This is a genomic window from Streptomyces sp. NPDC055955, from assembly GCF_042270245.1.
GTDB lineage: Bacteria > Actinomycetota > Actinomycetes > Streptomycetales > Streptomycetaceae > Streptomyces.
The window spans coordinates 1-56,531 of record NZ_JBHJYS010000024.1; the positions used below are offsets into that span (position 1 = coordinate 1).

Genomic DNA, 56,531 nt, shown 5'->3' on the forward strand with positions numbered 1-56,531 from the left:
CGCAGACAACACCAGGCCCGCATCAGCCACTACAAACAACGCGGCCACACACCACCCGAAACTGCCCACCAGTCAGGGCAAAGACCGTTGCAGTACTAGTTCTAGGAACCCGGTCTCGGTATCCGCGACACCGAGACCGGGCCTGGCGGCATCACAGTAGGAGATGCTGAGCGGGGCACCGAGCCATCCGTTCGGGACTCCGAGATCACACCAAAGCCGCTGAGTCGGACCCCATCACGTCAGGTCGCCGAGATCCCCTCTCACGCCCCCAGAAGGGAACAGCCCCGACCTGGCCTGAGGGACACCCCTTACGCTGGCCCGATGGGGGCCGGGCTGCGCGAGCGATGGGGCGGACAACCAGCGTGGGTGAGGTGGACCCTCGCGGTGTACTTGATCGGTTTCCTCGTGGGGACTCGCACCCACGTGCTCGATGTCGCCCGTGACGGCATTCACGCCTATGCGATGTTCCCCCAAGTGCCCCTGCAGGTGTTCTTCGTCAGCTTGGTCGTCCTCGATCCGCTGGTCATCGTGTTGGTGGGACTCGTGCGGCGAGAAGGCATCTGGCTGGCGGGCGCCGTGATGGTGCTGGACGTGTGCGGCAACGGATGGGGCAACCGGCACTGGCTTCACGACGATCCTCCGCAGCTGCTGCGACTGTTGCCCCTCACACTGTTCGGAGTGTTCGTCGTTGCGTCCGTGCTTCCCTTGCAACGCGCGGCGCAGATTGGTTGTGCAGCGCCCGGCGGTCCCGCACCACGCAGACGCACCTGAGGCCACCGCCATCGGCGACAACACCGGCCGCTACGCGCTCGAAGGGCCCGGCCTGCGCCAAATACCCATTCGTGTCGCCCAGTCGGGTCGCTCCGCAGGCGAAGCGCGGCTCGATCCGCACGAGGGTGGCGCGACGACGCTGCGCCAACGGCCCAGCCACCGGGGCCCGGCAGATTCCCCCAAGCCCTCCCCTCCCCTCCCCTCCCCAACAGTCCGAGGCGAACCACCATGCCCCCAGAAGGACGGGTTCGGCCAAGCAAGCGTGCCGTCGCCATGGTCTTCCGCCAGGCTTGACCCTCACGTGACGTCAGGCTGCATAGTCGGTGCCGTGGAGGATCACTGGACCGTCGGACGCGTGGCCGAGTTGGCCGGCGTGAGCGTCCGCACGCTGCATCACTATGACGAGATCGGACTCGTGCGTCCGTCGGCACGAACCGCGGCCGGGTACCGGACCTACTCCGCGGGCGACGTGGAACGGCTCCGGGAGGTGCTGGCCTACCGGCGGCTGGGCTTCGGCCTGCGGGAGGTCGCGGAACTGGTGGGCGACGCGTCCACCGACGCGGTTGCGCACCTGCGCCGGCTTCGTGGCCTGCTGCTGGAGCGGCGTGATCGCGCCGACGCCATGGTGGCGGCCATCGACAGGGAACTTGAGGTACGGGCGAAGGGACTGAAGGTGACACCGGAGGAGCAACTGGAGATGCTCGGTGCACGGCTGTACGACGCGATCGGCACCGCTTACGCCGCGACTCGACGCACCGAGCCGCGGATCGCCGGGCAGATCTTGCAAGCACTCGGAGACGCGCAGACAGTACTGAACGTGGGTGCCGGCACTGGCTCCTACGAGCCTGCCGATCGCGAGGTGATCGCGGTGGAGCCATCAGCGGTCATGCGGGGACAGCGACCTGCCGGCTCGGCGCCGTGCGTTGCCGCCGCCGCAGAGAGCCTGCCGTTCGAGGACGACTCCTTCGACGTAGCGATGGCCGTCTCCACGGTTCACCACTGGGGGGACCCGATAGCGGGGCTGCGCGAGATGCGGCGCGTGGCCCGCCGCGTGGTGGTGCTCACCTTCGACACGGACGAGCCCGGATGGCAGGACCGGTTCTGGCTCACCCGCGACTACCTGCCCGAGTTCGCCGCCGTCCTCGAAGGTTTTCCCTCACTTGCCGGGATGGCAGACGCGATCGGCGCCCGCGCCGAGTCGGTGCCCGTCCCGTGGGACTGCGCTGACGGCCTGTTCGAGGCGTACTGGCGCCGACCCGACGCGTATCTGCAGGATCACGTGCGCCGTGCGGTGTCCGTGTGGACGAGGGTCGGGCCGGAGGCCGAACAGCGGGCGGTGCGAAGCCTCAGCGACGACCTCCACTCCGGCCGATGGGCCGAGCGCAACCGTGACCTCGCCCACCTCGACGCGGCGGATCTCGGCCTCCGCCTGCTCATAGCCTGATGGTGTCGGCGCGGTCCTTGAGCCGGCGCCCACCAGGTCGACGGGGACACACTTCCCCTTCCGGGGCTTGTTCCTCGCGCCTTGCCGTTCTTCGGCCGAGGACCATTTCAGGTCCAGGTCCAGGTCCAGGTACGGGTACGGGTACAGGTCCCGATACCAGCAGCACTTCGTGGTCTCGCCGTTCGTCCCGGAACAGCCACGCATACGTGACACCTCGACGCGCGAGGCGACCAGTCAAGGCCTGTTCGACCGCGGCGCCTGGGCGCTGGATCAGCTGAACGTGCGTCGGTAGCTCTGCGGGCTGACACCGGTGGTGCGTTTGAAGCGGTCGCGGAAGGTGGTGGGTGAGCCGAAGCCGACCTGGCCGCCGATGCGCTCCACCGAGTGCGCCGTGGTTTCCAGCAGGTGCTGTGCCTGGCGGATGCGGGCCCGGTGGAGCCACTGGAGCGGAGTGGTGCCGGTCTGTTCGCGAAAGCGCCGGATCAGGGTGCGGGTACTGGTCCCGGCCCGCGCGGCGATGTCGGCCAGGGTGAGGTCGCGGGCCAGGTTCTCCCGCAGCCACGTGAGCAGCGCCTCCAGTTCGGAGCCCTGTGGAGTGGGGGCGTGGTCGTAGACGATGAACTGCGCCTGTCCCCCCTCCCGTTCCAGAGGCATGACCGACAGGCGGGCGGCGTCGGCGGCGACGGCCGAGCCGTAGTCGCGCCGGATCATGTGCAGGCACAGGTCCAATCCTGCGGCAGCGCCGGCCGACGTGAGGAACTGGCCGTTGTCGACGTAGAGGACGTCCGGGTCGACGTCGATGTCGGGGTGGAGGGTGGCGAGAAGCTCGGCCGCGCACCAGTGGGTCGTGACGCGTAGCCCGTGGAGGAGCCCTGTGGCGGCCAGGGGGAAGGTGCCTGCGCAGATGGAGGCGATCCGTGTGCCGTCAGCGGCGGCCGAGCGTAGCGCGTCACGTACGGCGGGAGGGAGCGGGGCGGTGGGGTCGGCGACGCCCGGCACGATGATCGTGTCCGCGTCCCGGAGGCCGGCGAGGTCCCAGGGGGCGCGCAGGGTGAAGGCTCCGGCATCGATCTCGTCGCGCTCGGCGCACACCCGGACCTGATAGCCGGGCCGGCCGTCGGGCAGGCGGGTCCGCGAGAAGACCTCGATCGGGGTGGACAGGTCGAACGGGATCACCTGATCCAGCGCGAGGACGGCAACGGTGTGCATGGCCAGAACCTACCTCCTCACCGCACGATGCATCCGAGCCGATCTCCGGACATTCCCATGTCAGCGCGCTTGTGAGGCATCCGGAGGCTCTTGGCAATTTCTCGTTGAAACCTGTCACTCGTGCCACTGGGCGATCGGGTCCACTACCGGTTGACTTCAAGGCGTCGGAGAGAAAGCGACCCCGAAGGAACGCCCGATGCACATCCAGGTTGTCTTGTTCGACGGTTTCGACCCGCTCGACGTCATCGCCCCCTACGAAGTGCTGTACGCCGGTGGCACGGCGTCGGACGGAGCGGTGACCGTGGAACTGGTCTCGGCGGAGGGACCCCGAGAGGTGATCAGCGGCACCGGAGGGCTGGTGCTGCGTGCCGCGGCAGCCCTCGACCCGGAACGGGCGGACATGATCCTCGTACCCGGAGCCTCCGGCCGCGTCGGCGAACCCGGCGAGGTGCCGCAAGAGGAGGCGGGCGTCGGTGAGTGGAAGCAGGACGAGTTCATCCCGGTGCTGCTGGGGCGCACGCTGACCACCGAGCTGCCTGCCCTCCTGCAGCAGGCGATGGAGGATCCGGACGTGACGGTCGCCACCGTCTGCGGCGGCTCGCTCGTCCTGGCCATGGCCGGTCTGCTGGAGGGACGCCACGCCACCACCCACCACTTGGGTCTGGACATGCTGGACGCCACCGGCGCCCACGCGGTCCGCGCCCGCATCGTGGACGACGGCGACCTGATCACCGGCGCCGGCGTGACCTCCGGGCTCGATCTGGGCCTCTACCTGCTGGAGCGCGAGCTGGGCCCCCGTATCGCGCACGCGGTCGAGGAACTCTTCGCCCACGAGCGTCGCGGCACTGTCTGGCGCGCCCACGGGCCGGCTCCCGTCGCCCCTTGAAACACCCGGCCGCGCTCGCCGCCGGTCACTCCCTCATTCCCGTAACGCACAGTCAGGAAGTACATCGGCATGCCCGTAGAAGGCACCTGGAACCTGTCCATCTCCACCCCCATCGGCACGATGCAGGCCGTGGTCGAACTCCGTCGGCACGACGGAGTCCTGACCGGAACCGCCCACGGAGCCGGCGAGGAGGTACCGCTGCACGATGTGGTCCTCGACGGCGACCGGCTCACCTGGAAGCAGGCCATCACCAAGCCCTTGCGGCTGAACCTGGCATTCGATGTGACCGTCGACGACGACACCCTCCAGGGCACCTCCAAGGCCGGCCGCCTCCCGGCCTCGAAGGTCACCGGCGAGCGCCAGACCACTGCGGAGTACCAGGCGTGACCAAGCTCCTTCTGTCCCTGCACGTCCTGGCCGCCCTCGTCACCGTCGGCCCGGTCACGGTCGCCGCCAGCATGTTTCCCGCGACCCTGCGACGCGCCCTCGGCGCCCCCGATGCCGACTCCGACGACGACTCCGACGACGACTCCGACGACTCCGACGACGGCAACATCCTCACGACCCTGCGCACTCTGCACCGCATCTGCCGGGTCTACGCAGGTATCGGCATCGCCGTGCCCCTCTTCGGCCTCGCCACAGCCGGCAGCCTCGGTGTCCTCGGCGACGCGTGGCTGATCACCTCGATCCTCCTGACCGCGGCGGCCGCCGGTGTCCTGGCCCTGCTGATCCTGCCCGCCCAGGACCGCGCTCTGGCCGAGACGACGGGTTCCGCCTCGCCCTTGTCGGCGCCAACTCCCTTGGCACCGGGCCGTCTCGCCATGGTCACCGGCATCTTCAATCTGCTCTGGGCCACCGTCACCGTACTGATGATCATCCGTCCCGGCTCCACCACGGGAGTGTGACCATGTACGTCCAGTCTGCGCGCCATCCGCGCATCGCGGCGCACGTCGAGCTGATCTCCCTGATCGTGATGCTGGCCAATGTGTTCACCGTCCACCTCAAGCCCATCTCGTCCTTGGCCGGCCCCACCCACGGCTGCGCCTACCTGTTCGTCGTGATCGCGACATGGCGCCTCCAACAGGCACCGCCCGCCGCCAAGGCCGTGGCCCTCGTTCCGGGCGTCGGCGGGCTGCTCGCGCTGCGACAGGTCGACCGCGCCGATTCGGCCCGCGTGCAGACGGAAGAAGTCGGGGCTTCGGGAGAGACCGACCTTCCCTCGGGTGTGGCGGAGCGCAGTGCCCTGGGGCTGCGTGCTGGATCGTAGATCCTGCAGCCCGGGGCGGGTTGTTCCAGCCCTGGGCCGTGTGACCGGATCACGCGTGACAAGTGCAGCACCTTGCCGTGTGTGTCAGCCACGGTGGCTGTCCACCCTGTATCCCTTTCCGAAAGCGGCAGTTGAGCTACGCGGACGGCTGGAGCACTGCGATCATCCGAGGCATGACGTGGGACTGGAACGGCAGTGAAGTCGCCTTCAGGGTCGCGGCCGACGAACAGACGGACGATGTCCTGCAGGTGCTCGATGAGGCGGCCGGTTGGCTCGGTGCGCGGGGGATCACCCAGTGGCCCGCACGATTCGAAGCGGAGTGGGTTGCCGAGGCGATAGCGCGTGGCGAGACGTGGCTCATCGGCGTCGGAGGCAGCGTCGCCGGCACGATCACTCTGGATTGGGAAGATCCCCTGTGGACGGAGCTCGGCGGGTCCGCGGGTTACGTGCATCGGATGGCGGTGCGCCGCTGGGCTGCGGGGCTGGGGGTGGTGATGCTCGGATGGGCGTCCGATGCCGCCCGTCACCGTGGTGCCGACGCGCTGCGGCTGGACTGCGTGAGCTCCAACGCGCGGTTGCGCGCCTACTACGAGGCTCGCGGGTTCGTGCACCGCGGTGATGTGGCTGTGGGCGGCGCCCCTGGGCAGCGGCGGGACGAAGGACCTGTCACCTGGGTGAGCCGGTACGAACTCGACTTGTCGGCCGCTTGACCGTCACTGTCACAGCCATACGTCGATGGCTGCGATCGGCACTGTTGCTTCGCAGGGGGAAATGGGCCTGGGCGTGAACTGCGTGTACCTGGTGTCCAGGTCCCTGCGCTCGGGACCTGGCCGACCTGCGGGGCAAGCGGGGCAGCGGGGCAGCGGGGCAGCCCAGTCTCGGAGCACGCAGCAGGGGCCCCTGATCGGGGCAGGTTGCCGGACGGGGCTCGTGCCCTGGGGAGCTGTACCTCGTGGGGACGTCGCTCCCGCTGTATAGGTGGTGCCGGTCGGGCTGGAGCCGTCAGGCTTCCCGGCACAGCGTGGGCGCGTTGCTGGGGTGGAGGCCTCGATGTGGATGTCACCGTCGGTTAGGACGAAATGGAGCAAGCAATGGGTGTTTCACCCCCGTGAGTATCTCGTCCGCCAGTAGCCGACCCACGATTCCGCACAAGGTCACTCCGCTGTGCGTGACGGCTTCGTAGTATCCCCGCGCCTCCGTCGCCGAGCCGAGCGAGGGAAATCCGTCCCAGGGGATCGGCCTCCATCCGACGCGAGCATCGACGAGTTCCGCATCAGCCAGTTCCGGCACCACCTCCCGGGCGAGGGAGAGCAGCTCATCGATGTGTGAGGGGTGGGCATAGCCGGTTGGTCCCAGCTTGTTGTCGACAGTCCGGCTGTGGACGAGGACTTGATGGTGGCCGTCCACGCGAATCTCCACGTTCGGTGCATGCATGGCTTGCCGGACGGGGTCGGTCCTGCAGTGGAGGCGGGCCACGCAGCCAGGTTCTTCGATCAGGGAAAGCTCTCTCCCGATCATTCTCGCTACCAAGTCGCCATGTGGGCCTGCCGCGTTGACGACTGCGTCAACCGGGTGGGTGGTCGTCCCGACCGTGATGTCGGTGATGCGGGACTGGCTCACGCCGATACCCCGAACGGGCCTGCCCAGGAGGGCAGTGGCTCCTTGCGCGACAGCGAGAGAAGTGAGCTGCCTGGCCAGACGTGGGGCGTCGATGGCCGGCTCGGCCGGGAAGTGCGCCACTGGATGATCAGGATGGGGGAACCGCACGTGCGGCTCCAGGACGTCGTTCGCGTACCGGGCGGTCACGATCTGGGCGGGGTACCCGCGTGCAGCGAGGCTGTCGACCCTGCTGCGGAGCTTCGCCGAGTCGCCTTCGGCTGCGGCCCAGCGCAGATGCCCGGTGGCCAGTACCCATTGCGCGTCGAGTTCGTCCGCCATCCCGGCGAGTTCGTGCAGCCCTCTCTCGCGCAGGGCAAAGTACGCGGGATCTTCCACACTGCTTGCGTTCGCCCAGGCGAAGCTGGCCCTGGTGGTCGCCTCGCCGGGCTGGCCTGAGTCGACCAACAGCACTTCCGCGCCGCGTTGAGCGAGCCGCCACGCGATCGCACTACCGACAACACCGGCACCGACGACTGCGACTTTCACTTGTGTGCCCTCCCCCTGTGCCCAACTGCCGTGTAGACAGTGGGAATTTACCCAGCCGAGCTGCTTGGGCACAGGTCCAGGGCGAGGTGCCCGTCACGCACGACGAGGGGCAACCAGGCTGATGCTGACGACGGCGGCCGCGCGGTCGGCCTCAGTCCACACGTCCAGCGGGTCCGGATCGCCGCTGTGGGGCGGTGGGCGATCGCTGACCAGCGCCACGGCGGCCTGGGCGCTGTCCATCTCTGCGATCCGCGAGCCGGCCCCGGCTCAGCCCCTCAACGCATCTCTTTGTTGCCGTCTCCTGCCTAGAAGGACGGGGATTCCCCACGGCGTGGTGCCAAGTATGGGATGACGTCTCTTGGATGACGTCACGTCGAAGGGTTCATGCCCCGTGTGAGCTCGGCCAGGGAGAGCGGTGAACCGAGGACCCGCTCGGCCGCACGATGGCCTGAGCAGAGCGCGCCGTGGACGGTCGCCGGGTCGCGCCCCCAGGTCGCTTCGCCTGCAAAGTGGAGAACGCCGTCGACGGGTTCTGCCATCGCATCGTGATCGTGGTGCGAAGCGCCGACGGCGACGTACGAGTACGAGCCGAGGGCGAGCGGGTCGCTGCCCCATCGGGTGATCCAGTGCGCCACCGGCTCGGGTACGGCGTCGCCGTAGATCTTGCGGAGGGAGCTGAGTACCGACGAGACCACCTCATCGTCGGCCTTCTGCTCGATCTCCCGCCCCCAGGCACCTCCGGCGAAGGTGAGCAGCATCGGCCTGCCGCTGACCGCGGAGACGTCGTACCAGGAGTGCCAGGGCACACCGGCCGGGCCGTGCTGCCGGATCGCGTAGACATCGTCCGGCCAGAACTGCTTCTCGAACTGCAGGAAGACCTTGTTGAACACGCCCATCCCGAGCCGAGCGATGGGTCCCGCGACGGCGTCGGGCAGAGCGGGCGTGAAGTCGATGGCCCCTGCTTTGAGCACGCCCAACGGCACCGTGACAATCACGTGCGCGGCCTCGAAAGACTCGTTCTCCGTGTCGACGCGCACCCCCGCAGGCGACCTGGTGACGGCGGTCACGGTCATTCCCAGACGCACGTCGAGACCTTCGGCGAGAGCGCGGGGCAGCGCATCGTAGCCGCCCGGGAAGATCACTTCGTCACCTTCGATGGCGTCCTCGTCGAGGCCATGAGCGGCGACCTGTTCGACCTCCGCGCCGCATTGCTCCTCCGTCCGATGCCGGTAGAAGGCACGCACGCGTTCGGCGCGTTCGGGTTCCCATCCGGTCGCGGCAAGGGCGCGCTCGGCGGCAATGGCGTAACTCTCGTCGTGACCGGACTTCGCGACGGTGGCCTGGAGAAGCTCATCTGCCGTGTCGACGTCGAGGGTCCATTCTCGTGTCGCGTCGTCGTCCAGCAGGCGCAGAGATTCGTCGTAGTCGGCGATCGGCCGCCCGCCGGCCTGGAAGCTGCCCACCGTGAACTCGCGCGTCTCCATCCCGAGCGCGGCGACAATTCCCGTAAGCGGGTTGCCGGTGAGGCCATGGATCCATGAGGCGCCCCGATCGACGCAGAAGCCTGCCGTGCGGTCCGTCCACGTCCGCCCACCGACGCGGTCCCGCGCCTCAAGCACGACCACCTGCTGTCCTGCGGCGTGAAGCAGTCGTGCTGCCGTGATGCCGGCTGTTCCCGCGCCGACGACGATCGTGTCCATCATCATTCTCCTGTCCAAGTCTTACGGTCGGATCTGGATGCCGGCGATCGGAGGCAGGCGAGCCGTCGACGGCGACGCTTTTCACTGGAGTGGGGGCATCTGGATGTCGTGGCGGAGCGAGGCCCAGCGGTGGGAGTCGTGTGATCGACTCCGTTCGTCGGCGTGCGGCGGCTGGGACGGCCCGGCGTACGCCACCGGGCCTCGGCCCCGGGTGTACGACGTCAGGAGGCGTACCCGAGTTGGTCGAGGGCCCGCTCCAGCGTGTCGGCGAAGAAGTCGGCCGCGGTGGTGTCGATGCACAGCGGTGGCTTGATCTTCAGGATGTTGAGGTGGTCGCCCGTGGGCTGGACGACCACTCCGAGGTCGAGCATGCGGTCGCACAGTTCCGCGGTCTCTTCCGTCGCGGGCTGCAGGCGGTCGCGGTCGCGGACGAGTTCGAGGCCGAGGTACAGACCCGAGCCGTGCACGGCGCCGATGATGCCGTAGCGGTCGGCCAGCGCCGTCAGGCGGTGTTTGAGATGGCGGCCGACGCGTGCCGCGTTGCCCTGGAGGTCTTCGTCGCGCAGGGTGTCCAGGACGGTGAGACCTACAGTGCTGGAGACTGGGCTGCCGCCTGTCGAGGAGAAGAAGTAGCCCTGCTCGCGGTACTTCTCGGCGACCGCCTTGGAGGTGATGACCGCGCCGAGCGGGTGGCCGTTGCCCATGGCCTTGGCGACGCAGACGATGTCGGGGACGACTTGCTGCTGCTCGAAGCCCCAGAACCAGTGGCCCAGGCGGCCGTAGCCGACCTGGACCTCGTCGGCGACGGTCAGGCCACCGTGGCGGCGGATCGCTGCGTACACCTGGGCGAGGTAGCCGTCGGGCAGCGCCACTCCCCCGGCGTTGCCGTAGAAGGTCTCGCTGAGGAAGGCTCCTGGCGGGCGTCCGGACGAGGCCAGTTCGTCGATGGCGGCGACGGCCTCGGGGGCGTAGCGGGCGGCGTCCGGCCCTCGGTGCCGGCCGCGATATGAGTTGGGCGAGTCCACGGTGTGCACCCAACTGGGGCGGGTGGCGAGGGCGTTGGGGTTGTCCTGCAGGGACGTGGAGACCGCGTCGGAGGCATAGGTCCAGCCGTGGTAGGCCTCGCGCAGCGCGACGACGTCGCTCTGGCCGGAGGCGCCGATGGCGAGCCGGATACCGAGATCCACCGCTTCGGAACCGGAGTTGACGAGAAACACCGTGTCCAGCGGGTCGGGCAGCAGTGCGGCGAGGCGCTCGGTGAACTCCACCACCGAGGCGTAGTGGAACCGCGAGTTGGTGTTCAGGCGCCGCAGTTGCCGTGCGACGGCCCGCTCGATGCGCGGGTGGGCGTGGCCGAGCGGGGTGACGTTGTTGACGATGTCGAGGTAGGAGCGGGCGTCGGTGGAGAGCAGGTGGTGGCGCCAGCCACGCTCGATGCGGGGCGGGGTGGCGTAGTAGTGCCCTTGTACGGTCGCGAACACCGCGTCTCGCCGCTCCAACAGATCCGCGTGGTCCGCGTGGTCCGCGTGGTCCGCGTGGTCCGCGTGGCGGATGGGGTCGCCGGCCGGGAGGCCGAGGAGGCGGGCCGGGTCCGCCGTGAGCGGAAGCCAACCGGCGGCGTACTCGGGCCGCACCATGTGGGGGACGGCGGGACTGTCGGGGTTGTGGATCGCGATGTGAAGCGTGGTGTCGGGGGCGAAGTGGGCCAGGCACTCGCCCGCCTCGACCTCCGTGCCGGTGGTGATCAGTGGGTGAACCGTGTCGGGGAAGGACAGGGTCAGTACCCGCGGGCCGTACGTGATCTCCAGTCGGCCCGGTTGTACGGCGAGGATCGTTCCCGCGGCAGGCGCCTGCGCCGAGACGGGCCTGTCGAGCCACAGGTCGATGCCGGTGGGCACGGTGGCGGGGGAAAGGGCTGACAGGGGTGGTGCCTGAGTGAGGCGGGCCTGTCCGTATCGGGTGACCGCGGCAGCGGCTCCCTCCGCGAGCGCCTGCGCTGCCAGCCGGTCTTCGGCACCAGATTCGCACCAACCGCCGCGGTCCATGGCGTCGGCGCCGGTGGACAGGTCCAGGACGGTGATGTCGTCGGCGGCGAGGCCGCGCAGCAGCAGATGCGGCGGCACATCCGTCGTCACCGGTGCGTCGGCCCGGCCGACGGCGTCCTTGACCAGGTGTGTCATCACGGGCAGGGGCAGGCTGGTGGCCTGCTCGAAGATGCGCCATTCACGTTCGAGCGCGGACGTGGCGTAGGTGTTGTCCTCGTCGACAGCGGCCTGTTGGCGCCCGCTGACGACCAGGCCGGCGGCACGCAGGACCACGAGCGGCCACAGCACGTCCGTCTCCTGTGCCGACAGCGGACGTACGGCGTGGAACGCGCGGACGGCGGGCAGCACCTGGTGGGGCTCGACTCCGTCGTGGTGCAGCATCGAGGACAGCGATACGGCGAGTTCGCCGACCGCCCAACTCGTGGTGAGGTCACCGAAGTCAATGATGCCGTCGGGCACGGGGAGGTGGTTGTCCGGAGTGCGTATCAGGTTGTCGTCGGTGAGGTCGAGGTGCACGGCCTGCAGCGGCAACCGCTCGGCATGCGGTTCGACCTGTGCCCAGGCGTCGGCGGTCGCGGCGCGGACAGCCGCACGGCGATCCAACTCGCCGACGTACTGGTCGAGTTCGCTGACGACTCGATGGGCGTGGCGCAGGTCCCACTGCAGCACGCGGTCAAGGCCCGGGTGCCGGAAATCGCGCAGGGCCGCGGAGACCTTTCCGGTGATCGTGCCCATGGCCGCCACCGTGCTCGGCGACAGGTGTCGCGGCCCCGAGAGAGCACCACCGGGCAGGTATCGCAGCAGCCGCGCGATCGCCGGCCCGCTCTCCGTGTCCACTGTCCGGCACAGAGCAGAACCGTCGGGGTGACGCAGGACGGTGGCGACGCGCAGTTCCGGGTGGGCCGCGGCGATCAGGTCGGCGGCGGCATCTTGAGCGTCGATCTCCGCGGAACCGAAGGCCGGATGGGCCACCTTCAACACCGCCAAGGGCGTGCCGTCACCGTCGCACAGCAGGAAGTTGGCGTCCTGCTGGCTCCCCAGCTCCTGCGCGCGAACGGGTACTCCGAGCAGTTGACCGGCTATGCCCTCGGCCTGAACAGGTGTCACCTGGGGGGCGGGGAGAGCGCCTTGGGTGAAGAAGTCGATGGTGCGGTGCTCGTCGAGCGGCATGGAGGTCCTTGGCTGGCTGGCTGCTGGCTGCTGGCTGGGCGAAGCGTGAAGTGGCGGGTGCGCGGACGCCGCTTGGGCCTGTCCGGCAGATCAGTCCGCGCGTGGGGCGGTAGGCGTCTTTCCGTTCAGATGAACGGATGCGGCTGCGGCGACTGCGAGGCGGAGCGGGCAGGTAAGGCGGAGCGTCGGCACCGACGAACTCGCGCACGGGCGGACTCCTCGGGTGAAGCCGCGAGCGACTAGAGGTCCGAACCCGCGACCGCGGCATGAAACGAGAAGGAGTACCGCACCCGCGACGGACGCGGCATGATCCGCCGGACCGGCTCTAATCGACCCCCCACATGAACCGGTGGGTGTGGATGCCGAAGTACGGGAAGCTCTCCACGGACGCGACCCCGTCGACGGTCCGTACGACATCGTTGATGAAGTCCAGGAGATCGCGCGGCTTACTGCACACGACCTCGGCAAACAGGTCGAAGCGACCAGAAGTGAGAACGCTGTAGACAACCTCGTCGTGCCGGGAGAGCTCGTCCGCCACGGCCCGGGAGTCGCCTCCGACCCGCAGCCCCAGGAGCGCCATCGTCTGCTGGTTCATGGTCATCGGGTCGGTCACTCCGACGACCTGGACCACTTTGGCGTCGATCAACCGCTGCAGCCGGAGCCGCGCAGCCGAGGGCGAGAGCCCCACCTTCGGCCCCAGATCGGCGTAGGGGATGCGGCCGTCGATCTGCAGCTCCCGCAGAATCGCGCGGTCGGTGTCATCCATGAAGAACCTCCTTCCTCTGCATGAACGGCGCATCACGCACTCGTTTCACTCACCATGTCGGATCTCAGCGCGAGAATCAACAGCCCTGTCGACAGAATCGAGCATGCACCCTTCCGCGCGTACCACGCCGCCCTCATCGGCTCGCCCCGCGCCGAAGCACTGCTCCACCCCCTGGCCATACCGGCCACCCACGTCGAAGCCGAAGCATGGACGGGATCCACCCGCGTCACCGGCGGGCGAAAATCCCAACCGCGCAGCCCCAGAACTTGCTCAACGTCTCGTCTCCGGAGTCGCTTGACCGTCGCCGGCGAATTCCGTCAGTCCGGTCACGTCGTCCATGCGACCGCGGATGGGTGTACTGGCACGGGTGAGACAGCGGACGTTGCCGCCAGGCCGCGCATCGAGCCGTGATCAATTTGCTGGGTTCGTCCCCAGGGCGCCCTCGGGACAGGATGGGGCCGCTGGAGATCCTTAGCTGCTGAGGTCACTTACAAGCTCAACACCTCGTCCGCGGCGAACGGCAGCGGGCCGCGTCTCCGTGCCCGCCCCCTGGCAAGGGGTTCTCCGCTCTCCTCAAACCTGGAATAGTCCTACGGCGCGTGACGACGGATGCGTTGCTCGAGAGGATGACTTATGGCTCCCACCAACGCGATGACCGCGGAAGCTGTTGCCCTGCAGCATTTCCTGGACGCCCAGCGGGCCAGTGCGTCGGCCATCCTCGACGGGCTCACCGATGAGCAGCTGCGGACCTCGGTGCTGCCCTCGGGATGGACACCACTGGGACTGATCAAGCATCTGGTTGATGCCGAGCGGCACTGGTTCCAAGAGGTGTTTTGCGGAACCGCGGTCGATGTCCCGTGGCCCGACGACGAGGACGTGATGACATCGGGGCGCCCGGTTGCGGAGGTGTTTGCTTTCTACCGGCAGCAGTGCGAACGAGGCAATGCCCTGCTCGCCACCACTCCGCTGGACGCGAAGCCGGCCGGGCGGCACGGCAGCGCCCTGGACGAGGAGACCGCCGATTTGCGGGGGATCGTTCTCCACATGATCGAAGAGACCGCGCGGCATCTCGGCCACCTCGATGCCGCGCGTGAGCTCCTCGACGGTCGCACCGGCCTCGGCCCGCGCTAGAGATCCTCACAGCCGGGCGTACGGCGTCAGCCGTACTCCTCCAGCGGCCGCTGCACTCCCAGCCTGAAGAACTCCCCTTTTTCATCGGTCAGTTGTATCTGTTCCAGCCGGTTGCCCAGCAGATAGTCCACCACCGCGGCACTGGCCGGAGTGCAGCTCAAGGGTGGGCCAGGCCCCACCGGATGGACCCCGAACACTTCGGCGCTGCGAGCACCTGCGCAGACCTCGTCCGCTGCTGCCGCATCACGAGCTCGCTGTTTTGCGTACGAGGAGCTGGATTCCCCTTGCCGGATGCCCACTCATGGTGTTCACCGTGATGTCCCGGGTGTCGAGGGGTTCGAATCCAGACAGCAGGGATGAGAACCATGAGCGGGGGTGGTGGCGGAACACCGCGCCGTCGTCTGTCTCGAAGACGCCGTAATGGTCGTAGCGGCCGGCACAGCGGTCGTAGCGACTGCGGTTGCGTTCGTCGTCCTGCAGCACGTAGTCACTGACGTACAGGATCCCGCCAGGCCTGAGAACCCGATTCAGCTCATCGACCAGTCGGCGCTGGGCTTCTTCGCCAGGGATGCACGTCAGCACGGCAAAGAGCACGGCCGTGTCGAAGACTGCATCCGGATACGGCGAGAGTGGCGGTGTGTCCAAGACGGCGAAGCGTGCGGTGGGTTGGAGAAGACGTGCGCGCTCGATCATTCCTGGCGAGGTGTCGATACCCGTGAGATGGTCGAAGCCCTGCTGTTCGAGCTCCTGCAGCGTGCGGCCGTAGCCGCATCCATAGTCGAGAATCGCGGCGTGCCGGTCGATCCCGTCAAGCCATGGCAGATGGAGCGGGTGCGTGAAAGTCTTCGTGGCTGCGGCAGCATCCCAGTAGGGAATCTGACGGTCGAGGTCCGACATGGCGTCTGCCTTCCTGGCGGCCCCGCCCAGGTCGCCCATGACCACGGCGGTAGGACTGCGATCAGCCGCCTCCGCTCGAAGTGGTCAATGACCTGACAAGGTACGCCCTTCCAGAGTCAGTCAACAGAATCCGCCAACTCCTCTCCGAGAAGACACACTCCAGCCGGCGGCCGGGTCCGCGATCCCGGCAGGCATGGTGCCTAGTATCCGGTCGCACAGTCGACCGCGGTACGGAGCTGCCCATCAGGCGGTCGATCATCGAGTGATCCTGCTTGAGCGATCACAGCACAGGGAGCAGCTCCGGATGCGCATCTGCGATGGCCCGGAACAAGGTGAAGCCTGCGCTCTGGTGGTGGCTGTCGAGAGCGGCACAGAAGCCGCGGCAATACAGCAGCACTTCACGAGTGGCTGCCTTCCCAGAGGTGCCGTCGGTAAGCGAGGCGCGGCGGGGTGGGGCGAGGTGAGTAACGGCTCGGACTGGCGACCTCCTAGCCCGTCCGGGCACCTTCACGCTTGGGTCATGCGGAGACACCACGGGGTACGTAGTGGAACGGCCGGCGGGGGCCTGCTCAACGGTTGCCTGGTTGTGGTCGTGCTGTTTCTTGTGTGCTTCATCGGACTCGGCTCGATCAAGTGCCGTCTCTCTCACAACGTCACAGAGGGCGTGCCGGAGTGCGGCACCTGGCCTGGTCGGACAATGTCGATGCATCGCATCGGCCGGCATGAACTGATGGCTTGGTTTACGGATTCCAGGGGAAACGAACTCCGAACTCCCTTCCACACAGGCACGGATCATGGCTGGGCGGCCTACTGGACGCTCCAGCGGTGCGGGTGGCCGGGTTCTTCAGGGCAGGCGAAGATGTTGAGTTCGCCCCAGCGGCCCACGGCGACCTCGGTCGGCGTACCGGACCGGTGCGCGGGCAGGCCCTGTTCTTCCAGTGGTTTCCAGCTGCCACTGCCGCCGTCCCATTCCGAGCTGTCGATGGTCAGCAGCAGGTGCATGGGTGTCGAGCAGGTCCGGCAGTTCACAGGGGACGGGTCTGTGGTGTGCCAGGAGGCGAAACCGCCGACGCGCCAGCCCGGTGGGATGGACAGGTCGTACTGGTAGCCGACCACCGCTGCGGTGTCCTCGTCCGCCAGTTCCTCATCCTCCAGCTCCTCGGCTGCCAGCTCCTCGGCCTCCTCCAGCGCTTCTTCCCAGGCGTCGATCCGGGCGCACAAGTCCTCTGGGAGAAGTCCGGCGAACGGGTAGGTGGTCACTTGCTCCGGGTGCAGCACACACGGTTCGGGCACGTACCCCTCGAAGCCGACGACCTGCGGCTGCGGCGGTGAAGTCTGCACCTCGGCGACCTCCCACGACCGGCGCCAGCGCAGGTCGAGCAGCATGCCGTAGCCGGTTGGTCCGTGCGCGTCGAAAGGGCACCAGAACACCTGGAGCAGATCGCAGTCGTCCGGCCCGGCCGGCAGGTCCGGGATGTCTTTCCTGTACAGCTGCGCAACGCCGATCAGCGGAAGTGGATCGTTGGCAGCAGCCTCTGGGAGACGGTGTTTCTGTTCCAGTTGCTCCAGCAGCTGCCGCTCCCCGTCCGTGGGGCCGGGGTTCGGTTCACGCAGCCATGCGGAAGCCAGGATCTGCCGCTGTCGGCGGATGTCCGCCGGGCGTCGGCCACGCGCGTGGCTGTGGGGCTCGGTGCACATCGGCCATGGTTCGTTCGCCGGCCACAGCAGCGGACCGCCCACGGAACTGTCCGCCACTTCCGGTCGGCCCGGGCGCGGGTGGAGCCGGGTGGTGGTGCCCCGGTGGGCCGACAGTTCCGGGAACAGCGCCTCGACATCGAGCGGGCGCGGCGGTGTGGTCCTCGACATGCACGTGACCCTAAACCGCCGCCAACGGTCATGAGGCACCGCCCTCGAAGGCAGCAACTCCACATCCATGCTGCCGAAGCCCGTGAAAGGTGGTCCGCGCCGGCGCCGGGTTTCCCCTGGTCACCGGACCGGACTGAGCGGAATTCCCCCGGGGTTCACAGGTGCCCGCGTCCTCGGCTTCGAGGCCGACGCCGTAATGGCCGTGGAAGCGAAGGTTGGAGCGGCCGGCATTGCGGCCGCTCATCGAGGGTGCGGTTGTGGGCCGTCAGTTGGAGCCGGCTCAGTGGGTGAGAGCCTCACGGACGGTGCCGCCGGTCAGGGCACACCACGTGCTGAGGTCGACCCTGCCGTCGGGGTGGAGGCTGTGCAGGCGCTGCATGTCCTGGACCGCCTTCATGGTGTTGTGGTCATAGGTGCCGGTGACGCTGACGGTGTCGGCGTAGCCCTTGATGGTGAGCAGATACTGCACGGCCTGGACAGGCAGCCCGGAGGCGTCCTTGTCCAGGGAGGGCGCGAGTGCTTCCCAGGTTGCCGTGTCGAACGTGGCGTCGGGGGTGACGGCGAGACCGTGGCTGGTCTGGAAGTCGGCGACGACGGTGTTCATCTTGGTGCTGAACACGCCGTCGATGGAAAGGTCGCTGTAGCCGGCGTTCACCAGCAGGTACTGGGCGACCTGTACCACCTGGCTGTCGACGAACCGCCAGATGTCCGGCCAGCGCCGTGCCGGTGCCGCGGCTGGCGACACGCCCATGGAATGCAGTACCCCCTTGCGAATCTGGGGGAAGAGTCGGTAGAAGGCGATGCCGGGGCAGTCGGTGCCCAGGCGGAAGTCCCAGTGACCGAAGATGTCCCACGCGTTCAGGTGGAACTGCCGGCACACCGCGGTGCACAACTGCACCAGCGAGTGCAGCAGTGCCGGAGGCGGGGTCTCGGTTATGTATGTGCCCTCGTTCTCGATCCCGATGGCGTTGCCGTTCTCCCCGGGACAGTGGGCGGCCGTCACTTGGTGCTCGCCGGCGGCGAGGGTCTCCAGGCTGCGGTGGCGGCCCTCGAGGACGTAGCCACCGCGGCTGACGGTGAAGTGCTGGCCGGTATCCGCCCAGCCGTTCGTGTCCATGTGCAGGTCCTGGCAGTCACGCGCCAACTGCATGGCGTGCTCACGGGAGTAGTCCGTGACGTTGGGGAAATCCATGTGATGCAGGATGATCTTGTTGGTGGTGTTTCCGGTGATCTGGGTCGGGCTGGCCGGCGGCCGCGCACCCCAGGTGTCGCAGTCGATGATCCAGGGGAACTGGGGCAAGGGCGTCGCACCGGCGGCGGCGGGGAACGCCACCTCCGTGCCGACGACAGCGGCGACTGCCGCGCCGAGGCCGACCCGGAACAGGGTGCGGCGATCGACTTCGTGCTCGTGCATCACCATGGGGACTCCGAGGTAAGTGGAAAGACCAGGGTCGAGGGGGCAGCCCGTCGGAGAATATGCGGCGAACGACAGGCCCACCAGGCATAGTTCACGAGTTTCTCCGCGAACATCCGTGTCGCCACAGAGCTGATCCGGCGACTGCGCAGCCAAGCCCTCACCGGGCGGAGAACCGCAGGAATCCTACAGTGGACTAGACCATTTTGTGGTTGCCGCCAAGGAGGGAACGGGCCCATTATCGGCGGACCGTGATGGAGCATCAGGAGGCGCACATGGAGAGACTCTCGCGTAGAACCTTCACCGCCGCGGCCGCGGGCACGCTCGCTGCCGTGACCCTGCCGGCCAACGCTCAGGCGGCGGACACACCGGCTGCGGGTGCCGGGACGGAGCACGCGCCGGCCGCCGGCGGCCACGGCGCCGGGCACAGGCAACTGCGCGGCATGTGGATTGCCACCGTGGCCAACACCGACTGGCCTTCGGCGCCGGGCCTTTCACCCGAGGAGCAGCGGCAGGAGCTGTGCGACCTGCTGGACGTGGCGGTCGAACGGCGCCTGAACGCCGTGATGTTCCAGGTACGGCCGACCGCCGATGCCCTGTGGCCCTCGCCCTACGAGCCGTGGTCGCGGTACCTCACCGGTGTCCAGGGACGCGACCCGGGCTGGGACCCGCTGGGGACGGCCGTGCACGAGGCGCACCGCCGTGGCCTGGAGCTGCATGCCTGGTTCAACCCCTACCGCGTCTCGCTGACGACCGATGTCACCGCGCTGACACCCACACACCCGGCCCGCCTCCACCCGGAGTGGATCGTGCCGTTCGGCGGCAAGCTCTACTACAACCCGGGCCTGCCCGAAGTGCGCCGCTTCGTCGAGGACGCCATGCTCGACGCGGTCCGCCGCTACCCGATCGACGCGGTCCACTGGGACGACTACTTCTACCCGTATCCCGTCGCCGGGCAGACGTTCCAGGACGACGACGCATACGCCCGCTACGGCACAGGCTTTGCCGACCGCGACGCCTGGCGCCGCAACAACACCGACCTGCTGGTGCGGGAGATGGCCGAGCGCATCAGGCGGATCCGGCCACGGACGCGGTTCGGCATCAGCCCGTTCGGCGTGTGGCGCAACGCGGGCACCGACCCGCTGGGCTCGGCAACCACTGCCGGCGTGCAGACCTACGACGATCTGCACGCCGACACCCGCAAGTGGGTTCAGGAGGAGTGGATCGACTACATCGTTCCGCAGGTGTACTGGAACATAGGGTTCGCCGCCGCCGACTACGGCGTGCTGGTGCCCTGGTGGTCCGACGTCGTCTCCGGCACCCGTGTCCAGCTCTACGTAGGCGAGGCGTTGTACAAGGTCGGTGTCGCCGGACAGCCCGCCGCGTGGCAGGACCAGGCCGAGCTCTCCCGTCACCTCGACTTCGACACCCACTACCCACAGGTGCGCGGCAACGTCTACTTCTCGGCCACGCAGGTCGCCGCCGATCCGCTCGGCGCGATGAGCCGGGTGGTCGCCGACCACTACCCTACTCGGGTGCGCACACCATGAGTTGAGCACCTGACCGACTGCACGGTGTGCGCCGACGTCACCCGGATACTGGCAGCAGATCCCGCACCAGGGTCCACTCGACATCGTTCATGTCCGAGCCGTACCGCGGCCGCCGGGCCGGCCGGTCGGACGCGTTCCCGAACCTGTGGACAAGGCAGTCACACCCACGAGTGGATGAGCTGGACCCGGCCACCACGACCACGCGACACTCGGGCGACAGGGCCTCTTGCTTCTCGCTGGACTCGACATCCGCGAGCTGCCGAGAGGCCCTTCTTCCATGCCTCCACACCAGCCAACTCACCCGAACCAGGCCCCCGTTCGAACGTCGCCGATCACACGAGCGGATGGAGAACAGCAAGTTGGAGGCCGAACCGAGACAGCGCCCCAGGTTCTGCACCGGGCGCAGTCCGGCAAGTCAGAGCAGCCCGCGGGGGGCCCGACGGGGGTGGCCGTCGGCCCCCGAAGCTCGGTCCGGCCGGATCGGCGCGCGGTTGCACACGGGTACGCACGTGTGCGCTCAGAGCGCCCGGTGCATGATGCGCAGCCCCACATATCCGTGCGCCGGATGGTGGATTCCTTCTGAGAGGGTCCCCACCACCGTGAGGCCGAGCGAGCGCCAGAGGGCGACCGCTCGCGTATTGGTATCCACTGGCCCTGAACGACTCGTGGCCACCCGCCCGCTTCGCATCTGCCGTCACCGCGGCGCGATTTAGACTGAGGACCCCAGGTAAGAGCTGCCAGCGGAAGATCAAAACCGACCTGTGCGGGTGTGCCTGCCGGGAGGAACACCATGGCAACACTGCTGTCCGTCAACGTGGGACTGCCGAAGAACGTGCAGTGGAGGGGCAACGAGGTCCGCACGGGCGCGTGGAAAGCCCCGGTCGAGGGCCCTCGAATGGTGCGTCGGCTCAACATCGAGGGTGACGGCCAGGGTGACCTGCAGGGCCACGGCGGGGAGATCAGAGCGGTCCTCGTATACCAGAACCAGTCGTATGCCTACTGGAGCGAAGTCCTCTCGCGTGACGATCTGGCGCCCGGCCATTTCGGCGAGAACTTCACGGTCGACGGACTCTCCGACGACGAGGTGCGCATCGGCGACCGTTACCGCATCGGCGAAGCCGAGTTCGAAGTCACGCAACCACGCGTCACCTGCTACCGCGTCGGGATGCGCTTGGGCGAACCTCGCATGGCGTCGCTGATGGCCTCCCATCACCGCCCCGGCTTCTACCTCCGCGTCATCGCCGAGGGGCACGTACAAGCTGGGGACGCGATCACGCGGACGCACTCCGATGAGAACTCTCTGACGGTCGCCGAGGTCGACGCCTTGCTCTACCTCCCGGACCCCGACCCGCTGAAACTGCAGGCCGCACGCGGTATCACGGCACTGAGTCCTGGCTGGCGCCAGTCCTTCGAGGACATGCACCGCCGGCTCCTTCACCCGGCCCCGGCACCGCCGGCCGGACCCGCCTGGGAGGGTTTCAGGCGGCTTCGGGTAGACCGTGTCGTGCCTGAGACACCGGCCGTGTCGTCCTTCTACCTGCGCGACACCGACGAATCTCAGGACCTGCCGACGGCCCTGGCAGGCCAGTACCTGAGCGTGCGCATCCTCCAGGAAGGCCAGCCGACCCTCGTACGCTCCTACTCGCTCTCGTCGGCTCCCGGCGCCGCCGAATACCGCATCAGCGTCAAGCGCGAGGACCAAGGCGCGGCCAGCAACTATCTGCACACCCGGCTCGCGGCCGGCGACACCATCGAGGCCGCAGCCCCGCGCGGAATGTTCGTACTGAACAGCGAAGAGCTGGGCAGTGCCGACACACCGGTGGCACTCTTCTCGGCCGGCATCGGCGTCACACCCGTCCTTGCCATGCTGCATCAGCTCGCCGCCCAGGACAGCGCCCGGCCCGTGTGGTGGGTCCACACCGCCCGCGACGCTCGCCACCACGCCTTCGCCGAAGAGACCGGCCGCGCGCTGGAGCGCCTGCCCAACGCCCGGGCCGTCACGTACTACACGGCCCCGAATCCGGGCGATGTCGAGGCCGGCACGGGAGCGGGCATCGTCCAGGGGCGTGTCGGCCGCGAGCAGATCCGCGCGCTGGGTATTCCGTCCGAAGCGCATGCCTATCTGTGCGGCCCGGTCGCCTTCATGGAGGACGTTGCCGCGGCGCTGGTCGACGTCGGCCTGAGGCAGGAGAACATCCACTCAGAGGTCTTCGGCGCGCTGTCCGCCATCAATCCGGGACTGATCAATACGGTCCAGCGCAGCCCTCACCAGCCGCCCGGCCCGCAGGGCGAGGGCCCTTCGGTGACGTTCACCCGAAGCGGGCTGGCCACCACCTGGTCGGACACGTTCGCGAGCCTGCTCGAACTGGCGGAAGCGTGCGATGTGCCCACGCGCTGGTCCTGCCGCACCGGGGTCTGCCACACCTGCATCACTCCGCTCTTGTCGGGCAAGGTCCGCTATACGACTCCCCCATTGGAAGAGCCCGGGACGGGCGAGTCCTTGCCGTGCTGCAGCGTCCCGGACACGGACGTGATCTTGGACCTGTAACCCCGTCGGCGCCTACACCCTGGGCGTGCCGGGCGTGCCGGGCGTGCCGGGCGTGCCGGGCGTGCCGGGCGTCCTGGGCGTCCTGGGCGTGCCGGGCGTGCGAGAACGGTGCCCTTGAAGCTTTCCGGCTCCCCCGGCGGTGAGCGGGCCGGCGCTCGGGGCGGGGTCAGGAGGTCTGGGCGTCCTTGGCGCGCTGGTAGTGGCGCCGGGCCTTCATGCGGTTTCCGCACTCCGCCATCGAGCACCAGCGCGCGGTGTTGGGCTTGCTGCGGTCCAGGAGAAAGCGCCGGCACTGCGGATTGGCGCAGGGCCTGAGCCTTCCAGGACGGTTCTCCTGCAACGTGGCCCAGGTCAGTACCGCCTCACTCGCCAGGCGCATTTCGGCAGGGGTGTGCAGAATCCATTCAAGCCTGCCGGTGGAGATGTCCGGAACGCTGCGCGCCTCGGTCAGGAACTCTCCCAGGCAGGCCGCATCGGCGTTGCCACGTACGACGTCCTGCAGGGCATCGCGTGCCGCAATGAGGTGGCGCAGCTCAGCCGTGCTCCCGGTGCCGCCGTGCTGCCGGGTCCACGCGCGGCCCTCGTCCCCGTCGTCCAGGGCGTCCTGGACAGCCCCACCCACCATGGGGGTGGTGTTGAGCAGTTCCAGCAGTGCGTCCTCCGGGATCATGCTGCCCATCATCACACCCCTAACCTCTATACATCACTTGACAGGTTACCTTGCCGTCGCCCCCACGAGATCCCGATGGCCGCAATCAAGGGAACCGTCAGCGTCTGCACCCGATCCCCCGGCGCCCACAGAACACCGCAACGCACCCCCGCCTCACACGCAGAGGCGACCTCACCAAGCCCGACCGCACACACTCTCCCGCCTCTTTGAATCTGACTTCCACCTCATCGAATCTAACCTTCAAATTGCATTTGACAGGTTAGATTTCCCGTGATTCCATCGTAGACACCAGCTCAAAGCGACCCTGGAGTTGTCATGAGCAGCCACGTCGTTCATCACCACACAGCGACCGTCAACGGCCTGGATGTCTTCTACCGGGAAGCCGGCACCCCCGACGCCCCGGCCCTGGTTCTCCTGCACGGCTTCCCGACCAGTTCGCACATGTTCAGGAACCTGATCCCGGCACTCTCCGACCACTACCGGGTCATCGCCCCGGACATGATCGGTTTCGGGCACTCGGCCATGCCGAGCACCGAGGAGTTCGACTACACCTTCGACTCACTCACCGATATGACCGCGGCCCTGCTGGAACACCTCGGCGTCAGCCGGTACGCGGTCTACGTCCAGGACTACGGAGCGCCCATCGCTTGGCGTCTTGCGCTGCGCTCCCCGCAGAGCATCACCGCGATCATCACGCAGAACGGCAACGCCTACACCGAAGGCTTCGTGAAGGCCTTCTGGGACGGCCTGTTCGCCTATGCCGACAACCCCACTCCCCAGAACGAGAAGCCACTGCGTGGGGCCCTGGGGCTCGACGTCACCCGCTGGCAGTACCTCAACGGAGTCAGCGATCCCAGCCTCGTCAGCCCGGACAACTGGGTCATCGACCAGGCACTGCTCGACCGCCCGGGCAACGACGCCATCCAGCTCGCGCTGTTCCGCGACTACCCGACCAATGTGGCGCTCTACCCGCGGTTGCAGCAGTACTTCCGCGACAGCCAGGTCCCCCTGCTCGCCGTATGGGGCGGCAACGACGAGATCTTCGGCCCGGACGGCGCCCGCGCCTTCCAGCGCGATCTACCCGACGCCGAAGTGCATCTCCTGGAGGCCGGCCACTTCGCCCTGGAAAGCCACCTCGACGAGATCACCGACATCATTGGCGACTTCCTTGCACGCGTCAGCACCTGACGCCCCGTCGTACGCCCTCTCCAACCCACCACAGCCGGTCGGCGCAGTGAAGCAGGGCCGTCACGGCCGGTTGCACATACCCCTCGATGTGCACTTTTCCACCCCGGCAGCTCTCTGCTGAGGTCCTGCTTGACCGCGAGCACGACCTCACCCGCCAGCGGGCAAACGGCGCCCCGCGTTCACTCGCCACCGCTTCGACCCGGCCGCTCTCACCAAGGTCGTATCCCGCGTGGGGTGCCGCGTCCTCCACGATCAGGCACCGGTCGGAGCCAGCGGTGACGTGGATGTAGCCACCGACGTCGTCGGCGCGCCAGATCTCCAGAGGGCCGGCCGCATCCTCGCAATCGCGGCGGTGCCAGACGGCCACGACCTGCTGGACGCGACGTCCTGCCAGGCCATCGAGGCCCCCCATACATCGGACACTCGTGCGGTTCCGTCGATATCGCCGGCAGGCCGTACCCGGCGTCGAGCAGCAGGTCGCAGGGCTTGCGGGACGACCCTCAGGCAGCTCGAGCATGCGGTCGCGGTGTGGCCCGGCAGTGATCCACGGCTTCCGTGTGACTGATCCGGCCGACTAGAGGGCACTCGACCAGTGAGCGCGGAGGTACTGAGATGAGTGCCGGAGAGAAAGCCAAGGCAAAGGCCGAACAGGTGGTCGGAAAGACCCTACGGAAGGCGGCCTGGGCCGTACACAAGGATGACCTCGCCGCAAAGGGCGCCGCCCTCGAAGCGCGGGGCAAGATGCGGGGCGCGAGGGAGAGTGCCAAGGACACCTTCAAGCACTGACGGTCTCATGACGTGACTCACCATGATCGCGTGGCACTCGGGTAGGTTCAAAGAAGTGGCGTACGGGTTTCGACCTACGCGCTCTTGCCCATCCGAACCGCAAGGGCTGCGTGGCAGGGGTTGCTGGCTGCCATGATCGGTCTGTGGACGACTCTGCGTGGGCGGCAGGCCCCAGAGTGACGACGTCGGACGCAGTGCGGCGGAGGTGGGCGGAGGCCGGCGTCAACCGTCGCGGCTCTGCCCGTCGGCTCCCGGGCTGCCGGAGACGTCATCGGGCGTCAGCGCTTTGGAGCCTTCGTCCTGGTTCTGCAAGGCTCGTTGGAAGCTCCATTGGGCGGGTGGCGTGACGTCGTTTCTGGGTGCTCGTACTGGTCGTGGTCGGCGGTCTGGGGCGTAGATCATCTGGCAGGGCGGTTTTGCCGATGAGTTCGCCGTCCTCGAACGGTCTACCCGGCGATACGACCGTTCTCGACAGGAGTGCCATGTCGACCATCCAGCCAGTGATCACGACTGCTGACCAGGACGTCCTGCTCAGCTTCTATACGAAATTGTTCGGCGCCGAGGAGATCTTCCGGGTTCCGGAGGAAGGGCCCGCCTTCTATGTCGGCTTGCGTATCGGCGACAGCGACCTCGGGCTGGTGGCCAAGAAGGATCCGGGGAACGGGGCGGCACCGCGGGTCTTGCTCAGCATCGGTGTCGACGACGTCGACGAGACGCTCGGCCGGGTGGAGGCGCTGGGCGGCTCGGTCCGCCGCGGCGCCAACGACATGCCGTGGGGACAGCGCGTCGCCCACATCCAGGACCCCGACGGCAACCCCGTGAATCTCACCCAGCCGACCCCGGCTCAGTGACGCGGCTCCGGGGCTGGGTTCTGGATTTTGAAGGCGCGCGTCAGGTGTCTCGTCTGCGCCTGAGGCCCCCTTCGCCGCGTGGTGATGCGTGGATGCTGAAGGGGCGTAAGGGCCACTTTTGAAGAACTCTCGTCGGACGGCGAGTGCCGTGCGGCGAAGCCCGGGACGGCGGGGCGAGGCGTGGAAACGTGAACACAGCGCGTCGATCGCCACGCCGACAGGGTGCATCAACTGGCCGGCATCACACGCCAGTTGATGCAAACGATCGCGCCGGAGACCAGGTGCATGGAATCCCCGGGCGCGTGGTGGCCGGACCCGTCGGGGTGCATGTGCCTGGCTGACGGGCGCGAGATGCCGGCCTCATTGCCCTATCGGTCCGTCAGCCGCGCTTGCCGGGCCAGCCGGCAAGCCCCTCTGCGCTGGGGGACTGCGCGATGGCCTGCTCGACGGAGTCGTGGAACGAGTAGATGTGACGCAGACCGCCGAGAGAGAAGACGCGCAGGAGCCGCGCGTCGGAGCAGGCGATCCTCAGCGACCCATGACTGCTTTTGATGCGCTTGGTGACGGCGACGATCATGCCGAGCCCCATGGAGTCCAGAAAGGGGGTGCTGCACAGATCGAGAACGAAGTGACGGTGCCCCTCGGCGAGACTCCGGATCACTGCGTCGTGCACGAGGGGGGCGAAGACGATGTCGATCTCGTCGTTGGCTTCGACGATCGTCCAGCCATTCGTCACATGGCAGTCGACCGACTCATTCGGTCCTGCGACGCCCTGATCGCGCACGTCCCTGCTCCTCTGCACCCATGTCCGGTTTATCCCGCTAATACATGAAACGTGCCATGGGTGCGGTGTCGCAAGGACTCGGTTTTCAGATGGTGAGCGAGAGTCCGCGCGACACCCGCTCCGCCGTGGCGACCAGCGTCGACACGGCACCTTCGAGACGGTCGGTGCGGTTGGCGCGCAGGGAGATGCCGAGCGCGCCAAGCGTGTCGCCTTGACGGATGGGCACTGCGACGCACGCGGTACCCAGGGAGTACTCCTCGAGATCGGTGACGGCAGGCCCATGGGGCGCGGCGTCGAGACGCCGTAGCAGTTCGGCGCGGTGAGTGATGGTGCGAGGGGTGAGGTCATTCAGCGTGTGGCGGGAGAGGTAGTCGGCGCGGGCATCGTCGTCGAGCTCACGCAGCACGCACTTGCCGAGCGCTGTGGCGTGCCCTGCGTCTTCGAAGCCGACCCACAGATCGACGCGGGGCGCCTTCGGCCCGTCCACGATCTCCGCGACCCGGATCTCGCCGTCCTCATAGAGGGTCAGATAAGCCGCGGCCGACAGGCCGTCCCGCAACTCCGTGAGCGTGGGACGGACTCTGCTGAGCGCCGCCTGATCGCGACTTCCCCCATGCAGTGCGCCCAGTCTCTCCCCCAGGACGAACGTACTGTCGTCGAGTTTGCGCAGGTAGCCCTCGTGCACCATCGTGCGCAGCAAGTGGTAGGTCGTGGCCAGAGCGAGCCCGGTCTCGCGCGCGAGCTGCTTGGCCGTTACGCCACCTTCGTGCGCGCCCACAGCCTCCATCAACCGGAAGGCTCGCTGGACCGACGCAATGAGCGTGGGGCCGCCTTTGCCACCCATGTCTCCACATTGCTCCATATGGACAATTTGTGGCAAATTATACGTTCGGGTTGTTGCCTGGCCGAGGGCCATCGCCGCATCAGCGGTGATCACGAAGAAGCCGAGTACGGCGGTGGCCGGAAGCACCTTGCATACAGCCCCTCACCCACAGTGTCGGGGCGCAGCGCGGGGCGCCAGGATGCGGTCACTGTCATGACGCGGTGTGATCCCTTCTCGACGGTGCGCCAGTCCGTCACGCCCGGCGACTCATCCACGGAGGCACACACGCTCGACACCTGCGAGCAGCCCCCAATCTGGCGCGCTTCCTCTTCTGTGACCCGCGCGCCCGCCACTTCCACCGCGCCTGGGAACACGGCGACCGCGGCTCCGGCCTCGGCGTCGTCGTCGTGAAGGAAGGCGCGCGAGATGCCTGCTCGGCGGGCGATGAGGCGGCGCTGACCTGGTCCTTCTCCCGTCGGATCCGCGCGATGGCGTCGTGGACACGCTGGAGCGCGGTCAAGGTCTTGCGGCGGCGGGCGGCGTGCGCCTCCGCAGCGAGGGCCTCGGGAACGGCGGCGGTGTTCACACAGCTTCCCGTTCGGGGCGCAACCGCCAGCTGTGCACGTATCGCTCTACTCGCCCTGCTCGTCGTCGGCCGCATTGGCGAGGTCGGTGGCGCGGAAAGGCGGCGGACCACACGCGATGGAGCAGTCCTGAGATTTGCGCAGGTCCAGGACGAGGACCTCACCGACAGCCCTGAATCGACAGCGGTTGCGCAGCGATGCCGAGGCGCCGGATCAGGTTCTGACCCCACCTTCTGCAGACAACGCAGGATCGCTGTCAAAGGCTGAGAACTCTTGAGGCGTTGGCCGTTGAAAGACCCTGAATTGTTCTTCGAGCTTGGCAAGAGGAATGCCGTAAGTGTCGGCTGAAACCTTCCTGTTGCGGATCTCCAAACGCTCGCGCAGCACCGCGAGTGGTGGATCGAGTAGGCACAGAACGACCTTGGCCCCACGGTCCTGGGCCTGAGTCCGATAGTGGTCGCGTTCGTCCCGTCCTAGCAGCCCCCAGTCGACAACGACATCGATGCCTTGCTCGAGGACTTGCAGGGCCAGGTCGAACTGAAGCTTCTCGACGCGGTCACGGACGGCTGCAGGGGCGAAGGCCGGCAGGTCTGGATAAAGCCTCCGCATCCATGCGTCACCGGTCAACCGAAGCGCGCCGCGCTCTTGCTCCAGCTTCCGAGCCAACGTGGTCTTCCCGGAACCCGCTACACCGCACGTGAGAAACAAGGTCGCCATGGCCGGTCACCCTACGAGTGTCGCCGATCGTTGCGCGACCGGACGAACGTAGGGTCTGTGGCTTCCTCATATCGTCCCGCTCGGATGCGCGAACCGGATGGTCGCGGTGACGGGCACCGGGACGCAGGGCCGCGCCGATGCCGCGGCAGTGGCGAGAGCGCTCCGGCTCACCGAGAGGCCCACCTGGAGCATATGAGGATCGCGAACGGGTGTGGTTGACAGTTCTGTCCGGCTGCGCCGCTGAAATGCGGCAGGGCCTGGTCTATCTCTGAGGGCCCATGGGCCGACGTGGGCACGGCGTCCCCCCTCCCTTTCGGGGTAGCCGTATGGGCAGTCGTCGGCCACCGATGCCCCACTGGAGAAGGAGCACGCCCATGCGCCTGTATGCCCAGACCACGGCACGTCGGAGCCGCCAGATCCTCGCAGACCTGATCGCGGTGGCCCTGATCTGTGCCGCGGTGAAGCTGGCTCTGGCCGTGCACGACGCGATCAGTCAACTGGCCGCTCCGGGCCGCAAGGCGGAAAGCGCCGGCAACAGCCTCTCTGACGGACTCGTCGACGCGGGCGACGCCGCCTCGAAGGTGCCGTTCGTCGGGGGCCAGTTGAAGAAGCAGCTCAGGTCCGCCGCCGGCGCCGGCACCGGGCTGGCCGACGCAGGTCGTTCGCTTCAGGACACGGTGGGCCACGTGGCGACGCTGACCACGGTCGCTCTGATCGTCATCTCCGTGGTGTTCGTGCTGCTGTTGTGGCTGCCCCCGCGCCTGCGCTGGATCCGCCGCAGCGCCCTCACCCGGCGCCTCGCCGTCAGTCCGGGCGGCGCCGACATCCTCGCGCTGCGCGTCCTCGCCGGCTCGCAGCGCGATCTCACAACGCTGCCCACGCCACCTGGCGGCCTCGCAGAGGCTTGGCGGCGCCGCGACGAACAGGTCATCGCCGACCTGGCGGCGATTGGCTTGCGGCAGGCGGGGCTGCGCGCCTGACGGGTGTGCAGCGGGCGGGGCTCGGGCCAAGCCGAAGTCGTCGCCGAAAGGGCGGTCCGCATGGGAGCGCAGCCAAGGCTCCCGTGGCCTGCACGCTGGTTGGCCCCCGGTGTACAAGTCCGATGCACAGAATGGGGCCGGCAGCGGAGCGGGGAACCGGTCGGTCACCGCGTCCGGGCGCCGCCCGAGGACACACAAGCCCAGAGAAAACACACGCCTCCACCCGCGGTGGGCTCTCGAGGTCATCGGTCCTGTTCTGGGCTGAGGACGGCGTGGGCGGCCGTCAGGAAGCTTCGCACGGTGTCCCGTTCGGCGGGGCCGAAGGAGTCCAGCACGTCCAGCAGCCCGTCGATGACGGGGCGGAAGAACTCCTGGCCCAGACGGATCGCCTCCGGTTCGACACGCAGCAGGACACGGCGCCGGTCGCGGTCGTCGCGCACCCGGGCCACGTGCCCGAGCCGCTCCAGCCGGTCGATCACGGCGGTGGTGCCGGCCGAGTTGAGGCCGAGGCGAGCGGAGAGCAGGCCGGCGGTGGCCGGCTCGCCGGCCCGGGCGGCGTCGAGGAGGCAGATCAACGCACGTACGTCGGTGTTGTGCATGGCGTTGCGGTCGGCGAACTCGGCCTGACGCAGGCCGAACTCGACGCTCACGGCGCGCAGCAGGTGCACCAGCCGCAGGCTGTCCGGCTCCTGCGGCCCGCGGCCGCTCCGGTCGGTCCTGCCACGGTCGTCGTGCTGGTTGTTGTCCACATCGCCTCCGCCTAGGATCTCTCGCTGAGCGAGATTCTTGCTCGGCGAGAGAATGGGGTCAACATGTCCGTGATCGTGCCCGGTTCCTTCCGCACCGCCTACGACGAGGTCCTCGGCCGGTGGCCCGGGCCGGTCGACCGCGCCGACCTGCCGACCCCCTACGGCGTCACCCGGGTCAACAGCTGCGGACCGGCCACGGCGCCGCCACTCGTCCTGCTGCCGGGCGGCGGGGCCACCTCCACGGTGTGGGGCGCCTGCGCCGCGGCCGGGCTCACCCACCGTTACCAGGTGCACGGCGTCGACCTGATGGGAGATCCGGGCTTCAGCGTGCCTCAGCCCGGGCGTCCGGTCCGCTCCGTCGACGACCTCACCGGCTGGCTGGACGCGGTCCTCGACCAGATCGGTACCGCGGGCCCCGACGCGGGTCCGGTGCTGCTCGGCGGGCACTCGTACGGGGCCTGGATCGCCGCCCACTACGCGGCCAGGCGGCCGAAGCGGGTCGCCGGCCTCGTCCTCCTCGACCCGACCCGGGTCTTCGCCGGCCTCAGCCCCGCCTACGTCCTGCGCGCGCTGCCGATGCTGGCGCGTCCCACCCCGCGACGGATCCGCTCCTTCCTCGCCTGGGAGACCGGCCGGGCCACCCTCGACCCGGCCTGGCTGCGGCTCCAGGAGGAGAGCGCCGGCTTCCCGGCCGTCCGCCCGGTCATCGGGCCGCTGCCGGACCCGGCCCCGTTGCGGGAGCTGTCGGTACGCGTACTGCTGGCCGGGCGCGCTCGCTGCCACGACCCCCGCCGCGTCGCCCGGGCCGTCGCCGAGATGCTCCCCGGAGCGCGGACCGAGGTCGTGCCAGGAGTCTCGCACCACGCCTTCCCGCTGGCCGCGGCCGACGCGATCGCACGGCGACTGGACGCCGGGACCGGCTAGCGGGCCAGGCCTGGTGAGGTCAGATCGGCGCCCGCGTGGTCAGCCCTGCGCGACAGGGCGCGCCCGGTCAGGCGCTGTCGATGCGGTCGAGGAGGACCCGAGCCTCGACGGTGCGGCGATGGTCCGGGCCGAAGGAGGCCAGGCAGGCGTCGTGAGCGGCTGCTGCCCGGAGGCGGGCTTCGGTACCGCGGCGGAGCCCCAGGAGGGCGGTGGCCACGGCCAGTTCGACGGCGCCGGTCTCTGGGCGGCGGTGTTCCTCGGGCAGGCTACGGCGCAGCTCGTCGGCGCGGTCCGCCTCGGCCATGGCCTCCTGGTGGCGGGCCTGGCCGTTGAGGCTGCGGGCCAGGCCGAGCCGCAGGACCAGGGACAGCCGGTCCGGTTCGGGATGGGCGGCCAGGGCCTCGCGGGCGAGCGCTTCGGCCTCCGGGTGGCGTCCCTGCGCGTTGAGGGCGAAGACCAGTCCGTTGCGGGTGGCCGCCGCCAGTTCCTGCATCTCCGGGCCTGCGCCGCGGTCAGCGGTCCGGGCGACGGCCGCGCACTCTGCCTCACACTCGGCGTGCCGACCGAGCGCAGCCAGCTCCTGGGCGCGGTCCGAGCGCAGTTTCAGGGTCTGCCAATGATGGACCCCAAAGATCCTGCCGAAGGCCGGCAACGCTTCGTCGTATGTGGCGACGGCATCGGCGTGGCGACCCTGGGCGCCCGTGGCGAGCGCGGCGATGCTCAGCGCCAGCGGGGCATACCTGTCGGCGCGTGGCAGCGACCGGGCCACGGCGCGGGCCTCGGCCTCCGCCTCGGCATACTGCCCGGCCTTGTACAGGGCTACGGCCTGGGACACAGGGGGACTCGGCAGCTGCCTGGCGTCGCCTTTGCGGCCGCGCGTCCGGAAGAGTCTCATGGCCGGAGCTTACGGATGTTGCTCACGCTTGTTCGACGAAGGGGCGGGAGCGGGCGGCCGCCTCGGATGTTCCAGGGCCAGGCGGACAGCGCGTACTCACACCGCACCGCCGCGAAGCGAGTCTTTGAGCAGCAAGAGGCGAGTCTTTGAACACCAATTGGAGTGCCAGAGTGGCCATTTGGCGTACTCAGCCACACTCACCTCTGCCCGAGCATTTGAACTGCGTGCACAGCTTCGAACGCGCAGCGGAGGAAGCCTTGCGGGCGTTTTTTCCTGGACGGCGGCGACGACCTCGACCTCCGCCCGGGCCGCCAAGCGCGAGCGCTCGTGGCCCAGTTCAATCGTGGACGCGACACACGCCCGCACCCCGGCACCCTGACACCCCGGCACCCCGGCACCCCGGCACCCCGGCAACCAGGCTTCCCGGCAGTGGAGCATGCCGCTTCGGGGACGCAGGGAGGAGGGCCGACTCAGGAGGGTTTCTCCCGGGCCGGCCCTTCGGTGGTGAAGACGGGTCCTGCGGACCCGTGGCGGCACCTCTGCGTCAAGGCCTACACGCTGACTGCGCGTCAGGTGGCCATCCGCGTGCGCCGACGGCTCAGGCGGGGGCGCAGGCTCACCAGGACCGCGGCGATCACCGCCCACAGCGCGAGGGTGGCCAATGGCTGCACGGCCTGCGCGCCGTGGAAGTAGCTCAGGTCGGTCACGGCGCGGACGGCCGCGCCCGGCGGCAGCAGGGCGGAGACGGCGCGAGCGGCGGACGGCAGGAGGTCCGGGCCGATGGTGGCTCCGCTGGTGGAGTTGCCGACCGTGAGCAGCAAGAGGGTGGCGACCGGTACGCCGACCGGGCCGAGGTAGGTGCCCAGCAGCTTGGTGGTGAATGCGGCCGCCGCGGCAAGGAGGGTCAAGCCGAAGGCCAGCGGCATGACTGGTGCGGGCACCGCACCGAGGAGGGGTCCGGCGATGACGGTGGCGACGACACCGATGGCCGCGGAGGCGCCGGACAGCAGCCAGAACCGGTGGCGCAGGCGCAGATGGTTCGCGAGCCCGAGGGCGTTCTGGGCGAGGACGAATCCGGCCAGCGTGACGCCGAACGCCATGTAGAACCCGGCCAGTCCACGGGAGTCGAAACGGGCGAACGGGACGACATCCACCGTGGTCAGACGTTGGTTCGATCCGTGGGCGTAGGCGCCGATCAGGGCCTTGACCGCCGTCGTCGTTGACTGGCCGTTGGCCCCGCCGACCTCCAGGCGCAACCGGTCGGAGTCCGCGCGGCGGCTGAGCGCGGCCACGGCGTCGCGGCGCTTCACCTCGGCGCGCCCTGTGGCGGCGTCGGCGACAGGGTGGACCTCGACGCTGTCGCCAAGGGCTTGGCGGATGTCGCCCGAAAGGTGCTGCCCGGCGACAGCCACCGGCACCCGGTGTGGCTGGGGGTTGCGCTGCAGACCGACGTAGCAGCCGACGAAGGCCGCCACGACGACCAGGGCGATCACGGCCGGCTGGAGCCAGAGCCGGACCGGTGGCGCGGGCGAGGCGGAGGCGGGGGTCAGGTCGGCTTCGGCGGCCGGGCCGAGGCGAGTGGCCATGAGAGGTCTCCCGTGAAGGGGGCGCCGTTGGATGAGGGAGGAGAGCGCCCGAAACAGATAGCCAGAAATAGATGACGCATGTGATCTAAAAGCAACTGTACGATAGATGTCGGCCGACATCCAAAAGGGGATGCCCTATGGGTCGCGTCTCACATGCACAGGCACCGACATCCACTGCGGACAGCAACGACGCCTGACCGGCGGTGCACACCAGCGTCTGTGACCGGGCACGGCATCAGTCCCAGCCGCCAGCAGCAGCCGGACTCGCTCGGACCGCCCTCCTGCTCCCGCCGGTGCAAAAGGTCAGAGGGCCTCTCACCCTGAACGTTCAGGGTGAGAGGCCCTCTGACCTTTACGTCTGACATCTACGTCTGACATCAACGTCTGACATCAACGGCGGCCGTCACTGGCGACCAGAACGCCGCCTGAGCAGTCACTGAACAGTCACTGAGCAGTCGGTCCATGTGGCTCACGGTTTCCCGCGGCGTGAGGAACACCTGTGTCAGTCAGTGCCCCATCAGTGCCCCAGATTCACGTCCGCGTTCTTCTCGCCCTCGCCTCCCACCACCAGCGGCACGGCCTGGGGCCCGTACCCGCTGGCGATCACGGTGTAGTCGCCCGTGTCCAGGTCGTTGAAGGCGTAGGCGCCGTGCGCGTCGGTGACCGTCGTGGCGATGGTGTTGCCCGCCGCGTCGAGGAGCGTGACCTGGGCGTCGTCGACCGGGTGGCCCGCGCGGTTGCGGACGGTGCCGTGGACGTGGGCGCCAGGGGTGAGGCGGATCTCGTAGCGGTTGGCGGCACCGCCCGCGACCTCGGCCGGCAGGGCCGCCGGGCGGTGTCCGGGGGCGCTGACCACGAGGGTGTAGTCGCCGGGGACCAGATCCGCGATGCCGAATTCGCCGGCGTGGTCGGCCGCTGCGGAGGCGACGACCTCGCCGCGCACGTCGGTCGCGGTGACCAGGGCGCCGGGCAGCGGCCTGTCGTCGGGTGCGGCCAGGACGGTGCCGGTCAGGCCGGCCGCGCCGGAGAGCACCAGGTCGAAGTCGACCAGGCCGTCGGCCACCGTGATGGTGGTGGCCTGCGGCTGCCGGGCGCCGCCGGAGGCGATCAGGACGTACGTTCCCTCGGCGGGGGCGGTGACCGCGTAACGGCCGTCAGTCTGCGTCGTCGTACGGCCGACCTGGCTGCCGCGCAGGTCGATCAGCGTGACCACGGCGCCCGCCACGGGCGAACCCGCGATGTCGCGGATGTGGCCGCGGACACCCGAGGCCGGTTCGTCCGCGAGGGCGGTGGCGAGCGAGGCGACCGGAGCTGCCTCCACCGCCTCCGCCGTGTCCGCCATCGCCGTCACGGGCGTCTCGGCGGCGACATCCGAAGCGGTGCCGTCCTCCTCGGCCGCCCGCGCCTCCAGGCCCGACATCTTGCGCAGCGGTACTTCCTTGGTCCACAGGACCATGAGGAACGCGACCGCGATCACGCCCGCCGCGATCAGGAACACCACGTGCATGGAGTCGGCGAAGCCCTGCTTGAAGGGCTCCGACAGGCGCGGGTCCAGGTGCTGGATGAACGACGAGTCGCTCAGTACGTCGGAGCTGCCGCCGCCCGCGCCGGGGTGCCGCAGCATGTCGAGGACCGGCTTGTTGGCCGGGTCGGACAGGACCGCCGGGTCGTGCAGCGCGGCCTGGAACTGGTGCGTCCCCGCGGCCGACTTGAACGCCGAGGAGATCTTGTCGCCGACGTTCGAGAACAGCACCGACAGGAAGATGGCCGTACCGGCGGTGGCGCCCATCTGCCGGAAGAACGTGGACGACGCGGTCGCCACGCCCATGTCCTGCGGCGGGACGGCGTTCTGCACCGCGAGCACCAGGGTCTGCATGCAGCCGCCGAGGCCGAGGCCGAAGACGAGCATGTAGATCATGCTCTCCCACAGCGGGGTGTCCCACTGGACCTTGAAGTGGAAGAGCAGCAGCGCCGCGACCATGAGGACGGTGCCGATGGTTGGGAAGATCTTGTAGCGGCCGGTCTTCGCGGTGATCTGACCGGAGACGATGGACGCGATGATCATGCCGAGCATGAGCGGCAGCATCTCGAGACCGGACTTCGTGGGGCTCGCGCCCTTCACGATCTGCAGGTACTGCGGGATCATCAGCATCCCGCCGAACATGCCCGCGCCGATGAGGACGGACAGCAGGCTGGTCTTGCTGAAGATCGCGTTGCGGAACAGGCGCATCGGGATCAGCGCGTCGTCGCCCATCCGGCGCTCGACGAGGATCCAGGAGATGATGCCGACGACGCCGATGCCGTAGCAGGAGAGGGACCTGGACGAGTCCCAGCCCCACTCCCGGCCCTGCTCGGCCACCAGGAGCAGCGGCACGACGCCGAGCGCGATGGTGAACGCGCCCCACCAGTCGATCCGCCGGTCGCGGCGGGTGTGCGGGATGTTGAGGACCTTGGCGACGACGAACAGCGCGATGATGCCGATCGGCACGTTCACCAGGAACACCCAGCGCCAGCCGACGACGCCCAGGATGCTGTCCTGACCGGCGAGGAAGCCGCCGATGAGCGGCCCCGCGACGCTGGAGGTGGCGAAGGTGGCGAGCATGTAGCCCTGGTAGCGGGCCCGTTCGCGGGGCGGCACGATGTCGCCGATGATCGCGAGGGCGAGGGACATCAGGCCGCCGGCGCCGATGCCCTGCAGGGCGCGGAACGCGGCGAGCTCGGTCATCGACGTCGAGAACGTGCACGCCGCCGAGCCGAGGATGAAGATGCTGATCGCGCCCAGGAAGTAGGGCTTGCGGCCGTGCAGGTCGGACAGCTTGCCGTAGAGCGGCGTCGCGATCGTCGAGGTGATCAGGTATGCCGTCGTCGCCCACGCCTGCTGGCTGAGGCCGTGCAGGTCGTCCGCGATGGTGCGGATCGAGGTGGAGACGATGGTCTGGTCGAGCGCGGCCAGGAACATGCCCAGCATCAGACCGCTCAGAATGGTCAGGATCTGGCGGTGGCTGAGGCCACCGCCGGTGGAGGCGGGTGCCGCCTCCGTGTGCTTAGCGGTGTCTCGGCTCGGTGCCGACACGGCCTCACTCATGCTTGCTTGCTCCCTGCTGCGCCCCGGCTTCGGGCTGAGTCCCGTCGCAGTGGCGTTTCTGTTGATGCGCTACCAGGTCGTCGTTGAGGCGTGTCATCAGCTGGATCAGCTGATACCGGTCCTCGGGGGGCCAGGGGCCGAGGAGCTCCGCCAGCTGCGCGTCGCGCTGCCGGCGGTACTTCTCGTACACCGCCCTGCCGGACTCGGTCGCGTGCAGCAGCGTGCCGCGCCGGTCCTCCGGGTCGGGCCGCCGCTCGATCAGGCCGCGCTCCACCATGGAGCGGACCTGACGGCTGACCGTCGACAGGTCGAGGAAGGTCTCGGCGGCCAGATCGGTGGCCCGCTGCTCCCCGTCCCGTACGAGCCGGGCCAGCAGGACGCGCTCACCGGCGCCCTGCTCCAGCTTGGTCTGGTGCCTGCGTGCCGCGACCAGCCGGGTGAAGCGCACGATCTGGCTCCCCAGTCCTGCCCCGGCCTCCTCGGCACTGGCGACCCCGGTGTCCCCGGTTGTCCTGTGCTCCCCCGCTGCGCGGTCATGGACCGTCCCCTTGCCCATTGCCCGCCCCCTCTTCCACTCAGATTTTATTGCTTGTAGCTACCAAGTGAGTGTAGAGGGCCCGGAACAATGGTCGGTACGGGGCTTCCGATGCACGACCCGGCGCGCGTGGCAGCCGGATGCGCCGGTGGCGAAGGGGCCGCCGCAGACAGCTCCCCGTTCGAGGCGACCACGGTCTGATGTCTTGAGGCGATCACGGTCTGATACCGACCAGGCTCGTACCGGTCTCCCCCGCCCGGGCGCCCGCGCTCATCGCCGAGGGCGCGCGGAGGCCCGCGGCGTCTCGGGCACGCAGGACAGCGCGCTCGCGCCGGCCAGGGTGAGTGCCGCTGCCCGAGGTGCTCGTCGCCGATCTGAGCACCCAGTACAAGGCGGCCTGGGGATGGACACGTGCCCCACCCTCAGGTGGACGTTGCGCTCAGTCATGGTCGCCGCGGTCGTGGCGCGCACTGGGTGCGCCGCCCATCATGCGGAGCATGTCCCGCCCACCGGTGCGGAAGAACCGGAAGAGGAGGGCGGCGGCCAGGGTGAGGAAGGCGATGTTGAGCCAGGTGGTGTAGTTCCAACTGATGCCTTCCATGGGGACCTTGGCGTCGGCCTGATCGGGGATGAGACCGAGGCCGCCGAACACGAACTCCACGATGTAGCCGGCGGTGACCATGGCGAGATAGAAGGTGCCGAGCAGGAACACGGCCATTCTTGCGCCGTAGTACTTCCGGTAGATGTTGAGGATGGGCAGGATCAGCAGGTCCGCGAAGATGAACGCGACGACGCCACCGAAGCTGATGCCGCCCTTCCACAGCACCACCGCCAGCGGCACGTTGCCGATGGAACAGACGAACGAGGCGATCGCGACGAGCGGGCCGACGATGGGCCCCCACAGTCTGGATGCCAGTGGGTGGCCGTCGAAGAAGAACGTGCGCCAGAACGAGTCCGGAACCCACGCGGCGATGGCCCCGGCGATGAGCAGGCCGACCACCAGGTCGCGCAGGATCGCGGCCCACTCCATGACGAACACATGGCTGATGGACGTGAACCCCTCGCGTGAGAACAGGCGCCGGGCGAAGGAGCCTTCGCGCTGCACGGACATGTCCATCGCCGCGTGCCCCTCCATCGAGCCGGCGATTCCGCGTTCGGCCTGGTCGCGGGCCTGACGCAGGAGTTTGTCCCGCAGGAAGAGGCGGAACAGCACGGCCAGCACGACGATCATGATGGGCCCGCCGACGAACTCCGCCGCAGTGAACTGCCAGCCCATCAACAGCGCGAGGATCACGCCGAGTTCGATGACGAGGTTGGTGGAGGCGATCTCGAAGGCCATCGCGGCGGTGAAGTTCGCTCCCTTGCGGAACAGCGAGCGGGCCAGGGCTACGGCGGCGTAGGAACACGAGGAAGAGGCCGCGCCGAGGCCTGCGGCGATGGCGAGGGTGTGGGGGCGGTCGTCGCCGAGCAGGGAGACGACGGTGGATTTGCGGACGACGGCCTGGACGAGGGCGGACAGGGTGAAGCCGAGGATCAGGGCCCAGGTGATCTCCCAGGTCATGGAACCGGCGATCGACAATGCGTGCAGTACGGCGTGGATCATGTCCGAAGCCTTCCGGGGCGAGCACGACCTGAGCCCAGCGACACGTCGCACCAGGGTGGATCTGTCGTGCGGCGGCGGGGCGTGGGGCGCCACCCATCTGGGTGGCGCCCCCGTCAGGGTCAGCCGACGTTCAGGGTCAGCGCCGCGGTGTGGAGTGTTCCGCCGGTCTGGAACTGCAGGAACAACCGCCAGTTCCCCGAGGTGGGCAGCTCGGCGTTGAAGGACAGCTCCGGGCCGCCGTGGTCACCGTTGACCTTGGTGGTCGGGTGAAGGTGAGCGAACGCGGTATCGCCCTCATGGAAGGCGGTCAGGTGGGCGTAGGTGTCGAGGTAGGGCTCAAGGCCGGTGACCGGCTTGCCGTCCTTGGTGATGGTGACGGTCATGGGGTGGGCCATGCCGGCCATCGGCGCGCCGTTGACGGTGACGGTGTACCCGTCGACCTCGGCGGTCTTGGCGGCAGCAGGCAGCGGGGTCTTGGTCCCGGTGCCTGGCACGGAGACGGTGCGGGACAGGACGAAGGCCGTGCCCTTTCCGGCGCCGCCGTCAGGGGTGAAGGAGGCGAACACACGCCAGGAGCCGGGCGCGAGGGAGGCCAGGTCGGCGGTCCAGGTGCCGTCGGCGGCCATGGCCGGGTGGATGTGCTGGAAGCCGCTCAGGTCGGAACGGATGGCGTAGAAGTGCATCCGCTTGGTCTGGTCGACGGCGAAGGCGGTGACGGGCTTGCCGTCCGGGCCGGTGACGGTGAACCGGTAGGGGGCCTGTTTGCCCGCAGCCATGGCCGTGTCCTTGCTGGTCAGGCGGTAGCCGTCCTTGGTGTCGCTGAGGCCGTTGCCGTCCGCCATGTGATCCATGCCGGGCATGTCCCCCGTCGAGGGCGACGCGCTCGCCGAGGATGCCTTGGCACTGTGGTCCATGCCCGGCATCGAGGAGGAAGTGCTGGAGGAGCCGCAGGCCGCCAGGGTCAGCGTCAGGACGATGGCGGTGCCGGCCGCCGCGAGGGCGCGACGACGCGCTGTGGAACAGGCAGAAGTGAGCATGGGAGTGGGTCTTTCCGGGTGGGCGCACCACGCCGGGCGGGCGCGCGGAAGTGAGCAGGGCACGTCGCCGGTCCCCGGAGATTCCGGGGTTTCGGCGTAGGCCTGTCAGGTCCGCGCGACGCACACTTGGAGCAGCAGACTCCGCCCGCCTGGCGTGGGCGGCCCGCGCCGCCCTGTGCGGCCCAGGGCCACCGGTCGCCCTACGACGGGGAGCACCGCCGGCACGGCGACGACGGCCATGAGGCCGGCCACCGGCAACGTCGTGGAATCGCGGGCCGGCGTGGAGACGCACATCGCCCCGCCCATCGACGACATGGCTGACGCCTGCTGCGCGGCGGCATGAGTCGTGCCCGCAGGTGGAGTGGACGCCATCGCGATGCCTGCGTGGTCGGCCGCATGGGCGGCCGGTGCGGACATAGGGCTGTGGCAGCCCTCGGCGGCGCTTGCCGGTGAACCGTGCATGAGAAACAGGCCGAGCAGGACCGCACAGAGCGCCGGCAGCCGGGCGTTGACCCGCCGCCTGCCCCTCTGCCCGATGCTGTCCGTCACACCATTTCCTTCCTCACGTCATGGCGCGCGTACTGGGAAGCGCGCCTGACCGACGATACCCGGGCCGGGTACTGCGCGCTGGCCGGCCAGGACTCCTCACCGCCTGACCGGTCGCGCGCTCCCGTGGGTCCTGCGCCGAGGTTCCACGCTGTGGAGGGCTTGGGCACGGCCCGGGGAGCGGGGTGCAGATATCCGCCGTGGCGAAGGCCGGTCAGCGCTGCGGCGCAGGCGAAACCGAACAGGGGCAGCGCGGTCCGGGGCAACCACGGGGCGTGGGTGCGGGCGGCACCTCTGAACGCGCACGGGTGCCTTTCGGGTCAGTCGGCCCTTGCCGCTTTCTGATCGCTGAGACCCGAGGGGCAGGTGCCTGTCCCGATCGGCCCTCCTCCAACCTGCCCGTTACACACGTTCCCGATCCGGAACCTGGCCCGCCTTGTCCACGACCGCGTGCCCGAGCACCGCCGTACCGGACATGAGCGTCCCCTTCTTCCCGTACGACGTGTCCTGGACGAGGTAACTGCGGGCACCGAGGAACGTGAGGTCCTGCCGGTCGAAGGTCCACTCGGTGCGGGCGTGGAAGGTGGTGTCGGTGCGGGCGATGCCGACGCCGCGCCGACCCGTCACGTCGTGTGCGTCGGCGGTCCTGGTGACGCCGGGGATCCTGGCCGCGGCGCGGTAGAGCGCCGCGGCCGTGTCGGGCGGCATGACCCCGCCGAGCAGCGAGCCGATGCAGTCGAAGACCGCCTGGTCGCGTTCTTGCCGGTCGGACTTGGGCGCCTTGGCGTACAGGTACGAGAGCAGCTTGTCGGGGTCGGTGGGCAATGACGCCATCCAGTGGTACGTGGGGCGGCTGATGCCTGCCGGGGTTCCCTTGGTGTCGCCGAGTTGGGCGTTGATGGGGAGCGTCTCGCCGTCGGTCCTGGTGACGCCGAGCTTGTGCAGCGGTCCCGGCTCCTGGGCGAGCCACGTCTCGGTCTCCGCCAGCGGGCCCACCACCGCCTTGCCGCTGGTCAGATCTGCCCCGCGGGTCTTCTCGCGGGTGTACGCGAACTGGTCGTCGCGCACCTTCAGGGTCTCCCCCTTGCCCGCTGCGGCGGAGATCTGGTCGAGGAGGACGGCCGCGGGGTGCGTGGTCCGGGTTGCCGTGCTCGCGGGCGGGGCGTCGTCGCCTGTCGCGAGGACGATGCCTGCGGTGAGTATGCCGCCGAGGGCGAGCGCCGTGACCGGCATCAGCAAGACGGGGCGCAGGAGGTGTGAACGGCGTTTGCGGGGGCTGGAGTTGGGGGATTCGGGGGCGAGCTGGTTGTCGCGGTCGATGCGCTGCATCAGTTGTTCCTTGTGACGGAGGTGCTGCGCGCGCGGGAGGGGTGAACGGGCCGGGGCCGGCAGCAGCCGGGCGATCTCCTCGACGTCGTTGTCGCAGACGTCCTTCTTCTCGTTCATGCCGTCTCCTCCCGCACGGGCAGGGCCGCGAGTGCGGCTTCACCAGTCATCTCTCCGCGAGCCGTACGCGGTTCCGGATTCCGCTGCTTCATCTCGCTCGTCCGCGCCTCGTCGGCGAACCGGGCGAGCTTGGCGCGGGCCCTCGACAGACGCGAACGCACGGTGCCGACGGGGATGTCGAGCGCCTCGGCGGCCTGCTGATAGTCGAGCCCTGACCACACGCACAGCGTCAGCACGTCGCGTTCGTGGCGCCGCAGCCGGTCCAGGGCGTCCTGCACCGCTGCCAGGCGCCGCGCGTCGTCGACGCGTCCGGCGACCTCGGAGGCGAAGTCGGGGACGACGGGCGACTGCCGCTGGCGGGCCAGGAACGCGCGGCGGCGACGGAGTCCGCGCCGCGCGTTCTCCGCCTTGTGTGTCGCGATGCCGAGGAGCCAGGGGCGCAGGGATCCCCCGTCCTCGTGCAGCCGTTCCCGTGACCGCCATGCGGTCAGGAACGTCTCCGACATGATGTCCTCGGCGCTCGCCCAGTCGCCGGTCAGCCACAGGGCGTGCTGATGGACGGGGCCGGCGCACTGTTCGTACAGCTCGGCGAACGCGTCGCGCTCACCGGCCCGTACGCGTCTGCGCAGATCGTTCTCTGAGTCCCTCACAGTCACTACCTCTCCGCCGCCCCGGCGGAGTTCCTGTGACCTGCGCCATGCCTGTCCGACAGGGTACGTACGTCACGAGCGCGTGACGCCTCCCGCTCCGTCAGGATCCGGCGGCGGACGAGTGGCGAGCCAACTCGGTGGCCAGGCGTCGCATGACCGTCCGATTGGCGCGTCGTATCGTGGCGCGGACGACGGGTGTCAGCAGGCGGTCGGCGAGCGGGGTGTGGACCCAGGCGTATGTGAACGACACGTGGCTCCCGCCGGTTCGCAGCGGCTCGATGGTGTAGGTGCCGTGGGCCAGGCGTCGGCCGGCCGCGCTGACGTTCCGTTCGACGATGCGCCGCGGCGGGTCCGCCTCGACGACCTCGATGGCGACGTCTGTCTTCGTTCCGCCCAGCGCGGCGGTGACCGTGGCACACGATCCGATACCGCGGCCGTGGCCGCTGTAGCGCCAGTCGGTCAGGTAGTGGTCGGTGAATCGCTCGTGGTGAGCCATGACATCGAGGAAGTCGTAGACCTGCTCGGGCGTCTGCGGTACGTCGATCGATACGGTGACAGACTTCATGTACCACACGGTACGCACGACATGTACCGATTGGTACACTCCCGACGTGGTGAATACGGTCGGCTCAGATCCTCAGGGCGAGGCAGCGCCCGACAAGGACGGGGACCGGCGCGCGCAATTGGTGAACGCGGCCGTCGACCACGTCGCTGCACACGGCATCGCAGACCTGAGCCTGCGCGGCCTGGGCGCCGCGATCGGCGTCAGTCACCGCATGCTGATCCACTACTTCGGCTCCAAGGAACACCTGCTCGTCGAGATCGTCCGGACGTCGGAGCAGCGCCAGCGCGATCTGCTGTCCCGGCTGCGACTGGAGCCCGGCCTCTCGCCCGCCGATGCCGCGCGTCTCCTCTGGCAGCAGCTGACGGACCCTCAACTAGCTGATCAAGAACGGCTCTTCTTCGAAATCTACGGGCAGGCGCTGCGAGGCCGTCCCGAGGCTGCCCCGGTCGTGGAAGGGCTCGTGAACGACTGGCTGGAGCCGCTCGCCGCCGCCGAGGTCGCCACAGGGGCGGACCCTGCCGTGGCACGGAACCGGGCCCGGCTGGGACTCGCCACCGTCCGCGGTCTGCTGCTCGACCTGCTCGCCACCGGTGACCGCGATGGCGTCAACGCGGCGATGGAGGACTTCCTCCGGCTGTATTACGGCGCGAAGTGACGGAGTTCTCCCATCGGGCCAAGCGGGGCCAGGCGTGGTTGCAGTCGCGTCCGCGACGTGCGACGAGCCAGTCGTGCCAGCCGGTGAGTCCGTGTCCACCGTGCCGTAGAGCATGCTGGTCATAGCCAGTCAGGAACGCGGTCAGCAGGTGGAAAGAGGCCTCGCCGACGAACATCCCGGGACGTTGGCCGACGCTGGCCAAGTACTCCCGTTCAGTGATCTCCGAGAATGGCCTTCATACGCACCCTCCTCGTCACTGGCGCTACAGTTCAGGGCTGGACGAATCCTGCTGCGGGCCCCCCGAACATAGTCCGTTGACTGTGTGCTGTAAGGGAGTTGAAGCGTGATGAAGTACATTCTTGTGTCCCATCACGTGACAGGCTGACGTGGCAGCGAGGAGCAGGAACGATGACGAACCCGGCAGCCTCGGACCCCGCTGCGGGAAATGAGCAGGCCCCCAGTGCGGGCGGCAACGCCGCCCCAGGTGCTGCCGATTCCGGCACGGCTTCCACGGACGCTCCGGCAGCGTCTACCCCACCTACGCCAGCCACGCCGACGTGGCGCGATGAGGTGCTGGAGCAGCTATCGGGACAGGACCCGGCTCACGGCCGAAAGCGCGCCTTCAGAGCGATCGCCGCCACCTGCGTGGTGGCCTTGGTCAGCATCGTCGGCGGCTTCGAGGTGTCGCACTGGCTGGAGAACAGACATTCGCAGGGAGACGCCAAGCGCGACGACCACAACGCGGATGTGATCGAGGACGCAAAGAAGCCGTTCGACTGGAAGATGAACCCAGGTCTCAGCGACGAGGAACCATGGACGAGCTGGGTGCTTGACCGGCGACTCGCTCCCGAGGAGCAGGCAGAGCTCAAGGGGCTGAGGGATGACCGGAAGGCCATCTGGGCCTTCGTGAAGAAGCGCGGTGGGTGGCGTGTTGCCATGGAAGCTGATTCGTACAAGTTGCAGCTGACCAGCGAAAAGCAGAAGGCAGTAGTCGTTACGCAGTTGGCGGCACGGGCGGTGAACTGTCGGCGGTCACCGGTGAAGACCAGCATCTCGATCGGGACCGGGGGGACCGAGGTGTGGGATAACGCGCACTTCAACCTCGCCGCCGATGGCTCGTCAGCGCCTGCGCTCATCTTCAAGCAGAAGGATCCGACGGACAGCCCGGAGGAAGCGCCGTTCGAGAAGGTGGTCTCATTGGGCGGTGCACAGTCCCCGGGCTTCTTGATCCTGACTCCCTTCTTGACCGCTCCAAAGTTGTGTGACTGGTCGGTGTCCTTGGAGTACAACGTGAACTCGGGAAAGACACAGTCCCAGACAATCGCCAAGGATGATGACGGTCGGCCTTTGCAGGTCACCGGACTGCGCGGGGAGGGGGTCGACTCCTGGGTGTGGTCAGATGCTGGCGCCTGGACGCACTCCCCACCGGTGTCTTAACTGAGAGTGTGGTCCGGTGGCGTCTGACCTGTGCCGTCGAGGTTCAAAACCCCCATTGCTAGTGACCCGGTGGCGCGAGGGGGCGAAGGCCATTGCATCACGTTCCAGAGCCTGCATGACTGAGGCGCAAGGGCTTCCTACTGTGCTTTGAGCGTCCATAAAACGTGGTGTGCCGCAGAAGTCTGTGCATGATGAGCGGAGGCTACCGCTCTGGCCTCGCGTCTGAACCATGGGATGGCGGTCGTCCTCAGGTGTCGTTCCGGAGGCAACGGCCGCACGCTCCAGCAGGAGGCGAAGATCCGCAAGACCGGGCTCGACCAACTCGTTCAGGGCTGAGTGGTCTCCGACACCATCGGTCACAAGAAGCCCGAACCGGAAATCTTCCATGCGGCAGCAGCAACCGTCGGCTTGCCTCTGCCTGGTGCGTGGGTCATCGGCGATGCACCGCATGCTGACATCGCCGGCGCCGAAGCACTCGGGCTTCGCAGTGTGTGGGTGACGGAGGGCCGACCCTGGCCCCAGAACTCCTTCCAGCCGACCCACATCGCCAAAGACGTCGCTTCCGCGATCAACCACGCCGCGCGGAACCAGGGATAGGGCACCGCAACCCGGCGAACTCCCGGGTCGGCCAGAGTGACTTCCGTGCTGTGACGGCGGTTGAGCGGCCCTCCGCGCCGTACTGCGACAGGCGGCGGGGCGAACAACCTGACACCCACCGCGCCGGACTCGCCACCCAGTTCGTCGTAGAGAGGTCAACGGCCCCGCCGTGATGAGGTGTTGACGCGGGACCCGCCGGATGAGGACTCCTCTCCGGGCGCCGGCGGCGAGACACGTCAACGCGACGACGCGGGTGGCGGTGTCGTCGGCCTGGAGGGAAGGTGGCCGGCGTTCGCGGCGATGTGGGCGTCCGGGGGTGGATCGCCCGCTGCGCGGGCTGGTGGAAGGGATCGGACGGAGTGCCGCGCGGCGAGGGGCGTCCTGGCCGGATTCGTGGATCGTCCAGCCGGTCATTTCCGTCAGGGGCGCTCCCGGGGCGCTCGGCTGTCCCGCACGAAGACGCGTCGCGGAGGCCGTTCCTGCGCAGTGAGAATCGGCATTGCCAAGATCCGGGCACCGGGCGAGCATTGCCCGCGCGCCCGCCCGGTGACCTGAGGTTTTTCCTGCCGGCGGGGTCCCACCCATGGCCCGTCCGTCCGGAAGGGAGCACTTCTCGTGTCACGCCGCTGGATCCTCTATCTGCTCAGCGCCGTCCCGGTCGCCGGGTCGTTGATCGTCGTCAACACCGAGCGGCCCTATGTCCTGGGCCTGCCGATGGTGGTGTTCTGGGCCGCCCTGTGGGTGGTGCTCACGACCGTCGTCATGGCGGTCGTCTACTGGCTCGACCCCGCGAACCGCGAACCCGATGAACTCGACGAACCCGGCGCGCCTTTCGGCGACGCAGCCCCCGGCACGACCGACCGCACCGCCGCCGAAGGAGCCGCCCGGTGAACGTCGCCCTCGCCGTCCTCGGCAGCGCATTCGTCCTCGTCCTGGTGCTCGGGCTGCTCGCCCGACGCGGCCGCACCATGGACCTCGAACAGTGGTCCGTCGGCGGGCGTGGACTCGGCAGTCTGCTCGTGTTCCTCCTCGCCGCCGGCGAGAACTTCACCACGTACACCTTCCTCGGTGGCAGTGGCGGCGCCTACTCGATGGGCGGGCCGATGATCTACATGTTCTCGTCGATCTGCTACGTCGTCTTCTACTGGCTGGCGCCGCCGATCTGGGCGTACGCCCGCCGCCACAAGCTGCTCACCGCCCCCGACCTGTACGCCCACAAGTACCGCTCGCGCGGTTTCGGCGTGCTCACCGCCGTCGTCGGTGTCGTGTCTCTCGTGCCGTATCTGGTGCTGCAGCTCAAGGGCCTCGGCATCATCGTCCACGAGTGTTCGTACGGGCGGATCTCGCAGGGCGCCGCCGTGTGGATCGGTGTCGCCGTCATCGCCGTGTACGTCACCGTGTCCGGGCTGCGCGGCACCGCCTGGAACGCGATCATCAAGGACACGTTGATGCTGGTCCTCGTGGTGGGGCTCGGCCTGTATCTGCCGATCCACTACTACGGCGGGCTCGGTGACATGTTCCACGCCCTCTCCGCCGCCCACCCGCACTTCCTGACGCTCCCGGACCACGGCTACAGCGTCTGGTGGTACATCTCCACCAGCCTGCTGTTCGCCCTCGGCATCTGTACGTGGCCGCACATGATGCCCGGCATCCTGGCCGCCCGCAGTGCCAGGGCGCTGCGCCGCAACGCGGTGATCACCCCCGCGTACCAGATCGTCCTGGTCATGGTCCTCGTCATCGGGTTCACCGCGCTGCTCAAGGTGCCGGGCCTGGGGGACGGGGACCTCGCGCTGCTCTCGCTCGCGAAGGACGCGCTCCCGCCGTGGCTGGTCGGCCTCGTCGGGGTCGCCGGCATGCTCGCCGCGCTCGTCCCCGGCGCGATGCTGCTGCAGTCCGCCGCCATGCTGATCGCGAAGAACATCTACCAGGCGGCCCGCCCCGCCACGAGCGAGCGGACCGTCGGGCGGCTCAGCCGGGTCCTCGTGCCGCTCCTCGCGCTCGTCGCCGCCGTGCTCACCTTCCGCGGCGGCGAGGCCATCGCCATGCTGCTGATCATGGCGTACGGGTTCGTCGTCCAGCTCTTCCCCGTCCTCGTCGCCTCCATGTGGCGGCGCAACCCGGTCACCACCGCCGGTGCCTGGGCCGGTGTGTGCACCGGCGTCGCCATCGTCAGCTGGACGACGCTCACCGACGCGACCACCGCGAGCCTGCTGCCATGGGCGCCCCAGCCGGTACGGGACCTCGACGTGGGCGTCGTCGCCATGGTCGCCAACATCGTGGTGCTCACCGCCGTCAGCGTGGCCACCCGCACCCGTGCCGGATCCCGGAACGACGCCCGTCCGGCCACCGTCCCCGTCCCGGAAGGAGCCACTTCATGACCACCGAACCCCTGATGCTCGGCGACCACCCGCTCACCCTCGACGACCTTGTCGACGTCGCCCGCCGGCACCGGCCCGTGGAACTCGGCGCGGCTGCGGAGAAGGCCATGGCGCCGAGCGCCGCCTGGATCCACGACCTCACCGCCGACATGGCCGAGGGGCGTCAGACCCGGCCCGTCTACAGCGTCAACACCGGATTCGGCTCGCTCGCCGGACGCCAGGCGTTCGAGACCGCCGAGGACGCCGTCGAGCTGTCGCGGCGCCTCATCACCTCCAACGCCTGCGGTGTGGGCCGGCACTGCGGTGAGGACGTCGTCCGGGCCACCATGCTGATCCGGGCCTCCAGCCTGGTCCGCGGCTACTCCGGCGTCCGCCCTGCCGTCGTCCGCACCCTGCTCGCCATGCTCAACTCCGGTGTCCACCCGGCGATCCCCGAGTACGGCTCGCTCGGCGCCAGCGGAGACCTCATCCCGCTCGCCCACCTCGCCCTGGTCCTCAGCCGCCCCGACGCGGACACCGACCCGGAAGAGGACAGCGGTCTCGCCCACTTCGAGGGAAACCTGCTCAGCGGGCGCGCCGCCATGGCTGCCGCGGGCATCGACCGGCTCGCCCTCGGGGCCAAGGAGGGCCTCGCCCTCACCAACGGCACCTCGTACTCCACCGCGATGTGCGCCCTCGCCACCGCCGACGCCCACAACCTCCTCGCCACCGCCGAAGTGACGGCCGCGATGAGCATCGAGGCCCTGCTCGGCTTCGGGGACGCGTTCCTGCCCCAGCTGCACGAGGCCCGCGGCCACGCCGGACAGATCGCCACCGCGGCCCGGCTGCGCCAACTCCTCCACGGCAGCGCCTTCATCGACGGCGCCGCCGACACCGACCCCGTACGCCAGCCCCCGCAGGACGCGTACTCGCTGCGCTGTGTCCCGCAGGTTCTCGGCCCGGTCCGCGACACCCTGGCCTTCGTCCGCGGCATCGTCGAGACCGAACTCAACGCCGCCACCGACAACCCCCTCGTCGTACCCGGCCTTCCCCGCTCGCTCAAAGCGATCTCCGGCGGCAACTTCCACGCCCAATATCTGGCGTTCGCCTCCGACTTCCTCTCCATCTGCGTCACGGAGATCGGCTCCATCGCCGAACGCAGGCTCTTCCGCCTCAACGACGGCACGCTCAACCGCGGCCTGCCGGACATGCTCGTCGACGGCGAGAAGGTCGGCATGGACTGCGGCTACATGCTGCCCCAGTACTTGGCCGCCGCCCTGGTCTCCGACTGCAAGACCCTCGCGCACCCCGACAGCGTCGACTCCATCCCCACCTGCTCCAACCAGGAGGACCACGTCTCCATGGCGTCCAACGCGGGCCGCCACGCCCGCCAGGTCGTCGCGAACATCGAAGCCGTCGTCGCCACCGAGCTGTTGATGGCCGCTCAGGCCCTGGAGCTGCGCCTCGCCGAGCAGGGCCGGGACGCCGAGGCCCTCGCCCCGGCGACCCGCGCCGCCGTCGACGTACTGCGCGCGACGCCGGCCACCGACGGCCGCCCCATCGACCACCTCACCCGCGACGTCGTCCTGTACCCGCGGGTGCACGCCGCCCTCGACCTCGTGCGCTCCGGGGCGGTCTTGGAGGCGGCGGACAAGGCCACCCACACGCCCTGATCCGCAAGGGAGTTGCCGGGCAGTGGCGGGCCCGGGCAACTCCCGCGCTCACACGTCGAGCACCAGCCGGTCCCCTCGGCAGCGCGAGACGCAGATCATCATGACGTCGCCCGCGCCCCGCTCCTCCTCGCTCAACAGCTGGTCGCGGTGGTCGGGAACGCCGCCCAGCACCCTTGTCTCACATGTCCCGCACACACCTTCCCGGCACGAGGTGAGTGTCCGCACCCCGGCCTGTGACAAGGCGTCGACGATGGACTGCCCGGCCTCCACCGCGACCTGCCGTCCGTCGGCGGTCTCCACCGTGAACGGCCGGTCCTCCCCGTCCCGTCCGTGGCCCTCCGGGTCGGCGGCGAAGCGTTCGAGCGTCAGCCGCGTCCGCGGGTGCGCGGCGGCGTACGCCTGCACCGCCGAGAGCAGTCCGGCCGGGCCGCACGCGTACACATGGGTCTGTGCCGCGCCCATGCCGTCCAGCTCCGCGACGAGGTCCGCGACGCCCGACTCGTCGTCGCGATGCAGCCGCACCCGCTCTCCGTACCGGGCGAGTTCATCGGTGAACGCCATGCTCTGTGCGCTACGCCCCAGATACAACAACTGCCAGTCGACACCCTTGTGTTCGGCTGCGGCAAGCATCGGCAGGATCGGCGTGATGCCGATGCCGCCGGCCACGAACACCAGCCGTGGCGCGTCCAGGTCCAGCGCGAACGCATTGCGGGGCACGCTCACCAGCAGGGTGTCGCCCTCCCGGACGCGGTCGTGCAGATACGCCGATCCGCCCCGGCCCTCGAGCTCTCGCAGCACCGCGATGCGCCAGCCGGCCTCTTCGGGCGCGGAGGACAGAGAGTACTGCCGGACCAGGTCCCGGGACAGGACGACATCGATGTGAGCTCCGGGCGTCCACGCCGGCAGCGACCGCCCCTGACGCGCGGCCAGCACCAGCGAACGGACCCCCGCCGCCTCGACGCGCGTCTCCTTCACGGTCACGGTCAGGTGCTCCTGGGTAGGCATGCTGCTTCCTCCATCTCGTCCTGGCCGGTTCGTCCGACGACGAAACGCCCCGTGCTCAGCCGCATCGTCAAAGACCGGCCGCACGGCGGCAACAGCGGTTCTCAGCAGGTGATAACGCCCGTGTCCGGTCCGCTGCCCACCGCTTTACGGTGCCTGCGCCACCGGGCCGCATCACGCACGCCGCCGCACCCAAGGAGGTCTCCATGTCCGCCCCGACCAACGCTCCCGTCGCATTCCTCCCCGAGGACCCCTACGACGACGCCCACCTCACCGACCCGTACCCGCTCTTCACACGGATGCGCGACGCAGGGCCCGCGGTATGGCTGGAGCGCTACGAGGTGCACGCCTTCACGCGGTTCGAACAGTGCCGTCAGATCCTCACCGACCACGAGACGTTCCTCTCGGGCGCCGGCGTCGGGCCACGCAACTACCACCAGGAACCCCCGTGGAAGCCGGCCGGCATCTTGGACTCCGACCCGCCGGTGCACACGCCGCTGCGCACCGCCATGACCGGCGTCATCTCCCCGCGCACCGTCCGCACCCTGCGCACCGCGTTCCATGCGTACGCCGAACAGCTCGTCGACGAACTCCTCGACAAGCGCGAGTTCGACGCGGTGACCGAGATGGCGGAACTGTTCCCCATCGAGGTCTTCGGCAACGCCGTCGGCATCCCCCGCGAAGGGCGCGCGGAGAACCTGCTCCCGCACGGAGCCATGAACTTCTCCGCCTTCGGACCCGAGGACGCACGCTACGCCGAGTACTTCGCGGCCGGCGAGCACACCACCGAGTGGGTCATGGACAACTGCGCCCGAAAGAACCTGACGCCCGACGGGCTCGGCGCGAAGATCTGGGAGTACGCCGACCAAGGTGTGATCACCGGCGACGAGGCGACCCGCCTGGTACGCGCCCTGCTGTCGGCGGGACTCGACACCACGGTCCTCGCCCTCGGCAACACCATGAAGTGCCTGTCCGCCGACCCTGCACAGTGGGCGCTGCTGCACGCGGACCCGAAGCTGACCCGGTTCGCCGTCGACGAGGCACTGCGCCACGAGTCCCCGTTCCAGTCCTTCTTCCGCACCACCGCGCGCGAGGTCGACTTCCACGGTGTCCGGCTCCCCGAGGACACCAAGATCGCCCTGTTCACCGGGGCCGCCAACCGCGACCCGCGCCGCTTCGGCGACGACGCCGACACCTACCGGATAGAGCGGGACGCCTCCGGGCACCTGGCGTTCGGCTTCGGCATCCACCAGTGCGTGGGCCAGCCCATCTCGCGTCTGGAGCTGGACGTCCTGATCAGTGAACTGGCCCGCCGGGTCAAGACGGTGGAACCGGCCGGTGAACCAGTGCCGTTCCTGCACAACACGCTGCGCGGCTGGAAGCATCTGCCGCTGCGGATCACTCCCGCGTGACGCGACCGGCTCACTCCGGCCTGATGTGACGGCTGATCGGCTGACGGGCACAGGACCGTGCCGGTCAGCCGGTCTGGGGCGTGGCCCCGTCCTCCAGGATCTCCGCCAGCCGGGCGCTCACCGCTCTCAGCCGGGCGCGGGCCTGACGCCGCCACGTCGGTCCGCACCGCGGTTCGGGACCGGCCACGGTCAGCGCGCACACCACCTCGCCCATCGCGGTCACCGGCACCGCGACGGCGACCGCTCCCTCGTTCAGCTCGCCGTGCGAGATCAGGAAGCCGCCGGCGCGGATGCGTTCCATCTCCCTTGCCAGGCAGGCCCGGTCGGGAGTGCGGTCCGTGATGGCGCGCATCGGCCGGCCCAGCACACGGTCGATCACCGCGGGTGGCGCGTGGGCCAGCAGGATGCGCTGACCGGCACCCGCGTACAGCGGCAGCAACTGGTTGATCCGGAACGCCATGCGTACCGCATGCGGTGACTGCGTCTGGCGCAGGCACATCGCCTGCGACCCGACCCGCACGGTCAGCACCGCTGTCTCACCGGTCGCGTCCGTCAGCTCCTGCAGCAACGGGTGCCCAAGCTCCACGAGCCGGGTGTGCGTCAGATGCTGGCCCGACAGTTCCAGCAGCCGCCAGCCGGGTGCGTAGGTACCCGAACGCTCCTCCACCAGGTCCAACTCACGCAGGGTGCGCAGGTACCGGTACACCGTGCTCACCGGTATGCCCGCGTCGGCCGCGATCTGTTCGACGCGGGTCTCCCCGGACTCGGCGACGCTGATGAGTACGTTCAGCCCACGCTGGAAGGACACCCCCGCGCCCGACGCCGCGGGGCGCGCGGCCGACGGTGCCTCGTGGGAATCGTGCTCGTGCGGGACAGCCCTGGACAAAGTCTTCTCTTCTCGGACCGGTGCGCGTATCGGTGTGCCCTGCCGGAGGCCGTCAGAGTAGATCAGCGAACGCCTTCGTACGACCCCCAGTCCACTGCGAGAGACGGCCCGGATCTGTGGGTGGTCCTACGGCCGGGCCCCCCTTGGACTCAGACACCGCACTGGCCGCGTCCACCAGCGGCCATCGAGCAGGCCGAGGGCGCGCTGAGCCTCTCCCACCCTGAGCCCATGCCCGCACGGATCGAACCTCGCGCGCGAGACCGGCTCGACGACATCTCCGAGGGGAACACAGGACCAGCCATCGAGGAGACGTCCGCGCCCGTCACCGGCCGAGCCACCGATCCGGAGCCGGCCCCGCGTGAGCGCAATCGCCCACGCCCGTCGCTCGCCGACGCCCGTCGCTCGCCCACGCCCTCGTAGACGGCCGTCTCCAGGGGGTCGCCGATGCCCTGGGGACGCATGGGCCACCAGCCTGTCGGCGCCCGACGGGGCGGGGTTCCGGTCCAGGTGGCGGGCTGGTCGGCGGTGACATACGCGCTGTGCAAGATGGTTCCTCTGGGCTCTGGGCCCTGCTTCACTCCGCACATGACCCAGATTCCCGTGATCGTCACACTGCTCAGCAGTGGCGCTGCGCTTGCTGCCTGGAACATCAACCGGCACCAACGCAAGATCACCAGGCACCTCATCGATGGACGGCGCATCAAGGTCTTCTGTCTCGTGAAAGACCCTCAAGTCCCCGGATGGACAGTCGGGCACTTCGTGATCGAGTCCGGGGCCTGGGCTTGGGAGCCTCGTCCGCGTCACAAGAACCCGTTGACGTTGCCTCCTGATCTGGAGGTGGCACGTGTACGGGAACCGGTGCCGAGGGAGACCACACGCCTCAATCGCCGCTTCGTGGTCATGGAATGCACATCGGCCCAGGGCGAGGTGCTTGTTGCGGCACTGCATGGACACATAGAGCACGTGTTCATGGCTCTCAGCCGCCCCTGACATCCCCGCCCTCTCGCGTGATAGCTGGCGCTCCACCTCGTTCGGGGTAGCACCTCAACGCACATACGGCCTGCCCAGCGACCGCTTCGCACGAAGCTGCCGCATAGTGCTCAACGACGGGACCGGTCTGTCACACAGCGCTGTCCACTCGTTCGTAGACGCTGATGTGGCGCCAACTGGCGGCGTCGTACGGCTCCCCCTTCCAGCCACCCCAGCGTTCGCGCAGCCGGAGCCCGGCGATGCGGGCCATGAGGTCGAACTCGGGCGGGTGGGCCAGGCGCAGCCTGATGGGGAAGAGCCTGATACCCCCGCTGCTGATGCGGATGTGGTTCAGGTCGAGGACCTGGGTCAGCGGGTCGTACCGGCCGGCGTCGAGGTCGACGTGCTCGAGGCCGACCCGCTTGGTGTCGAGGTACTGATGTCCGGGGCGTGAGGGTCCCGGCAACAACGCCTCGATCCCTGCCCACAGCGAGTCAGGCGGCACCAACGTCAACGTCGCGTACCGCTTCACCGCACCCGAGAACGCGGAAGCCGCCATGCAGGGCATCCACGATGCCTATGAAGCCCCCGAACGGGTGGTAGTCCCACTCAGCAGGTTGTGAGTGATCCCATGCCGGACATTCGCTAGACGGATACGACCGATGGCGGCATGCCGCCTGTCTTCCTGGAGCGCCCATGCCTGTCGACCCCACGGACCCCGACACCTTCGAAGACGACACCTACATCGGCGAGTTCGACGTCGAGGCACCCGAAGCCGAGGCGGCCGAACACCATGCGGGCCGAACGCTCCACAGGGATAGGGCGCTCATCGGGGCAGACCCCGCCGCCTCCAATGAGGCCGACCTGGCGGAGCAGGCACGCGTAGTCGAGTTGGACGAGGACGAATATCGCTGACCGGGCATACCCGCGGAGCGCAGCGCTTTCACGCTTCACCGGACGTGATGACCGTCCTATGTCAGTTCGGGGAGCTTGGTGTCGGCGTTCGAGTCCGGCGGTCGCCCGTTTACGTGTCCCTGCGTCCCCCGAACGCCATGCGCCGCACTTGCCGGTGCGGGGTCCCCTGACGAGGAGCGGGCCCCGCACACGTCCTCGCACAGCTAGAAGGGGGTCTTGATGCGGCTCTGGATCTCAGTGTCGCCGGCGGGCGAGTCGACCGGCAGCTGAACCCCGAACCCACCGTCACTGGAAGTACCACCCTCACTGACGCCATCAGGATCTTCCCCGTGGCTCACATCGCTCTCCACCCCGGTGTCACCGGCAGGCGAATCGACCGGCAGCTCAACCCCGAACCCACCGTCACTGGAAGTACCACCCTCACTGACGCCATCAGGATCTTCCCCGTGCCGCACGTCGCTGTCGCTGCCACGGTCCTGGCCGCGGTTGTAGTCAGAACCCCGGTAACTGCCGCCCCTTTCGTTGACACCGTCAGGGCCTTCCCTGTAGCGCGCGTCGCTGTCGCCGCCACGGTCATAGCCCCGGTTGTGGCCGGAACCCCGGTAGGTACCGCCCCTTTCGCTGCCGCCGTCAGGGTCGCCATCCAAGGCGACCGCGCCCTGAGCCATCGGTGCAGCCATGGCGGTCATCGGCAGCGCCAGACCGCCACCCCCCAGCACCACGGAAGCCGTGACCACCACAAGACGGCGATTCCTGGAACGCTTAGTCATGGGAATTCCCCATTCGGTATTGCGGGATTCCACATTCACCCCGCA

The 56,531-nt window shown here is 68.8% G+C and carries 53 protein-coding genes and 1 pseudogene; 25 read left to right on the forward strand and 29 right to left on the reverse strand.

Features of this window, described 5'->3' with window-relative positions; translation table 11 throughout:
- The first annotated feature begins 423 nt into the window (after window positions 1-423).
- Both ACFC96_RS36005 and ACFC96_RS36010 read left to right on the forward strand, forming a co-directional pair.
- Window positions 424-771, forward strand: coding sequence for a hypothetical protein (locus ACFC96_RS36005; RefSeq protein WP_376616293.1), 348 nt, complete (start codon window positions 424-426; stop codon window positions 769-771).
- Window positions 772-1,099: 328 nt separating this feature from the next.
- Window positions 1,100-2,215 (forward strand): MerR family DNA-binding transcriptional regulator, encoded by a 1,116-nt coding sequence (locus ACFC96_RS36010; RefSeq protein ID WP_376616295.1) that lies wholly within the window; start codon window positions 1,100-1,102, stop codon window positions 2,213-2,215.
- Between the two features lie 270 nt (window positions 2,216-2,485).
- On the opposite strand, the gene ACFC96_RS36015 is transcribed toward ACFC96_RS36010, so the two are convergent.
- Window positions 2,486-3,424 (reverse strand): GlxA family transcriptional regulator, encoded by a 939-nt coding sequence (locus ACFC96_RS36015; protein WP_376222889.1) that lies wholly within the window; start codon window positions 3,422-3,424, stop codon window positions 2,486-2,488.
- 196 nt (window positions 3,425-3,620) lie between these two features.
- On the opposite strand from ACFC96_RS36015, the gene ACFC96_RS36020 reads away from it, so the two are divergent.
- From ACFC96_RS36020 to ACFC96_RS36040, 5 genes are all read left to right on the forward strand, one after another.
- Complete coding sequence (locus tag ACFC96_RS36020; RefSeq protein ID WP_376616296.1) at window positions 3,621-4,310, forward strand: DJ-1/PfpI family protein; 690 nt, start codon at window positions 3,621-3,623, stop codon at window positions 4,308-4,310.
- A 69-nt stretch (window positions 4,311-4,379) separates the two neighbouring features.
- Window positions 4,380-4,697 (forward strand): hypothetical protein, encoded by a 318-nt coding sequence (locus tag ACFC96_RS36025; protein ID WP_376222895.1) that lies wholly within the window; start codon window positions 4,380-4,382, stop codon window positions 4,695-4,697.
- Entirely contained in the window at window positions 4,694-5,215 is a 522-nt protein-coding gene (locus tag ACFC96_RS36030) for a hypothetical protein (protein WP_376616298.1), read from the forward strand. The genes ACFC96_RS36025 and ACFC96_RS36030 overlap by 4 nt, the downstream gene beginning before the upstream one ends.
- Window positions 5,216-5,217: 2 nt before the next feature.
- The gene (locus ACFC96_RS36035) at window positions 5,218-5,577 is read left to right on the forward strand and encodes a DUF3817 domain-containing protein (RefSeq protein ID WP_376616476.1); all 360 of its coding nucleotides are present in this window, start codon (window positions 5,218-5,220) and stop codon (window positions 5,575-5,577) included.
- Window positions 5,578-5,750: 173 nt separating this feature from the next.
- Entirely contained in the window at window positions 5,751-6,287 is a 537-nt protein-coding gene (locus tag ACFC96_RS36040; protein WP_376616300.1) for a GNAT family N-acetyltransferase, read from the forward strand.
- Between the two features lie 349 nt (window positions 6,288-6,636).
- Here the strand turns inward: ACFC96_RS36040 and ACFC96_RS36045 are convergent, their stop codons facing one another.
- The 5 genes from ACFC96_RS36045 to ACFC96_RS36065 form a co-directional block, all read right to left on the reverse strand.
- The gene (locus ACFC96_RS36045) at window positions 6,637-7,722 is read right to left on the reverse strand and encodes an NAD(P)/FAD-dependent oxidoreductase (protein ID WP_376222906.1); all 1,086 of its coding nucleotides are present in this window, start codon (window positions 7,720-7,722) and stop codon (window positions 6,637-6,639) included.
- Window positions 7,723-7,815: 93 nt separating this feature from the next.
- Window positions 7,816-7,962 (reverse strand): hypothetical protein, encoded by a 147-nt coding sequence (locus ACFC96_RS36050; RefSeq protein ID WP_376616302.1) that lies wholly within the window; start codon window positions 7,960-7,962, stop codon window positions 7,816-7,818.
- A 128-nt stretch (window positions 7,963-8,090) separates the two neighbouring features.
- Entirely contained in the window at window positions 8,091-9,440 is a 1,350-nt protein-coding gene (locus ACFC96_RS36055) for a flavin monoamine oxidase family protein (RefSeq protein WP_376616304.1), read from the reverse strand.
- 203 nt (window positions 9,441-9,643) lie between these two features.
- Window positions 9,644-12,637, reverse strand: a complete 2,994-nt coding sequence (locus ACFC96_RS36060; RefSeq protein ID WP_376616306.1) for an aminotransferase — start codon at window positions 12,635-12,637, stop codon at window positions 9,644-9,646.
- 325 nt (window positions 12,638-12,962) lie between these two features.
- Window positions 12,963-13,403, reverse strand: coding sequence for an Lrp/AsnC family transcriptional regulator (locus tag ACFC96_RS36065; protein WP_376222915.1), 441 nt, complete (start codon window positions 13,401-13,403; stop codon window positions 12,963-12,965).
- 633 nt (window positions 13,404-14,036) lie between these two features.
- On the opposite strand from ACFC96_RS36065, the gene ACFC96_RS36070 reads away from it, so the two are divergent.
- On the forward strand, window positions 14,037-14,534 hold the full coding sequence (locus ACFC96_RS36070; RefSeq protein WP_376616308.1) for a DinB family protein: 498 nt from the start codon (window positions 14,037-14,039) through the stop codon (window positions 14,532-14,534).
- A 243-nt stretch (window positions 14,535-14,777) separates the two neighbouring features.
- On the opposite strand, the gene ACFC96_RS36075 is transcribed toward ACFC96_RS36070, so the two are convergent.
- From ACFC96_RS36075 to ACFC96_RS36085, 3 genes are all read right to left on the reverse strand, one after another.
- Entirely contained in the window at window positions 14,778-15,431 is a 654-nt protein-coding gene (locus ACFC96_RS36075; protein WP_376616310.1) for a class I SAM-dependent methyltransferase, read from the reverse strand.
- A gap of 807 nt (window positions 15,432-16,238) precedes the next feature.
- On the reverse strand, window positions 16,239-17,297 hold the full coding sequence (locus ACFC96_RS36080) for a hypothetical protein (protein WP_376616312.1): 1,059 nt from the start codon (window positions 17,295-17,297) through the stop codon (window positions 16,239-16,241).
- A 280-nt stretch (window positions 17,298-17,577) separates the two neighbouring features.
- The gene (locus ACFC96_RS36085) at window positions 17,578-18,711 is read right to left on the reverse strand and encodes an N-acetylmuramoyl-L-alanine amidase (protein WP_376616314.1); all 1,134 of its coding nucleotides are present in this window, start codon (window positions 18,709-18,711) and stop codon (window positions 17,578-17,580) included.
- Window positions 18,712-18,986: 275 nt separating this feature from the next.
- On the opposite strand from ACFC96_RS36085, the gene ACFC96_RS36090 reads away from it, so the two are divergent.
- Window positions 18,987-20,261, forward strand: coding sequence for a glycoside hydrolase family 10 protein (locus tag ACFC96_RS36090; RefSeq protein WP_376261769.1), 1,275 nt, complete (start codon window positions 18,987-18,989; stop codon window positions 20,259-20,261).
- Window positions 20,262-20,778: 517 nt separating this feature from the next.
- Here ACFC96_RS36090 and ACFC96_RS36095 read toward each other — a convergent pair.
- Window positions 20,779-20,910: pseudogene (locus ACFC96_RS36095) on the reverse strand (GNAT family N-acetyltransferase); the annotation flags it as partial.
- A 141-nt stretch (window positions 20,911-21,051) separates the two neighbouring features.
- On the opposite strand from ACFC96_RS36095, the gene ACFC96_RS36100 reads away from it, so the two are divergent.
- Window positions 21,052-22,809, forward strand: coding sequence for an MOSC domain-containing protein (locus ACFC96_RS36100; RefSeq protein ID WP_376616316.1), 1,758 nt, complete (start codon window positions 21,052-21,054; stop codon window positions 22,807-22,809).
- Between the two features lie 166 nt (window positions 22,810-22,975).
- Here ACFC96_RS36100 and ACFC96_RS36105 read toward each other — a convergent pair whose 3' ends face one another.
- Window positions 22,976-23,479, reverse strand: a complete 504-nt coding sequence (locus ACFC96_RS36105; protein ID WP_376224690.1) for a CGNR zinc finger domain-containing protein — start codon at window positions 23,477-23,479, stop codon at window positions 22,976-22,978.
- 315 nt (window positions 23,480-23,794) lie between these two features.
- Between ACFC96_RS36105 and ACFC96_RS36110 the strand changes: the two genes are divergently transcribed.
- The 3 genes from ACFC96_RS36110 to ACFC96_RS36120 all read left to right on the forward strand — a co-directional run bounded on the left by ACFC96_RS36110 (window position 23,795) and on the right by ACFC96_RS36120 (window position 26,304).
- Entirely contained in the window at window positions 23,795-24,667 is an 873-nt protein-coding gene (locus tag ACFC96_RS36110) for an alpha/beta fold hydrolase (RefSeq protein ID WP_376616318.1), read from the forward strand.
- Between the two features lie 612 nt (window positions 24,668-25,279).
- A complete protein-coding gene (locus tag ACFC96_RS36115; RefSeq protein WP_376224688.1) occupies window positions 25,280-25,453 on the forward strand; it encodes a hypothetical protein in 174 nt (57 codons plus the stop codon).
- 482 nt (window positions 25,454-25,935) lie between these two features.
- On the forward strand, window positions 25,936-26,304 hold the full coding sequence (locus ACFC96_RS36120) for a VOC family protein (RefSeq protein WP_376616320.1): 369 nt from the start codon (window positions 25,936-25,938) through the stop codon (window positions 26,302-26,304).
- Window positions 26,305-26,683: 379 nt separating this feature from the next.
- On the opposite strand, the gene ACFC96_RS36125 is transcribed toward ACFC96_RS36120, so the two are convergent.
- The 3 genes from ACFC96_RS36125 to ACFC96_RS36135 form a co-directional block, all read right to left on the reverse strand.
- The gene (locus tag ACFC96_RS36125) at window positions 26,684-27,088 is read right to left on the reverse strand and encodes an STAS domain-containing protein (protein WP_376616322.1); all 405 of its coding nucleotides are present in this window, start codon (window positions 27,086-27,088) and stop codon (window positions 26,684-26,686) included.
- Window positions 27,089-27,173: 85 nt separating this feature from the next.
- Window positions 27,174-27,932, reverse strand: coding sequence for an IclR family transcriptional regulator (locus tag ACFC96_RS36130; RefSeq protein WP_376616478.1), 759 nt, complete (start codon window positions 27,930-27,932; stop codon window positions 27,174-27,176).
- Between the two features lie 776 nt (window positions 27,933-28,708).
- The gene (locus ACFC96_RS36135) at window positions 28,709-29,212 is read right to left on the reverse strand and encodes an AAA family ATPase (protein ID WP_376224682.1); all 504 of its coding nucleotides are present in this window, start codon (window positions 29,210-29,212) and stop codon (window positions 28,709-28,711) included.
- A 374-nt stretch (window positions 29,213-29,586) separates the two neighbouring features.
- On the opposite strand from ACFC96_RS36135, the gene ACFC96_RS36140 reads away from it, so the two are divergent.
- Window positions 29,587-30,192 (forward strand): hypothetical protein, encoded by a 606-nt coding sequence (locus tag ACFC96_RS36140; protein ID WP_376224681.1) that lies wholly within the window; start codon window positions 29,587-29,589, stop codon window positions 30,190-30,192.
- A gap of 242 nt (window positions 30,193-30,434) precedes the next feature.
- Here ACFC96_RS36140 and ACFC96_RS36145 read toward each other — a convergent pair whose 3' ends face one another.
- A complete protein-coding gene (locus ACFC96_RS36145) occupies window positions 30,435-30,941 on the reverse strand; it encodes a MarR family transcriptional regulator (protein WP_376616324.1) in 507 nt (168 codons plus the stop codon).
- 63 nt (window positions 30,942-31,004) lie between these two features.
- Here ACFC96_RS36145 and ACFC96_RS36150 point away from each other — a divergent pair, with 63 nt between their 5' ends.
- Complete coding sequence (locus ACFC96_RS36150) at window positions 31,005-31,865, forward strand: alpha/beta fold hydrolase (protein WP_376616326.1); 861 nt, start codon at window positions 31,005-31,007, stop codon at window positions 31,863-31,865.
- A 67-nt stretch (window positions 31,866-31,932) separates the two neighbouring features.
- Here the strand turns inward: ACFC96_RS36150 and ACFC96_RS36155 are convergent, their stop codons facing one another.
- The 10 genes from ACFC96_RS36155 to ACFC96_RS36200 all read right to left on the reverse strand — a co-directional run bounded on the left by ACFC96_RS36155 (window position 31,933) and on the right by ACFC96_RS36200 (window position 43,813).
- Complete coding sequence (locus ACFC96_RS36155; RefSeq protein ID WP_376261745.1) at window positions 31,933-32,760, reverse strand: tetratricopeptide repeat protein; 828 nt, start codon at window positions 32,758-32,760, stop codon at window positions 31,933-31,935.
- 569 nt (window positions 32,761-33,329) lie between these two features.
- Entirely contained in the window at window positions 33,330-34,346 is a 1,017-nt protein-coding gene (locus ACFC96_RS36160) for a hypothetical protein (RefSeq protein ID WP_376616328.1), read from the reverse strand.
- A 517-nt stretch (window positions 34,347-34,863) separates the two neighbouring features.
- A complete protein-coding gene (locus tag ACFC96_RS36165) occupies window positions 34,864-37,431 on the reverse strand; it encodes an MFS transporter (protein WP_376261741.1) in 2,568 nt (855 codons plus the stop codon).
- A complete protein-coding gene (locus ACFC96_RS36170; protein WP_376261738.1) occupies window positions 37,424-37,879 on the reverse strand; it encodes a MarR family winged helix-turn-helix transcriptional regulator in 456 nt (151 codons plus the stop codon). The genes ACFC96_RS36165 and ACFC96_RS36170 overlap by 8 nt, the downstream gene beginning before the upstream one ends.
- 526 nt (window positions 37,880-38,405) lie before the next feature.
- The gene (locus ACFC96_RS36175; protein WP_376616480.1) at window positions 38,406-39,566 is read right to left on the reverse strand and encodes a permease; all 1,161 of its coding nucleotides are present in this window, start codon (window positions 39,564-39,566) and stop codon (window positions 38,406-38,408) included.
- A gap of 122 nt (window positions 39,567-39,688) precedes the next feature.
- Window positions 39,689-40,606, reverse strand: a complete 918-nt coding sequence (locus tag ACFC96_RS36180; protein WP_376616330.1) for a hypothetical protein — start codon at window positions 40,604-40,606, stop codon at window positions 39,689-39,691.
- Window positions 40,607-40,711: 105 nt separating this feature from the next.
- On the reverse strand, window positions 40,712-41,155 hold the full coding sequence (locus tag ACFC96_RS36185; RefSeq protein ID WP_376616332.1) for a hypothetical protein: 444 nt from the start codon (window positions 41,153-41,155) through the stop codon (window positions 40,712-40,714).
- Between the two features lie 399 nt (window positions 41,156-41,554).
- Window positions 41,555-42,598, reverse strand: coding sequence for a CU044_5270 family protein (locus ACFC96_RS36190; protein WP_376616333.1), 1,044 nt, complete (start codon window positions 42,596-42,598; stop codon window positions 41,555-41,557).
- On the reverse strand, window positions 42,595-43,227 hold the full coding sequence (locus ACFC96_RS36195; RefSeq protein WP_376226116.1) for an RNA polymerase sigma factor: 633 nt from the start codon (window positions 43,225-43,227) through the stop codon (window positions 42,595-42,597). Before ACFC96_RS36195 ends, ACFC96_RS36190 begins: the two co-directional genes overlap by 4 nt.
- Before the next feature lie 121 nt (window positions 43,228-43,348).
- On the reverse strand, window positions 43,349-43,813 hold the full coding sequence (locus ACFC96_RS36200; RefSeq protein ID WP_376261727.1) for an SRPBCC family protein: 465 nt from the start codon (window positions 43,811-43,813) through the stop codon (window positions 43,349-43,351).
- Window positions 43,814-43,859: 46 nt separating this feature from the next.
- Here ACFC96_RS36200 and ACFC96_RS36205 point away from each other — a divergent pair, with 46 nt between their 5' ends.
- From ACFC96_RS36205 to hutH, 6 genes are all read left to right on the forward strand, one after another.
- Window positions 43,860-44,468: a TetR/AcrR family transcriptional regulator gene (locus ACFC96_RS36205; protein ID WP_340459031.1), complete on the forward strand. Its 609-nt coding sequence runs from the start codon at window positions 43,860-43,862 to the stop codon at window positions 44,466-44,468.
- 408 nt (window positions 44,469-44,876) lie between these two features.
- Window positions 44,877-45,905: a hypothetical protein gene (locus ACFC96_RS36210; protein WP_376616335.1), complete on the forward strand. Its 1,029-nt coding sequence runs from the start codon at window positions 44,877-44,879 to the stop codon at window positions 45,903-45,905.
- A gap of 336 nt (window positions 45,906-46,241) precedes the next feature.
- Window positions 46,242-46,502, forward strand: a complete 261-nt coding sequence (locus ACFC96_RS36215; protein ID WP_376616337.1) for an HAD family hydrolase — start codon at window positions 46,242-46,244, stop codon at window positions 46,500-46,502.
- A gap of 615 nt (window positions 46,503-47,117) precedes the next feature.
- A complete protein-coding gene (locus ACFC96_RS36220) occupies window positions 47,118-47,393 on the forward strand; it encodes a DUF3311 domain-containing protein (protein ID WP_376226621.1) in 276 nt (91 codons plus the stop codon).
- Window positions 47,390-48,880, forward strand: coding sequence for a sodium:solute symporter (locus ACFC96_RS36225; RefSeq protein WP_376616339.1), 1,491 nt, complete (start codon window positions 47,390-47,392; stop codon window positions 48,878-48,880). Before ACFC96_RS36220 ends, ACFC96_RS36225 begins: the two co-directional genes overlap by 4 nt.
- On the forward strand, window positions 48,877-50,532 hold the full coding sequence (hutH, locus tag ACFC96_RS36230; protein WP_376616341.1) for a histidine ammonia-lyase: 1,656 nt from the start codon (window positions 48,877-48,879) through the stop codon (window positions 50,530-50,532). Before ACFC96_RS36225 ends, hutH begins: the two co-directional genes overlap by 4 nt.
- Before the next feature lie 48 nt (window positions 50,533-50,580).
- On the opposite strand, the gene ACFC96_RS36235 is transcribed toward hutH, so the two are convergent.
- Window positions 50,581-51,537, reverse strand: a complete 957-nt coding sequence (locus ACFC96_RS36235; protein WP_376616343.1) for a PDR/VanB family oxidoreductase — start codon at window positions 51,535-51,537, stop codon at window positions 50,581-50,583.
- 203 nt (window positions 51,538-51,740) lie between these two features.
- Between ACFC96_RS36235 and ACFC96_RS36240 the strand changes: the two genes are divergently transcribed.
- Window positions 51,741-52,946, forward strand: coding sequence for a cytochrome P450 (locus tag ACFC96_RS36240; protein ID WP_376616345.1), 1,206 nt, complete (start codon window positions 51,741-51,743; stop codon window positions 52,944-52,946).
- 64 nt (window positions 52,947-53,010) lie between these two features.
- Here ACFC96_RS36240 and ACFC96_RS36245 read toward each other — a convergent pair whose 3' ends face one another.
- Window positions 53,011-53,832 carry an IclR family transcriptional regulator gene (locus tag ACFC96_RS36245; protein ID WP_376226120.1) on the reverse strand — a complete coding sequence of 274 codons (822 nt, stop codon included), beginning with the start codon at window positions 53,830-53,832 and terminating at the stop codon, window positions 53,011-53,013.
- Between the two features lie 228 nt (window positions 53,833-54,060).
- On the opposite strand from ACFC96_RS36245, the gene ACFC96_RS36250 reads away from it, so the two are divergent.
- Complete coding sequence (locus tag ACFC96_RS36250; RefSeq protein ID WP_376616347.1) at window positions 54,061-54,252, forward strand: hypothetical protein; 192 nt, start codon at window positions 54,061-54,063, stop codon at window positions 54,250-54,252.
- A gap of 165 nt (window positions 54,253-54,417) precedes the next feature.
- Window positions 54,418-54,822, forward strand: a complete 405-nt coding sequence (locus ACFC96_RS36255; RefSeq protein WP_376616349.1) for a hypothetical protein — start codon at window positions 54,418-54,420, stop codon at window positions 54,820-54,822.
- 130 nt (window positions 54,823-54,952) lie between these two features.
- Here ACFC96_RS36255 and ACFC96_RS36260 read toward each other — a convergent pair whose 3' ends face one another.
- Window positions 54,953-55,360: a hypothetical protein gene (locus tag ACFC96_RS36260; RefSeq protein ID WP_376616351.1), complete on the reverse strand. Its 408-nt coding sequence runs from the start codon at window positions 55,358-55,360 to the stop codon at window positions 54,953-54,955.
- A gap of 137 nt (window positions 55,361-55,497) precedes the next feature.
- Between ACFC96_RS36260 and ACFC96_RS36265 the strand changes: the two genes are divergently transcribed.
- Window positions 55,498-55,716 carry a hypothetical protein gene (locus tag ACFC96_RS36265; protein WP_340458454.1) on the forward strand — a complete coding sequence of 73 codons (219 nt, stop codon included), beginning with the start codon at window positions 55,498-55,500 and terminating at the stop codon, window positions 55,714-55,716.
- 203 nt (window positions 55,717-55,919) lie between these two features.
- On the opposite strand, the gene ACFC96_RS36270 is transcribed toward ACFC96_RS36265, so the two are convergent.
- Window positions 55,920-56,486 carry a hypothetical protein gene (locus ACFC96_RS36270; protein WP_376616353.1) on the reverse strand — a complete coding sequence of 189 codons (567 nt, stop codon included), beginning with the start codon at window positions 56,484-56,486 and terminating at the stop codon, window positions 55,920-55,922.
- Between the last annotated feature and the right edge of the window lie 45 nt (window positions 56,487-56,531).

What these genes read in the sequence shown, in the direction of transcription:
- ACFC96_RS36160 (WP_376616328.1), bottom strand. Translation starts at nt 34,346, where the DNA reads ATGGCCACTCGCCTCGGCCCGGCCGCCGAAGCCGACCTGACCCCCGCC.
- ACFC96_RS36085 (WP_376616314.1), bottom strand. Translation starts at nt 18,711, where the DNA reads ATGCACGAGCACGAAGTCGATCGCCGCACCCTGTTCCGGGTCGGCCTC.
- ACFC96_RS36190 (WP_376616333.1), bottom strand. Translation starts at nt 42,598, where the DNA reads ATGAACGAGAAGAAGGACGTCTGCGACAACGACGTCGAGGAGATCGCC.
- ACFC96_RS36060 (WP_376616306.1), bottom strand. Translation starts at nt 12,637, where the DNA reads ATGCCGCTCGACGAGCACCGCACCATCGACTTCTTCACCCAAGGCGCT.
- ACFC96_RS36050 (WP_376616302.1), bottom strand. Translation starts at nt 7,962, where the DNA reads ATGGACAGCGCCCAGGCCGCCGTGGCGCTGGTCAGCGATCGCCCACCG.
- ACFC96_RS36025 (WP_376222895.1), top strand. Translation starts at nt 4,380, where the DNA reads ATGCCCGTAGAAGGCACCTGGAACCTGTCCATCTCCACCCCCATCGGC.
- ACFC96_RS36155 (WP_376261745.1), bottom strand. Translation starts at nt 32,760, where the DNA reads ATGAGACTCTTCCGGACGCGCGGCCGCAAAGGCGACGCCAGGCAGCTG.
- ACFC96_RS36200 (WP_376261727.1), bottom strand. Translation starts at nt 43,813, where the DNA reads ATGAAGTCTGTCACCGTATCGATCGACGTACCGCAGACGCCCGAGCAG.
- ACFC96_RS36080 (WP_376616312.1), bottom strand. Translation starts at nt 17,297, where the DNA reads ATGTCGAGGACCACACCGCCGCGCCCGCTCGATGTCGAGGCGCTGTTC.
- ACFC96_RS36070 (WP_376616308.1), top strand. Translation starts at nt 14,037, where the DNA reads ATGGCTCCCACCAACGCGATGACCGCGGAAGCTGTTGCCCTGCAGCAT.
- ACFC96_RS36265 (WP_340458454.1), top strand. Translation starts at nt 55,498, where the DNA reads ATGCCTGTCGACCCCACGGACCCCGACACCTTCGAAGACGACACCTAC.
- ACFC96_RS36180 (WP_376616330.1), bottom strand. Translation starts at nt 40,606, where the DNA reads ATGCTCACTTCTGCCTGTTCCACAGCGCGTCGTCGCGCCCTCGCGGCG.
- ACFC96_RS36210 (WP_376616335.1), top strand. Translation starts at nt 44,877, where the DNA reads ATGACGAACCCGGCAGCCTCGGACCCCGCTGCGGGAAATGAGCAGGCC.
- hutH (WP_376616341.1), top strand. Translation starts at nt 48,877, where the DNA reads ATGACCACCGAACCCCTGATGCTCGGCGACCACCCGCTCACCCTCGAC.
- ACFC96_RS36100 (WP_376616316.1), top strand. Translation starts at nt 21,052, where the DNA reads ATGGCAACACTGCTGTCCGTCAACGTGGGACTGCCGAAGAACGTGCAG.
- ACFC96_RS36115 (WP_376224688.1), top strand. Translation starts at nt 25,280, where the DNA reads ATGAGTGCCGGAGAGAAAGCCAAGGCAAAGGCCGAACAGGTGGTCGGA.
- ACFC96_RS36240 (WP_376616345.1), top strand. Translation starts at nt 51,741, where the DNA reads ATGTCCGCCCCGACCAACGCTCCCGTCGCATTCCTCCCCGAGGACCCC.
- ACFC96_RS36075 (WP_376616310.1), bottom strand. Translation starts at nt 15,431, where the DNA reads ATGTCGGACCTCGACCGTCAGATTCCCTACTGGGATGCTGCCGCAGCC.
- ACFC96_RS36250 (WP_376616347.1), top strand. Translation starts at nt 54,061, where the DNA reads ATGCCCGCACGGATCGAACCTCGCGCGCGAGACCGGCTCGACGACATC.
- ACFC96_RS36255 (WP_376616349.1), top strand. Translation starts at nt 54,418, where the DNA reads ATGACCCAGATTCCCGTGATCGTCACACTGCTCAGCAGTGGCGCTGCG.
- ACFC96_RS36035 (WP_376616476.1), top strand. Translation starts at nt 5,218, where the DNA reads ATGTACGTCCAGTCTGCGCGCCATCCGCGCATCGCGGCGCACGTCGAG.
- ACFC96_RS36270 (WP_376616353.1), bottom strand. Translation starts at nt 56,486, where the DNA reads ATGACTAAGCGTTCCAGGAATCGCCGTCTTGTGGTGGTCACGGCTTCC.
- ACFC96_RS36065 (WP_376222915.1), bottom strand. Translation starts at nt 13,403, where the DNA reads ATGGATGACACCGACCGCGCGATTCTGCGGGAGCTGCAGATCGACGGC.
- ACFC96_RS36120 (WP_376616320.1), top strand. Translation starts at nt 25,936, where the DNA reads ATGTCGACCATCCAGCCAGTGATCACGACTGCTGACCAGGACGTCCTG.
- ACFC96_RS36020 (WP_376616296.1), top strand. Translation starts at nt 3,621, where the DNA reads ATGCACATCCAGGTTGTCTTGTTCGACGGTTTCGACCCGCTCGACGTC.
- ACFC96_RS36105 (WP_376224690.1), bottom strand. Translation starts at nt 23,479, where the DNA reads ATGATCCCGGAGGACGCACTGCTGGAACTGCTCAACACCACCCCCATG.
- ACFC96_RS36140 (WP_376224681.1), top strand. Translation starts at nt 29,587, where the DNA reads ATGCGCCTGTATGCCCAGACCACGGCACGTCGGAGCCGCCAGATCCTC.
- ACFC96_RS36135 (WP_376224682.1), bottom strand. Translation starts at nt 29,212, where the DNA reads ATGGCGACCTTGTTTCTCACGTGCGGTGTAGCGGGTTCCGGGAAGACC.
- ACFC96_RS36150 (WP_376616326.1), top strand. Translation starts at nt 31,005, where the DNA reads ATGTCCGTGATCGTGCCCGGTTCCTTCCGCACCGCCTACGACGAGGTC.
- ACFC96_RS36015 (WP_376222889.1), bottom strand. Translation starts at nt 3,424, where the DNA reads ATGCACACCGTTGCCGTCCTCGCGCTGGATCAGGTGATCCCGTTCGAC.
- ACFC96_RS36090 (WP_376261769.1), top strand. Translation starts at nt 18,987, where the DNA reads ATGGAGAGACTCTCGCGTAGAACCTTCACCGCCGCGGCCGCGGGCACG.
- ACFC96_RS36130 (WP_376616478.1), bottom strand. Translation starts at nt 27,932, where the DNA reads ATGGGTGGCAAAGGCGGCCCCACGCTCATTGCGTCGGTCCAGCGAGCC.
- ACFC96_RS36235 (WP_376616343.1), bottom strand. Translation starts at nt 51,537, where the DNA reads ATGCCTACCCAGGAGCACCTGACCGTGACCGTGAAGGAGACGCGCGTC.
- ACFC96_RS36260 (WP_376616351.1), bottom strand. Translation starts at nt 55,360, where the DNA reads ATGGCGGCTTCCGCGTTCTCGGGTGCGGTGAAGCGGTACGCGACGTTG.
- ACFC96_RS36110 (WP_376616318.1), top strand. Translation starts at nt 23,795, where the DNA reads ATGAGCAGCCACGTCGTTCATCACCACACAGCGACCGTCAACGGCCTG.
- ACFC96_RS36040 (WP_376616300.1), top strand. Translation starts at nt 5,751, where the DNA reads ATGACGTGGGACTGGAACGGCAGTGAAGTCGCCTTCAGGGTCGCGGCC.
- ACFC96_RS36165 (WP_376261741.1), bottom strand. Translation starts at nt 37,431, where the DNA reads ATGAGTGAGGCCGTGTCGGCACCGAGCCGAGACACCGCTAAGCACACG.